Here is a 56,039-nt window from a genome sequence, read left to right on the forward strand (position 1 = left end):
GGCTGGCGGTGCCGGGGGACGTGTCGGTGGTGGGGTTCGACGACTCGCCGCTGATCGCGTTCACCGACCCGCCGCTGACCACCGTGCGCAAACCCATCGGCGCGATGGCCTCCGCGGCGGTGGCCACCCTGCTGGAAGAGATCAACGGCGTCCGGGGCAAGCACGTGGAACTGATGTTCCAGCCCGAACTGGTCGTGCGCCGCTCGACCGGCTCCGGCCCCCTCGTGAACCGCTGACCCCGGGGCCGTCCCGGCCCCGGTCCACCGCGGGCCGGGACGGCCCCGATCAGTGCGATCATGACGGTATGAAGACTGGTCACGACGTCGTCGTCATCGGCGGCACCGGGGTCGACACCACCGTCTACGTCCCCTCGCTGCCCCTTCCCTACGCCGACACCTACGCCGTCCCCCCGGTGATCGACCGGATCGGCAACACCGGCAGCGGGGTGGCCCTGGGGTGTCACGCGCTCGGGCTGAAGGTCAAGCTCGTCGACCTGATCGGCGACGACCCGCAGGGCCGGTTCATCCGCGCCCGCTTCGAGGACAGCGGCGTCGAGACCGGCTGGGCGCTCGCCCCCCAGGGCACCCGGCGCAGCGTCCTGCTCGTCGGCCCCGACGGGCGGCGCACCTCCCTGTTCGACCCGCGCGACGCCGAAGGGGAGCGGCTGCCCAGGGAGCTGTACGTGGAGGCGGCGCGCGGCGCCCGGCACGTCCACGTGTCGCTCACCGGCTTCTCCCGGCACGTCTACCCGGATCTCGACGGCGCGTCCGTCTCCACCGACCTGCACGACTGGGACGGCGAGAACGACTTCCACCGGGACTACGCCTACTCCTCCGACCTGGTCTTCCTCTCGGCCACCGCCCTCGGCCCGCGCCGCGGGGAGGTCATGCGCGACATCCTGACCCGGGGCCGGGCCAGGGCCGTGGTCTGCACCGACGGCGCCGCGGGCTGCCACGTGCTCGACGCGGACGGGCCGCGCTCCTTCCCCGCGGCCCCGCTGCCCGGCCCGGTCGTCGACAGCAACGGCGCCGGGGACGCGTTCGTCTCCGGCGTCCTGTACGGCCTGCTCTCCGGGCGCTCCCTCGACGCGTCGATCCCCCTGGGCGCCGTGGCGGGGGCCCACGCCTGCACGTCGGCGGGCACCCACGAGAACCCGATCGACGAGGCGACCCTGCTCGACCGGGCGGCGGAGCCCCGCGGGCCCGCCTGATTACTCTGTGGCATCTCTCGTTACGGTTTGTATCTGTGGTGGTGACGGCATGGGGGTATCGGAGGAGTACGCCATCCGGACCGTCGTTCCGGCACGCATCGACAGGTTGCCCTGGTCGCGGTTCCACGCCACGATGATCGTCGAGCTCGGGGTGGCCTGAGTGCTGGACGGCATGGAAATCACGGTCGTCAGCGCCGCCCGCCCTCCAGTACCCCCGGGCTCAATGTAACGAAGTACTACTGGCCGTAGTCTTCACAGACCTGGTGCAAGGCCCTGCGCAGGACGAGTTCTGCCGCTGAGCGGTGAACCGGCTGCGGGTCGACGACGAAAACGTCCGCACGTGAGGACTCCGCCTGCTGGGCGGTCACCCGAACCGCTCCAGAGCGCGCCACAGCACACCGGGGGCCAGCCGCCGCGCGCCGTACACGGCCCGCCCGCCGGGGATGACCACGTGGTCACCTCGCTTCAGCGCTCTGTCGATGTCATCCAGGACACGGTCAGGGGTGATGGCCAGACGCGACTTCCCCCGAGCCGCGGCGCGAGCGAGGTGCTTGGACCCGCCCTCGGCCTGCTTCAGCAGCGGGGTGAGCACTGCCGTCGGGGCGACCAGCAAAACCTGCACACCACTGCCGCGGTGCTCGTGCGCGAGCGTTTCGACGAAGGTGTTCACGGCCGCCTTGCTGGCCGAGTACGCCGAGAATTTCAAGCTCGGCACATATCCGGTCAGGGAACCCAGCGCAATGATCTGCCCGAAGTCACGCTCGACCATGCTCGGCAGGACGGCCTTGATTGCGTGGACGGTGCCGGCATAGTTGACCTCCATCACCTTCAGGATGTGATCGGTGTCGACGTCGGCGACGGCACCGGCGGGCATGATGCCGGCGGAGTGGAACAGCCGGTCGACCGGGCCCCACATGTGCTCGGCCTGCTTGACCAGCGCGTCCACGCTGTCTGGGTCGGTCACGTCGGCCCGGAGCCCGATGACCCCGTCGTCGCCGGCGTACCGCCGAGTGATATCGGAGCTGACGTCGCCGGCGACGACCTTGATCCCGCGTGAGCGCATGCGCCGCACCGCAAGCTCGCCGATGCCGCTCGCCGCTCCGGTGACCACAGCTGTCCTGATCCGCGCACTCACCGCTGGATCCGCTCCCTGCGCAGCAGGAACATCAACGGCTGGCGAAGGCCGCGGATGTCCATCGCACCCATGACCGTGTTCTCGTCAATCCTCCGGAAGGCGTCATGGGCGGGTAGGCGGTCGTAACACATGGTCGCCGTCACCACGCCGCGGTGCTGCGTCATCCGCAACCGGGCCTGGGGTCTGGTGGTGGCGATCAGCGGCCGGGCCACTCCGAACAGTCTGGGGGCCACAGGCAGGCGGGCGAGCCCAGGATGACGCAGCAACACGCCAACCGGCAGGAACGAGGGGTTGATGCAAAAGAGACGGCCCTTCCCGGTAGGGAACACCAGCGGGTGCACCTCCTCGGGGCTGTCGAACCGCTTGCCGTACCAGCCGAAGGTCTCCAGCAGGCCGTCCATCGGGTGACCCGTGTTGAGCCCGCTACCTCGCCACAGGCCGAGCATCTCTTCGATGGTGACGGTCCCCAGCGAATCGAAGTACCGCAGGGCCGCGGCACCGTCCGGCCGTGTCCTGAGTTCTTCGGGAACGACTCTCCCGAACTGATCCACGCTCACGGCGTCCAGTCCTCTCTTGTGTAGCCCATCGAAATGCCTAGGTTTGCAGGAGATGGCACGCCCGGCCCTGGGCCTGGGGAGCGGCCCCAGCCCAAGCCCCGCTCGTACCGTCACCGTTTTTTGCGCCCTTTGAGAAACGAAGCGCCGACGATGCTGCCGAAGGCATGCCGTAAAAGAACCAAGCTGCCGCGCCGGCGCATCGCTGGCCGCGGTACCCCGTCGGTTCGGCGCCGGGCAACGGCACGACCGTCACAGTGGAGTCGCCGCTGTGAGTCACCTCGCCGAGGCGGAGCTCCGTCGTACGAGTTCCAGCTCGATTTTCTGCTTGGGCCGCAACGTGAGGGCTGGAAACGGCGTGGGGGATCCAGCCAGGCGCGACACGGGGCGAAACCGGCGCAGCACAGCGGCGATGATCAGGGGGGCCTTGAGATAGAAGAGGTGCTGGCCAAGGCACTGATGGGGGCCACCACTGAATGGGTAGTAGGAGTACCTGTGCCGGCGCCCCGGGGCGTCAGGCGAGAAGCGTTCCGGATCAAAGTCGAGCGGGCGGCTCCAGAACTCCTCCAGCCGGTGGGTGGCGTAGGGGCTGACAAGCACCTGCGATCCAGCCTTGATCCGCACTCCGCCGAGCTCGGTGGACTCCACAGCTCTCCGCGACCAGAGCCAGGCTGTTGGATACAGGCGGAGCAACTCCTGCAACACCATCTTCGTGTAGCGCAGCTCCGGCAAATGAGTCGCTTGGACCGGCCCGGCGCCGACCACACGGTCCACCTCGTCGATCAACCGGGCGTACACCTCGGGGTGGTTGTTGAGGACGGGCCAGAGCCAGGTCAGGGTCATAGCCGTCGTTTCCGTGGCGCCGGCGTAGATCCCGATGATGTCGTGCCTCATGTTCTCGTCCTCTTCCGGACCACTGGCGCGGGCCCGGCTCAGGGCGGAGATGACGTCGACACCTTCGTCGGGCTCGGCACGCGCCTTGAGGATCAACGGACGCACCACCTCGTCGGTCAGCCTGATCGCGTCTGCCACCGCCTTGTCGCCCGGCATCGGTACAAGGAACGGAACGAACGGCACGAGCAGGCGCAACGTCATCAATCTCGCGGCGGAGTCCAGCGCCGCGCAGAGTCGTTCTCCGTCCCTGTGAGAGATCTTGTCCCCGAACAGCACCCTGATGACGGCCATGTTGACGATTCTGGACATCTCTTCGGCGGTATCGATCGGGCGCCCGGAACCGGCCGCCCCGTCGAGTTTGCCCACGCCTTCCTCGATGGTCTTCGCCAGCCCGTCTCCGAGGGACGCGACGAACCTGCTGGTGAAGATGGGCTGCAGGATCTTGCGGCTGGTCTCCCAAGCGGACCCTTGGCCCATGATTGTCGTGCCGAAGACTCGTCGCACCGGGCGCCAGATTCCGCCCTCCCGCGCATAGTTGGAGTAGTTGCCGCGCAGGACCTGCTGGACGTGATCGGGATAGGTCACCAGGTAGGGCCGGAAGGGCCCGAAGTCGAGTCGGACGACTTGACCGCCGGTTTCGTTCGCGATCGCCGAGAGCGCGTCCAGCGGGCCGCGCGCGAGCTTCGGAACGAGGCGGTGGAAGGGCACGGTCCCGGCCTGCCGGGTGGCATTCATAGAGGTGGTCATGGAAATCTCCGCATCGGTGACGTCGAGGAGGATGCGACCTCGCCCCAGGCGGAGCGCGGTCGCGGAGAGTTGGAGGTCGTTGACCAGTTCGGCGCCGAGGGCCTCGGCGCCGCCGTTCTCGAGGGCCATCAGCAACGCTTCGCCTGCCCGGAGTGGGCAGGTTGCCCGCCGGCAGCCGCACGGGATCCGGTCGCACTCGCCGTACACGCTGGGGGCGGACAGACTGCCGTCGGCTAGGGCGAAGATCCATCCGAGCCGAGACGCCTACCCGTACGAGACGCCGAATCCAGCAGGAACAATCGGGTCTCTGCACTGATCCCGGCCGGATGTTCCGGTGTCAGATCCCTCAGGTCACGAGGCGAACGGATATCAGCCAACACGATCGTGCGCTCTTCCTTTCGGCCGCTCTGGCGGAGCAGTGCGTACACAGGCGAGGGAGCTTCCCCTCATGCCGATCCGGTTGATGCAGTCTCCGTTTAGAATCGCCAGCCGGCTTGTGAGTGGCTTGAGATGACTTGTAGCTATTTGTCGATTTTTGTAAAGAGTGAGGGTTTTCCTTCACATGGCCGCCACACCACGGCCTGATATGCGGACAAGCGGGACGATGAGTCGCCCTGGTTTCGGCGGAGACTTGATCTCTTGAGAGGGTCGAGTCCATGCCAGGTAAGTCTCCCTACCCTGCTGAGCTGCGCAGACGAGCGGTTCGGATGGTCGCCGAGGCGCGGCCGGATTACCCGACCGAGTGGGCCACGATGAACACGGTGGCCACCAAGCTCGGCATCGTCTACGTGGCCTTCGTCGTCGACGTCTACTCCCGGGCCATCGTCGGCTGGGCGGCCGGAATCGACGCCTCCATCGGCACCGTCGGCGACGCGCTCGACAACGCCCTGATGGAATCGCAGATCGGCCTGTACAAGACCGAGCTGATCAAACGCCGAGGGACCTGGCGCAGCCTGGCCGACGTCGAACTGGCCACCGCCGAATGGGCCGACTGGTTCAACGCCACCCGCCCGCACTCGGCCATCGGGCACCTGCCACCCGAGGAGTACGAGACCCTCTACTACGCTCAACACCAGCTCGACGAACCCGTCGGAATCAACCGCTGAGGTCTCCATCAAAGTCGGGGCGGTTCAGTTCTCCATGCTCCCCAGGGCGGTCGACGCGGGTGGCCTCATGCCCAGCCCGTGTGTCACGACTTACCGGTGACAGCTGTCATGGCGGGGGAGCGGCCTCCTAACCCCTGTCCCCGTCCCGGAGGGCGGCGAGCAGCTCCGCCGCCCGCGTCCGGTAGGCGGCCACGTTACGCAGCTTCACGTGCTCGTAGCCGCGGATGACATCGGGCAGCTCGGCCAGCTCCCGGACCCGCTCGGCGGTCTCCGGGCCCAGGTGCGCGAGGGCCCGGTGGACGTCGCGGGTGTACTCGGCGGCCAGTTCCCGCTCGATCCTGCGCACCGCGCCCAGGCCGAACGGGTCCAGCCGGGTGCCGCGCAGCCCGCGCATGCCGTACAGCAGGCGGAAAGCCGGATCGAACCAGGGGCCAAGGCGGATCTTGCGCTTCATGCCGAGGGCGCGCAGCACCGGCGGGTGCAGGTTGTAGGAGATCCGCGCGCCGGGGCCGAACTCGGCGGCGATCCGCGCCCGCTCGGCCGGGTCGAGGTGGAGCCGCGCCACCTCGTACTCGTCCTTGTAGGCCATCAGCCGGTGCAGCTGCCGGGCGTAGGCCTCGGTGATCGGGAAACGGCCCGCCGGCTCCCCGCCCGCCGCGCCGAGCGCCTCCCGCTCCCTGCCGAGCACCGCGCGGACCGCCTCGGCGTAGCGCGCCGCGTGGCGCGTGTTCTGGTACGCGGCCAGGTCGGGCACCCGGACCGACAGGATGCGGTGCAGCTCGGTGCCGGGCTCGGCGACCGTGCCGACCAGACGGGCCGCCTCCCGGGCCGCGGGCCGCGAGACCGGAGCCGCGGGCCGGGTCGCCCGCGCCACCGCCTCCGGGTCCGCGACGACGGCGCGTCCCCAGTGGAAGGCGGCGACGGTCGTCTCGGCGGCCCTGCCGCCGCCCGCGCGGATCGCCCGCTCGATCGACTCCAGGCTGAGCGGGATGAGCCCGCGCTGCCAGGCGGCCCCGACGACGATCGTGTTGGCCGGCATGTGGTCGCCGAACAGCGCCTGTGCCACCTGCTCGGCGTCGAGGTAGACGTTCAGCTCGCGCCGGGTCCGCGCCTCCAGCGCGCCGATCGGCGAGCCCAGGTCGGTCAGGTGCGTGGCCGGGTCGAGCACCATCGAGCCGGTCGGCACCAGGCTGGTGGAGACCACGGCGACGGTCCGGCCACGGTCGGCGGCGGCCAGGTGCTTGGGATCGGTGGCGCCGATCAGGTCGAGCGCGAGGTAGGCGTCCACGCTGGCGGTCCCGCCCTGCGCGGCGCGGTCGTCCTCGCCCTCGAAGATCAGGATGTCCGAGACGACCGTGCCGCCCTTCTGCGCCAGCCCGGTCTGGTCGAGCCCGCGCGACCGCTTGCCGTCGAGCATCGCGGCGGTGCCGAGGATCTGCGCCACCGAGACCACACCCGTGCCGCCGATGCCGACGAGCCGGATCGAGGTCTCCCCGGCGCGCCGGCCGGGCGCGGGCATCTCCGGCGGGGCGGGCACCGCGGCGCGCCTCCGGCCGGCGGCCCCGCCCCCGGCGGGCAGCACGGTGAGGAAGGACGGGCAGTCGCCCTCCACGCAGGAGTAGTCCTTGTTGCACGACGACTGGTGGATCTCGGTCTTGCGGCCGAACTCGGTCTCCACCGGCAGCACCGACAGGCACTCGGACTTCCGCGCGCAGTCGCCGCAACCCTCGCAGACCCGCTGGTTGATCGCCACCCGCCTGGCCGGGTCGGGCAGCTCGCCCTTCTTGCGCAGCCGCCGCTTCTCCGCCGCGCACCGCTGGTCGTGGACGAGCACGGTCACACCCGGGACCGACGCCAGCTCGCGCTGGGCGTCCTGCAGCGCGGACCGGTCGCGGACCTCCGCGATCCCCGCCAGCCTGACCCCCCGGTAGCGCTCGGGCTCGTCGGTGGTGACGATGACCCGGCGGACCCCCTCGGTCTCCAGCCAGCGGGTCAGGTCGGCCACCGACAGGGCCGGGGTGATCGTCTGGCCGCCGGTCATCGCGACCGCGCTGTTGTAGAGCACCTTGTAGGTGATGTTGACGCCCGCGCCGACCGCGGCCCTGATCGCGAGCGAGCCGCTGTGGTGGAAGGTGCCGTCGCCCAGGTTCTGGAAGATGTGCGGGGTGCCGGTGAAGGGCGCCTGGCCGATCCACTGCGCGCCCTCGCCGCCCATCTGGGTCAGGCCGGTCAGCGTGCCCTTGCCCTCGCGGTTGAGCACCACCATCGTGTGGCAGCCGATCCCGGCCCCGACCACCGCGCCGTCCGGGACGGCGGTGGAGCGGTTGTGCGGGCAGCCCGAGCAGAAGAACGGGGTGCGCCGGGCGGTGAGCAGCGTCAGCGGCGCCGGCCGCGAGATGACGGACAGCCCCCGCTCCACCCGCTCGCCGAGACCCCGGCGGCGCAGCCGGAAGGCGACGGCCTTGGCGGCCAGGTCGGCGTCGACCGCCCCGTGGCGTGGGATCAGCGGCGCGCCGTTCTCGTCGCGCTCGCCCAGGACGCGGGGCGCGTCGGCCGTGCCGTACAGCGCGTCCTTGACGAGGGTCTCCAGGAACGGGCCCTTCTCCTCGATCACGAGGATCTCCGCCAGCCCCCGGGCGAAGGTCCGCACGATCTCCGGCTCCAGCGGCCAGAGCATGCCGATCTTCAGCAGGCGGACGCCCAGTTCCTCCGGGGTCACGCCGAGCTTGCGGAAGGCCTCCCGCACGTCGTAGTACGCGGTCCCGGCGGCGACGATGCCCAGCCAGGCGTCGCGGGGGTCGGCGGTGACGCGGTTGAGGCCGTTCTGCCGGGCGTACGCGCGGGCCAGCTCCAGGCGGGGGCCGACGAGCGTGCGCTCCATCTCCAGCGACCACGGGGTGAGCAGGGTGCCGTCGGGCACGTGCCGGTAGGGCCTGCCCTCGTACTCGACGCCGGGCGTGACCGGAGCGATCCGGTCACGCCCGACGTCCACGGTGCCGGTGCCGTCCACGACGTTGGAGACGGCCTTCACCGCGACCCACAGGCCGCTGGCCCGGGACGCCGCTATCGCGTGGCGGCCCAGGTCGAGCAGCTCCTGGACGCTGCCGGGATACACGACCGGCATGCCCAGCGCGGCGAGCGAGCTCTCGGTCGCCGAGGGGAGCGTGGAGGACTTGCAGGTCGGATCGTCACCGCAGAAGGCGATCAGTCCCCCGTCGGGGTGGGCGCCGACGAAGTTGCCGTGCCGGAACGCGTCGGCCGCGCGGTCCACGCCGGGCGCCTTGCCGTACCAGACACCCAGGACGCCCGCCTTGCGCGGGTCCGGCAGGGTGGGGACGAGCTGGCTGCCCCACACCGCGGTGGCGCCGAGCTCCTCGTTCTGCCCGGGGCGGTGCACGACGCCGAGCGGCTCGGCGAACGCGCGGGAGCGGGCCAGTTCCTGGTCGAAGCCGCCGAGCGGGGAGCCGGGGTAGCCCGAGACCATCGCGCCGGTGTCGAGCCCGGCCGCGCGGTCGGCGCGCATCTGGTCGAGGATCACGCGGACCAGCGCCTGGGTGCCGTTCAGGAACACCCGGCCCTCGTCCAGCAGGTAGCGGTCGTCGGGGGAGATCTCGCGGGCGTCGGGGGAGATCGTCATCATCGTGGTCCCGTCTGTCGGCACTCCTGCGATTGCCGCAAGGTTATGCCAGCCATGACAAAATCCGATGTCAATCTTTCGGGATATCACCCTTTTGATTAGCATCGAATGTCATGGATGTGACAGATCGCGCAATTCTTCGCCTCCTGCAGGTGGAAGGCAGGCTGAGCAACCTGGAGCTGGCCGAGCGGGTCCGGCTGACGCCCTCGCCGTGCCTGCGCCGGGTCCGCAACCTGGAGGAGTCCGGCGTGATCACCGGCTACCGCGCCGTGGTCGACCCGGCCGCCGTCGGGCGGGGCTTCCAGGTCGTCGCCTACGTCGAGCTCGAGGGGCAGGACGCCGAGACGGTCACCGCCTTCGAGGCCGCCGTCATGGAGATCGACGACGTGGTGGAGTGCCTGCGCATGTTCGGCCGCCCCGACTACGTGCTGCGGGTGGCGGTCCCCGACATGGAGGCCTACAGCCAGCTCTGCCTGGAGAGACTCGGCCGCCTCCCCGGCCTCGACAAGCTGACCTCGCAGATCGCGATGAAGGCCCTCAAGCCCGGCGGGGTCCTCCCGCTCTGAGCCGCGGACGGAGCCGTCGGGCGGGGATCGGGACCGGTGGCCCCGGCGAGGCCGATAATCGGCCCCGGGATCGATCGCCCGAGGGGCGCGCCACCGCTCTACGTGGGCTCCTGATGGCCCGCGGGGTGCCTCCGGTTCCGCGGGGTGCCTCCGGTTCGCGCGGTGCGCTCCTCGCCGAGCGCCGGGGACGGCACGGCCGCCGACGGAGATCGCGCCTCCCCGCGCGCTCCACGCGGCCTCCCGTCGCGACGCCGTTTCTGTCGGCGGCCGTCCCTAGGATCGGCGCGCGAAGAATGATCGTCGGAGAAGGGGTTTCCGATGCGGGCGGACCGGAGGGGAGCCGATCCACGCCCGGCGGCCTGCGTGTCCCGGCTGGAGGAACGCCTGGAACGTGCCACGCATGGTCGGCCCCCTCCCACCACGGAAGAGGTCTGTTCCTTGATCGAGTTGAGTAACCTGCACCGGCACCTCTCGCGGTGTATCGGACCGTCCCTGGCGCGCCAGCTCGCCCTCGGCGATCTGATCGGCCCCCTCCACTGGCAGGTGGACGTCCCCACCGGGACGATCACGTTCGGTGAGGAGTTCAGATTCCCGATCCAGATCCTGGGCACGGAGAGCGAGCGCGACCATACCTGGCTCTGGGCGTGGGCGAACACGCGGAGCAATCTCCCGCCCGGCCTGCTGCGCGCCGCCACCTGGCTGCGGGAGTACGGGCGGGAGCACCGCATCCCGGAACTGACCGAGGCGGAGGTGTCCCTCGACGCCGTCGACGGGCACCTCCTCTCCATGCTGGCGGCCGGTTTGACCGGGCGGTGCTACTACCGCGGGCCCCACCGGGGCGGGGCCGTGTTCATGCTCCTGGAGGACGTGCCGGACTCGGTGCTGGCGCCTGCGCGACCGGAACGCGTCGTCACCGTCCTGCCCCAGGCCATCGGGATGTACGAAACCGACCACCGGACGCTGGTCGAGAGCTTCCTGACCCAGCAGGGCTGGCAGGTCGAGACGGCGGCGACGGCCGTCACGGGCCGCCACTCCGGTGGATCGGAGCTGTATGTGAAGTTCGACGACCTCGGGCGGATCATCGACATGGAGGCCGAGCTCACAGCCGGCTGAGAGACGTCTCCGGGGTGAGCCGGCGGGTGTGACGTTCTTCCCAGGCTTTCGGGCGAAGAGGTCGTCGGTTCACATCCGCCCATCCCAACCGGGCGAAGGGGCATATCCGACCTTCGGATATGCCCCTTCGGCGCTTCCGAGTGACCGGCTCGAAGATCGGCGACGTGGACGGCGGTGGCGCCCGGCGCGCGAGGCGATGACGGATCCGGGCCGGCCGCGTGGCAGCGCCGCGTCACGCGGGTCCGGGCCGGCGGCTGCGGGATCCCTCCGTGGGGCTGACGCGCGCCGAACCCGCTGACACCCTCACCGGACCACCGCCGGGATTCGGACGAGGCTGATGGGGCCTTCCGAAGAGTAGATATGTCCGAAATTGGAAAAATCCTACTATTTCTGTAGGCTTACTTGATAAGCCGCCGAGGTGCTGGAACGCCCGTCACCGGCGGCCCGCCCGCCGAGCCCCCTCGGCGGGTCGTGCCCGTCCGGAACGAAGTGAGCTGTCCGTAACCATGTCTGCAACGGCCCCCGCGAGCGTCGTCGAGTCCGCCCGTGCCGGCTGGGACGCCTGGCGCGCGTCCCGCCTCGCCTCCGTCGCCGCTCCCACGGGCAACCTCGCGCTCGTCGAGACCCGCTGGGCGCCCCCGGGCGAGGAGGAGCCGGTCGGGGAGGCGCCGGCCGGGCAGCCGGACGGCGTGACGGTGACCGGGCTGGAGCGGCGCGACATCGTCACCGGCCAGGTGCAGCGCGGCATCCGCCGGTGGGACGCGAACTCGCCGGCGATCCGGCACTTCGCCACCATCGACGCCTTCCCCTTCGACCCCCGCTGGGTGGTCGAGGCCGTCTTCACCCCGGTCTCCGAGTCGCGTGTCTTCCCGTTCGAGCACATCCGCGACGGAGGCGCCACCCGCGACCTCGTCGTCCCCGGCGACCTCGCCGTCACCCTGGACGGCGTCCCGTACACGCTGAGCGCGTTCGACGACGGCGGGTCGCTCCTGCTGGTCTTCGCCGACCCGACCAACGGGGTGAGCACCTACGGCGCCGGCCGGTTCCTGCTGGTACGGCGCCCGGCCGGCGAGGAGCGGGTCGTGCTCGACTTCAACCGCGCCTTCGTGCCCCCCTGCGGGTTCTCCGCGCACTACAACTGCCCGCTGCCACCGCCGCAGAACCGCCTCCACCTGCCCGTCGAGGCGGGCGAGAAGCTGCCCGTCTTCCGCGACGGCTATCAGGTGCACTGAGCAGCACCATCCCCGGCGAGCCCCGTGCCGCCCGTTCCACCCGGCCGTACGGCCACATCTCAGGAGAAACAGTGAAAAGGACGACGACGTCGCTCATCGGAGCCGCCCTCGTGGCCGCGCTGGCCCTGGCGGGCTGCGGCTCCGGCTCCGGGGGGAGCGCCGCCCCGGCCGGGTCGGCGAGCGCGGCCCCGGCGGGCGCGTTCGACCCCGGCGCGACGATCGAGATCGGCTCGCTCTACGAGCCGCAGAACCTCGACAACACCGGCGGCGGCGGGCAGGGCGTGACCGAGGCGTTCAACGGCAACGTCTACGAGGGCCTGTTCCGGCTGACCGACGAGGGCAAGGTCGAGAACCTGCTCGCCGAGACCCACAAGGTCAGCTCCGACGGCCGCACCTACACCTTCACGCTGCGCGACGGTGTGACGTTCCACTCGGGCGACCCCCTCACCGCGGCCGACGTGAAGTACAGCATCGAGAAGGTCCTCGCGAAGGACTCGCAGTCGGCCCGCAAGAGCAGCCTGTCCGTCGTCAAGAGCGTCGAGACCCCGGACGACCGCACCGTCGTCGTGAAGCTGTCCGACAAGTCGATCTCGTTCGTCTACAACCTCAGCTACGTCTGGGTCATCAACGACACGGCGAAGGACCTCGCGAAGTCCGAGGACGGCACCGGCCCCTACAAGCTCGGCGAGTGGAAGCGCGGCGCCACGCTCAGCCTGGTGCCCTTCGACGGCTACTGGGGCACGCCCCCCACCAACAAGGGCGTGGTGTTCCACTACTTCACCTCGGCGACCGCGCTCAACAACGCGCTGCTCACCAACGCCGTGGACGTCGTGACCAGCGAGCAGAGCCCGGACGCGCTGGAGCAGTTCAAGAACAACCCGGCCTACAAGGTTAACGACGGCCACTCCACGACCAAGCTCCTGCTGGCCTTCAACGACCGGGTCAAGCCGTTCGACAACAAGCTCGTCCGCAAGGCCGTCAGCTCCGCCATCGACAACCGCAAGCTGCTGGACTCCATCTGGGGCGGCTACGGCACGCTCATCGGCTCCATGGTCCCGCCGACCGACCCCTGGTACGAGGACCTGACCGGGGTGAACCCCTACGACGTGGAGCTGGCCAAGAAGCAGCTCGCCGAGGCGGGCCTCGCCGGCGGGTTCGAGTTCACCCTCGACACCCCCAACTACGACCCGCACCCCACCGTCGCCACGTTCGTCAAGAGCGAGCTCGCCAAGATCGGCGTCAACGTCACGATCAACGTCATCACCGCCGACGAGTGGTACACCAAGGTGTTCAAGAACCGCGACTTCACCGCGACGCTGCAGGAGCACGTCAACGACCGCGACGTCGTCTGGTACGGCAACCCCGACTTCTACTGGGGCTACGACAACCCCGAGGTGACGAAGCTCGTGGCCGAGGCCGAGCGCTCGGACACCGCCGAGCAGCAGGCCGAGCTGCTCAAGAAGGCCAACCGGCAGATCGCCGAGGACGCCGCCAGCGACTGGCTCTACCTCTACCCGCAGATCGTGGTGGCCTCCTCGGAGCTGTCCGGCTACCCGGTCAACGGCCTCAACTCGCAGTTCTACGCCTACGGCATCAAGAAGGGCTGATGCCCGGCGCCGCGGCTCCCGGCCCGGCCCGCCGCCCCGCGCGGCCGGCCGGGCCCGGCCCGTCCGGCCGCCGGTGACCTGTCTGGTTCCCATGATCACTTACCTGTTGCGGCGGGCGGCGTTCCTCGTCGTCTCGCTCTTGCTGGCCTGCGTCGTGCTGTTCCTGCTGCTGCGGCTGCTGCCCGGCGACCCGGCCAACGCGCTGCTCTCGGTCGGCGCCACCCCCGAGCAGATCGAGGCCGCCCGCCACCGGATCGGCTCGGACCGCCCGCTGCCCGAGCAGTTCGCCACCTGGCTCGGCCAGATGGCCGGCCTCGACCTCGGCGAGTCGTTCGTCAGCACCCTCCCGGTCGGCCCGGAGATCGCCTCCCGGCTGGCCGTGACCGTCCCCCTCACCCTGCTGTCCTTCGCGCTGGCGGTCGCCGTCGCCGTACCGGTCGGCTTCGTCGCCGCCCACCGGGCGGACACCTGGTACGGGGCCCTGCTCAGCGGGCTGTCCCAGCTGGGCATCGCGGTGCCCGCCTTCTGGGTGGGGATGCTGCTGATCACCGTCTTCGCGCTCCGGCTGCGGGTGCTGCCGGCCGGCGGGTTCCCCCGGGACGACTGGGCCGACCCGGTCGCGGCCCTGACCTCGCTGACCCTGCCCGTCGTCACCGTCGCCCTCGTCATGTCCGCCTCGCTCATCCGGTACGTCCGCTCCGCCACCCTCGACGTGCTCGGCAGCGACTACCTGCGGACGTTCCGGGCGCTCGGCTCCTCCTTCGCCGGGGCGATGTGGCGGCACGGCCTGCGCAACGCGGCCGTGCCCGTCGTGTCGATCCTCGGCATCGAGCTGGCCACCACCTTCCTCGGCGCCGTCGTGGTCGAGAGCGTGTTCGTCCTCCCCGGTCTCGGCGGGATGCTCGTCAAGGGGATCGCCCAGCACGACTACCCGGTCATCCAGGGCATCCTGTTCGTCAGCACCTTCGCGGTGCTGCTGATCGGCTTCGCCGCGGACCTCGTCCAGCGGCTCATCGACCCGCGGCTGCGCGGCTCCGTGGCCGGGGGGAAGCGGTGAGCGTCGTGACCGGGCCCCCCGTCAAGGTCCCCGCCCGCCGTCCCGCCCGGCCACGCCGGTCCGTCACCCTGGTGGCCGGCTGCGCGCTCGCCGGCCTGGTCGTCGCCATCGCCGTCGTCTCGCTCGTCTGGCTCCCCTACGCCCCCGACGACACCTCCGGAACCCGGCTGATGCCGCCCGGCCCGGCTCACCCGCTGGGCACCGACAAGCTCGGCCGGGACCTCCTCACCCAGCTCATGATCGGCGCGAGGATCGCGCTGACGGTGGGGATCGGCTCGGTCCTGCTCGGCGGTGTCCTCGGCGTGCTCGGCGGCCTGGCGGCGGGCTTCGCCACCAGGTGGCTCGACGACACGATCGCGGCGCTGCTCGACATCCTCATCGCCTTCCCGACCCTGCTGCTGGCCATGCTCGTGGTCGCGGTGCAGTCGGCGTCGCTCGGCTCGGCGGTCGTCGCGATCGGGCTCGGCATGTCCGCGATCGTCGCCCGGCTGACCCGGGTGCTCGTCAAGCGGGTGCTGGCCCAGGACTTCATCACCGCCGCCCGCGTCTCCGGGACCTCCTGGCCGCGCGTGGTGACCGAGCACGTCCTGCCCAACATCTGGCCGACCCTGCTGGTCAACCTGGCGCTCCAGCTCGGCCTGGCCGTGCTGGCCGAGGCATCCCTGTCCTACCTGGGGCTGGGCCCGCCCCCGCCGAACGCCTCCTGGGGGCGGATGCTCCAGGAGGCCCAGACGACCGTGCTCACCGCGCCGGTCGGCGCGATCGCGCCCGGCGTGCTGCTGGTCGTGCTCGTCGTCGGCGTGAACCTGATCGCCGACGGCCTGCGGGACGTGGCCGACCCCACCCGGCGGAGGACGCGATGACCCGGAACCACCGGAGGACGCGATGACCCGGCCCGGCGCCACGGGGCCCCTGCTCGATGTCACCGGGCTCGGCGTGCGCTCCGCAGGCGGCCACGACCTCGTCTCCGGCCTGACCTTCGGCATCGAGCCGGGCTCCCGGCTCGGCCTCATCGGCGAGTCCGGCTCGGGCAAGTCGCTGACCGCCCTTGCGATCATGGGCCTGCTCCCGCCCGGCATGGCCGCGTCCGGAAGCATCGTGCTGGACGTGCCCGGGGCGGGCCCGGCCCAGATCGTCGGCGCGGCCGAGCGGCGCCTGCGGGGCGTGCGCGGCCGGGCCGCGTCGGTGGTCTTCCAGGAGCCCCTGACGGCGCTCGATCCGCTCATGAAGGTCGGCCGCCAGCTCGCCGAACCCATCAGGCGCCGCCGCGGCCTGCGCGGCGCGGCCCTGCGCGCGGCCGTCGCCGACGCCCTGGCGGAGGTCAGGCTTCCCGAACCGGGTCGCATCGCGCGGGCGTACCCGCACGAGATCTCCGGCGGCCAGCGCCAGCGGGTCGCCATCGCCATGGCCCTGGCCTGCGAACCCGCGCTGCTCATCGCCGACGAGCCGACCACGGCCCTGGACGTGACCGTGCAGGCCGAGGTGCTCGCGCTGCTGGACGGCCTGGTCGCGGCCCGGGGCATGGCCCTGCTGTTCATCAGCCACGACCTCGCGGTCGTCTCCGGGATCACCGACCGGATCCTCGTCCTCAAGGACGGCCGGGCCGTCGAGTCGGGGACCGCCCGGCAGGTCGTGAACGCGCCGAGCCACCCGTACACCCGCGCGCTGGTGGCCGGCGCCCGCCACCTCGACAGCGCACTGGATTGGAAGGCCCGATGACGCAGCGCCCCCCGGACGTGCCGTTCTCCGCCGTCCCCGGTTCCGCCCCGGACGCGCCGTCCTCCGCCGTCCCCGCCGCGACCCCCGGCTCCGCCCCGGACGCGACGGCCCGGTCCGGCGCGGGCGCGGTGGAGCCCGGTCCGGGCGCGGCGGCCCCGCCCATCCTGGAGGCGCGCGAGGCGGGCTTCGCCTACCGCGGCGGCGCCCCCGCGCTCTCCGACGTCTCGGTCCAGGTGCTCGCCGGGCGCAGCACGGCGCTGGTCGGCGAGTCCGGTGCGGGCAAGACGACGCTGCTCCGGCTGCTGCTCGGCCTGGCCAGGCCCACCTCGGGCCGGGTCCTCTTCGACGGGGCGCCGCTCTCCCCGCGTGACCGCGCCCAGATGCGGGCGTTCCGGCGCAGCGTGCAGATGGTGTTCCAGGACCCGTACTCCTCGCTCGACCCCCGGCAGCGGGTCGGCAGGATCGTCGCCGAGCCGCTGCGCTCGCTGGGCCTGGTCCCCCCGGGCCGGCGCGGCGCGTCGGCCGCCGAGCTGCGCGTCGCCGCCGCGCTGGAGGCCGTCGGGCTGCCGCCCGACGCCGCGCACCGCTACCCGCACGAGTTCTCCGGCGGCCAGCGCCAGCGCATCGCCATCGCGCGGGCCACCGTGTGCGAGCCCAGGGTGCTGCTCGCCGACGAACCCGTCAGCGCCCTGGACGTCTCCACCCGCGTGCGCGTCATCGACCTGCTGGCCGAGCTGCGCGACAGCAACGGCCTGACCATCGTGATGGTCTCCCACGACCTGGCCGTGGTCGCGCTGCTCTGCGAGTACACGGCGGTCCTGGAACGCGGCCGCGTCGTGGAGCAGGGCGAGACCGCGGCCGTGCTCGGCTCCCCCCGCCACCCCTACACCCGCCGCCTGATCGACAGCGTCCCGAGGCTGCCCGCCCGTCCCTGACCCGTGCTCTCCCCGACGGCAGCCGGCCGTGCGGCCCGTCCCTCCGGTACGCGCCCTACCGGGGCGGTCAGGGGAGCGGAACCACGTCTCCACCGTCCCGCCGCGCTGAAGCCCGTTGGTGGGGTGAACGTTTCCGGTCACCGCCACTAGCATCGGTCGCATGACGGTGACGGTGCTGACGGGTGCGGGGATCTCCACCGAGTCCGGAATCCCCGACTACCGGGGACCGCAGGGCCTGTGGCGCAGGGATCCCGACTACGAGAAGCTCGTCACGTACGACTTCTACATGGCCGATCCGGAGATCCGCCGCCGGTCGTGGCTGATGCGCCGGGACAATCCCGCCTGGGACGCCGAGCCGAACGCGGCGCACCGGGCCCTGGCCGGGCTGCCCGACGCCTGGATCGTCACGCAGAACGTCGACGGCCTCCACCAGCGGGCCGGCTCGCCGCCCGAGCGGGTGCTGGAGCTGCACGGCAACATGTTCGGCGCGGTCTGCACCGGCTGCGGGGCCCGCTCCACCACCCGGGAGGCGGTCGACCGGATCCTGGCGGGGGAGGACGACCCCGCCTGCCGCGCGTGCGGCGGCATCCTGAAGACGGCCACCGTGATGTTCGGCCAGCCCCTCGACCCGGTGACCCTCAACCGCGCGATCGAGGCGGCCGAGGGGTGCGAGGTGTTCCTCGCCGTCGGCACCTCGCTGCAGGTCCAGCCCGCCGCGTCCCTGGTCGCCGTCGCCGCCGGGGCGGGGGCCCGCCTGGTCGTCGTCAACGCCGAGCCGACACCGTACGACCACCTGGCCGACGAGGTGATCCGCGACCCCGTCGGCGTCGCCGTGCCCCGCCTGTGCGCCTCCCTCACCTCGTGAGAGAGGCGCCGCACCCGGACCCGGCCGGCGTGCCGGGTCAGGTGCCGAGCAACAGCAGCAACAACGTGACAAGCACCCAGGCGGCCGCCAAGGCCGCGTGCACCCGCACCCTCACCCGTATCATCCCGGTCCCCTCTCAGCGGTGGCATGGCCCAAGGGTGCCTCCACGGTCTTGGCAGGTTCTTGAGGCCTCGTGCGTGGAGATCGGCGACGGTGTGCGACGCACGAAGGCGCCGCGCCGGGCGTCCGGGCCGCGGCCAAGCGAGCGCCAAGACGCCGGCGCGGAGCCGTCTCATCCTCCGGGGCGGCTCAAGCGCGGCCCAACTCTCCCCGGCGTCATCGCCGCAGCGGAGCGAGCACGGCCGCGGCGGACTCAAGCCGCGCTCAAGCGCCGCTCATGAGCATGGGGGCCTTCCCGGCGCGGGAAGGGGCCCGACGAAAGGGGCGGTTCCGCCGCTGAGCACGACGCCGTCCGGCGGGCCGCCGACCGCTTCTGATACTGGTCACCGGGCAGGAAACCTTCGAAACCATGGATTGTGGGGTGCGCATGTCGGCCGGACGGGGCTCGCAGGCGAAGGGACAGCCGCGGCTGTACGCGTGGATGATCGTGCTGGCCGCCGTGGTTCTCCTCGCGGACCAGACGTCGAAGATCTGGGCGGTTTCGGCGCTCTCCGACGGAGAGCGCATCACGGTGATCCCGCAGCTGATCCAGCTGCGGCTGCTGTACAACCCCGGTGCCGCGTTCTCGATCGGATCGGAGGCGACGTGGGTGTTCGCCCTGACGGCGGCCGTCGCGGTGGCCGGCATCCTGTACACGGCGCGACGGCTGCGCTCGCCCGCCTGGGCCGGCGTACTGGGCGGGATACTGGGCGGTGCCGCGTCCCACCTGCTTGACCGCCTCATGCGCTCCCCCGGATTCGGCCGGGGGCATGTCGTCGACTTCATCGACTACGGCGGCTTGTTCGTCGGGAACGTCGCCGATATCGCCCTCGTCGCAAGCTGCGCTCTGCTCGCGCTTCTCAGCCTGCGCGGGACTTCCCTCGGGGACGAACCGGACAAGGAGCGTCACTGAGGCGCGTGCTCGGTCTTCCGCGACCGTGACCGGCTCCGGGCCGGCCCGTCGGCGGGCCGGCCCGGGTGCCGAGCGGCCCGGGGGTGTCAGCCGGGGAGGTTGACAACGCTGGTGAGGATGACCACGGAGTCCTCGTCGGCCTCCACCGAGTGGCGTAGCTGCGGCACCGGGGCGGCCTGGCCCGTGGCCAGCGCGGTGGTCTCCCCGTCGCCGACGATCCGCACCCGTCCCGAGAGCACGTGCAGGCTCGCCGCCGGCGGAGCGTCGTGCTCGCCGAGGACCGCTCCCGCGGTCAGCGCGATGACCGCCTGGCGCAGGATCCCCTCGTTGACGTAGGTGTGGGTGCTGCGGCCGTGCGGGTTCTCCTTGGCCAGGGCCAGGTGCTCCTCGGCGAGGGCCAGTACGTCGATCATGTGTGCCTCCTGCTTCCCTTGAGACCTGCCCCGGGCCGGTGGGGGGCAGCGTCAGGCGGAAGTAAAGTCGCCGCCGTCGGCGGGGCCTCTCCGCCCCACCGCCTCGCCGTACCCCCGCGCGGCGGATCATCACTCCCGTCCCGCCGCGACCCGCTCCGATCCCGCCACGGGCTCTCCCGATCCCTCCGATTCGCCCGGGTCCGCCGCCAGGCGGGCCCTACGGCGAGCGCGCCGCCCCCGGGGCCGGTGGGGCCCGGCCCGGGGGAGAGGGGACGGGGACGAGGGCGTCAGGAGGGCGAGAGGCCGAAGGTCAGGGAGTGAGCGGCACGTGGTCGCAGTCGTAGCCGAAGTAGCGCGGCCCGGCCAGGTCCAGGCCCGCCGGGGTGGTCCACCGGGGGTCGCAGGGGGCGGCGACGACGCTGACGCGCAGGCCGTACCGCATGCTCTCGGTGGTGACCGGTTCCCCGGTGTCGGTGTCGAGCACGCAGATCAGGTCCGGGGTGGTGGCCACCACCGAGCCGTCGCGGACGGCGAGCAGGTGCTCGTTCTGGAAGCTGAGCTCCAGCGGCCCGCCGGGACCCTCCAGCGTGGCCCGGCCGCGGGCGAAGCCGCCGGTGGTGCGCCGTTCCACGTCGACGACCTTGCCGGTGAGCAGGTGCACCCCGCCCAGCAGCTTCAGCGCCGCCGCCACCGGGTCGGCGTGGGCCAGGCGGGCCTCACGCACGGCCCGTCCCAGCTCTCCGGCGAGCGTCAGCGTCGCCGGGACCAGGCCGTCGCGCAGTTGGTCACCGCGGAGCACGGTGTCGGCGCAGGACACCTGGCAGCCCATCTCCGTGCAGGCCGCGCGGGCGATCCGCTCGGCCCACCGGTTGGAGACGGCGTCGACGACCAGGGTGTTGCCCTTGTCGTCGGCCAGCGCCATCGGCGTGTTCGGGATGCCGGCCAGCGTGGGCAGCACCATCTGGGCCTCGGGGAAGGCCCGGCCCATGGCGTCCCCGTCGACCACGGGCAGTCCGGCCCGGGCCGCGGCGGCGATCGGGATCATCGAGTTCACGCCCCCGACCTCGATGGGGACGATGTGGGTGGCCCGGCGGCCGAGCACGGCCTCCAGGGCGCGCAGGGCGGTGAGCTCCTCGGTGCCGGCGGGCAGCTTCTCCAGCAGCACGGTCGGGGCGCCCATCCCGGAGACCGGCACCACGGTGGCGTCGGCGGGCACCTCGTCGATGCCGACCAGGGTCACCGGGCCGTGGGCGCGGATCGCCTCGCGGGCCAGGAGCTTGCCGATGTAGGGGTCGCCTCCGCCGCCGGTGCCGAGAATCCCGGCGCCCCGGGCGATGTCGTCGAGCTCGTCGATGCCGATCTCACGCATTGATCTTCTCCAGGTCGAGGTCGCCGACGGCCTTCACGCGCACGCGGAGCGCGTCGCCGGGCAGGTAGGCCAGCGGGATCTCCTCCACGTCGACGATCCGCACGCTGCCGCCGCGGGCACCGGCCTTCTCGGCACGGGCGACGGCCTCCGCGCGGGCCTCGTCCAGCACCTTCCGGCGCGGTCCGGAGAAGACCCGGTCCACCTCGCCGCCGACCTGGGCGATGGCCGCGCCGATGGCGTTGGCGACGGCGAAGTGGCCGGGGCGGCGGACGTCGTCGAAGCCGGGCAGCTCGTCGGGGATGAGGATGCTGCCGCCGCCGACGGCGACGACGGGCAGCGGGGCGGCCGAGGTGCGCATCCGGTCCACGGTGGTCGCGATGCGCTCGGCGATGCGGGCCAGGGCGTCCTTCGGGTCGAGATGGGAGACCAGGGAGGGGTCCCCGATCTCGGCGTACCCGGCGGCCACGGCCAGGTCGGTGGCCGTCAGGGTGGAGCCGCCGAAGACCAGGGCCTCGGAGGTGAGCCGGTACCCGACGCTGCGCGGCCCGGCCGTCCCGTCGGGGGAGATGACGGAGCCGCCGCCGATGCCGAGCGAGAGCACGTCGGGGATCCGGAAGTTGGTCCGCACCCCGGCCGTCTCCGCCTCGCCGGAGGCCTCCCGGGGGAAGCCGCCGACCAGGATGCCGACGTCGGAGGTGGTGCCGCCGACGTCGACCACGGCGCACTCGGTCAGGCCGGACAGGTAGGCCGCGCCCCGCATGGAGTTGGTCGGCCCGGAGGCGAAGGTGGCCACCGGATAGCGCCGCGCGTGCCCGACGTCCATCAGCGTCCCGTCGTTCTGCGACAGGAACAGCGGGGCGTCGATGCCGGCGACCCGCAGCGCCTCCTCGAAGGCGCCGACCGTGGTGACCGCCAGCGGGCGCAGGGCGGCGTTCACGATGGTGGCGTTCTCCCTGGCGAGCAGCCCGATCCGGCCGATCTCGGAGGAGAGCGAGATGTGCACGTCCGGGCCGAGCTCGGCCGCCAGGATCTCCGCCGCGCGCCGCTCGAACTCGGCGCTGACCGGTGAGAACACCGAGGAGATCGCCACCGAGCGCAGTCCCCGGCCGGCGATGTCGGCGGCGACCCGCTTCAGCTCCTCGGGGTCGAGGTCGGAGATGGGTGTCCCGTCGTACTCGTGGCCGCCGTGGCACAGGTAGCTCCGCCCCCCGACCACCTCGCGCAGCCGCGCGGGCCAGTCGACCATCGGCGGCAGCGCGGCCGTGGCGGGCAGCCCGAGCCGGACCGCGGCGACCCGCTCCAGCCGGGAGGCCTCCACCAGGGCGTTGACGAAGTGGGTGGTGCCGATCATGACGGCGGACGCCCGGGGCTCGCCGAGGGAGGTGATCGCCGCCGCGACGCCGGAGGTGACGTCGGCGGTGGTGGGGGACTTCACAGTGGCGAGCACGTTGCCCGTGTCGCCGATGAGGGCCGCGTCGGTGTTGGTGCCGCCGACGTCGATGCCGATGCGCATGGTGCTCCTTTCGTGCCCCCGCGCGCTGGGAGGGGAGCTTCAGGCGGGTACGTTGGACCGTTCCATGGCGACCTCCCGGCTGGCCCTGACCAGGCCGAGCCGCCCGGCGACCAGGTAGCCGACCCCGGCCAGCAGCAGCGAGTTGAGCGCGGGGATGCCGACCCACTGGTAGGCGTCGCTCAGCCAGCCGACGAGGGCGGCGCCCGCCCAGACGACGAGCGTGGCGGGCACCCAGGTCGGCTCGGTCTCCGGGAGCCGCCCCTGCTCGCGGGAGGCGTCCAGGACCGGGCGCCAGCGCTTGAGCACGAAGTACTCGGCGACCATGATCCCGGCGACCGGCGGGGTGACGACGCCGAGGAGGACCAGGAAGTCGACAAACGCGTCGAGGATGCCGGCCGCGGCGGCGACGCTGCCGAGCACGCCGATGCCGACCGTGACGGCGGTCCGGTTGAGCCGCACGCCGACCGTGGACTCCACGACGTTCATCAGGCTCAGCGTCGCCGAGTACAGGTTCCAGTTGTTGATCTTCACGGTGGCCGAGACCAGGATGATCACGCCGACGACGCCGGAGGAGGCGGTGATGATCGCGACGATGTCGGAGGTCTTCACCGCGTAGGCGAGGAGCACGCCGGCCAGGCCCAGCACGTACTCGCCGAGGGAGATGCCGACCAGGGTCTGCTTGACCACGTCCCCGGTGCTCCGGTTGAACCGCGTCATGTCCGGGGTGGTGACCGCGCCGACGATGTACGACCCGGCGACGATCGTGGCGCCGGTGGCGATCGTGATCGGCTCGCCGAAGGGCGAGGAGGAGACCAGCTCGCCCAGGCTGTGCCGGGAGACCTCCACCCACATCGCCCACCCGGCCAGGCCGAGGAACGCGGGCACGGTGACGAAGGCCGTCCAGCCCATCATCTTGAAGCCCTTGAGCACCAGGGCCGTCACGCCCAGGCCCGCGATCAGCGACCAGGCCCACAGCGGGATGCCGCTCATGATGGCGTGCAGGCCCGCGGCGAAGACCGCCGTCTGCACGCCGAACCAGCCGAACAGGCTCAGCGCGATGATCAGGCCGATCAGTGTGGAGCCGTACCGGCCGAACCCGGTCCAGCGGGCCAGCACCGAGGTGGACAGGCCCTCGCGCATCCCGGCGATGCCGACGAAGATGCAGACGATCTCCAGGATCACCGAGCCGAGGGTGAACGCCCAGAAGGCGCCCCAGAAGGACAGGCCGGCGCCCAGCGTCGCGCCCAGCAGGAACTGCGTCAGGTCCGACAGCTGGCCGAAGCGCTGAACCGCCACGTTGGCCCACGAGTAGCGGGCGTGCTGCGGGACCCGCTCCAGCGGGTAGTCCTCATCGATCATTTCCGGCCTTTCGGTGTGCGGGGGGTGGGTCTCAGAGCCGTGAGGGCGGTCCGGCCGCCCTGGCCCGGAGCTTGATGAACGAGCCGGGCAGGTACGGCAGCGGCGAGCTGCCCGCCTCCACGGCCCGGGTGTGCCGGGGATCGGCGCCGGCGCGGACGGCGTTCGCCCGCGCCTCCTCGGCGACGGCCTCCAGCTCCGCCGGGAGCCGGGTGCGGTCGTCCAGCCGGACGATCCGCTCGGACTGGCCGCCGACCGGGCTGGTGGCCGCGCCGATGGCCCCGGCGGCGCGGCCGTGCTCCGGCCGCCGCACGTCGGGCACGCCGAAGAACGCGTCCGGTACGTCGGGTGCGCCGCCGCCCACCACGACCAGCGGCAGCCGGTCGGCTCCCGGCTGGAGCCGGTCCACGGCCTCGGCCAGCTCGCCGGGGTCGGCGTCGCGCGCCACGCGGATCAGCTCGGGGAACCGGAACCCCACGGGCACGCCGCCGACGTCGGCGCCCCGGGTGGCCTCCTCGGGGAAGCCGCCGGCCAGCGCCCCCACCCTGACCCTGGCCGCGCCCACGTCGGCGACGACCGCGTCGTCCAGCCCGGCCAGCACCCCGGCGCCGCGCAGCGCGCTCGCCGGCCCGCTGCCCAGGCTGAGCCCGGGGTGGCGGGCCAGGTACTCCAGGCTCATCAGGGTGCCGTCGCCGCGGGTGACGAAGACGGCTGCGCCGGCCAGGGCGGCGGCCAGCCGCTCGGCGGTGTCCCGGGCGAACCGGGAGAGCGCCGCGTCCAGGACGGTGGTGTTCTCCCGCTCGATCAGCCCCAGCGTACCCAGGTCGGCGGAGAGCGAGACGGGCAGCGGGCCCAGCTCGGCGCGGACGATCTCGGCGGCCTCCCGCTCCTGCGCGCCGTCGACGGGGGCGAACACCCCGGTGATGGCGACGGCCTCGGCCCGTCCCGCCACCCGCGCGGCGAAGCGCGCGACGGCGTCCCGATCCAGCGGGATCCAGTCTTCGGGGCTCAGCCCGCCGCCGCCGTCGACGATCGCCGTTCCCGCCCGGACGGTCTCCAGCAGGTCGGCGGGCCATCCGTACAGCGGGCGCACGGCCTGCGCGGCGGGGCCGCCGATGCGCAGCACGGCGACCCGGCAGAGCCGGTCCCGCTCCGCGACGGCCCGCGCGGCACCGCGCAGCCCAATGGAGATCCGGTCGATCGACGTCGCGGCCGTCCCCGGCGTGGCGAGTGCGGCGAACGTCCCGGGCGGCGCAACCGGCGCGGGCGCCGCGGCCAGCGCGCCGAGCGCCGCGACCACCCCGGCCACCGGGTCGCCGGGGACCGAGGCGACCTTGACCGTGGCGCGCACGGCCCCCGTCTCGTCCAGCACGGCGGCGTCGGTGTTGGTGGGACCGACGTCCACTCCGACGTTCACCGCCCCGCCTCCCGTGTCCGAACGGGCAGGCCGGTCAGGCCGAACGCCTCGGGACCGGCCAGGCGCAGCCCTTCGGGGGTGTGCCAGACGGGGTCGCACGGCAGCGGCACGACGTGGACCCGCATGCCGTACCTGACCTGGTCCGTCTGGACGGTCTCGCCGCTGCGCGCGTCCAGCACGGCGATGACGTCGGGGACCGCGGCGAGCAGCTCGCCGTCCTCCAGGGCGGCGAGATACTCGTTGTGCGCCTCCAGCCGGACCAGGCGCCCGGCGTCGCCGCCCAGCCCTTCGACGAGGGTCGTGCCCTGCTCCACCGCGGCCACCTTTCCGCTGATCAGGGGGTCGGGCAGCCGCCTGCCGAGCTCCACGGCGCGCGTGACGGAGCCGACGACGGTGGCGCCCGGCACCTGGCGGGCGCGCAGCGCGTACTCGCTGGAGGCCGCCTGGCCGCCGAACGCCTCCAGCGAGGCGCGCACCAGGCGCTCCAGCCACCGGCCGTCCACGTGGTCGATGACCACGGTCCGGCCGCGCTCGTCGCACAGGACGGCGGGCGTGGGGCTGATCCCGCGCAGCTCCATCACGGTCTGGTCCATCCGGGGGAAGGCCCGGCCCATGCCGTCGGCGTCCACCAGCGGAAGGCCGAGGCAGGCCGCCCAGGCGACCGCGGCGCACCCGTTCGCGCCGCCGATCTCGCTCGGCATCAGCGCCGCGACGGGAGAGCCGTGCAGCTTCTCCACCGCGTCCCGCAGGTACGAGGCCTCGGCCACGCCGCCGATGCGCTCGACCGCCACGTGGGAGGTGCCGACGTTGCCGCACGGCATGACCAGCGCGTCCGGGTCGAGGTCCGACGGCTGGACGACACGGACCGGGCCGTGGGCCTCCAGCGCCTGCCGGGCCGCCGCGCGCGTGATCGACACCGGGCCGCCGCCGCCCGAGCCCAGGACGGCGCAGCCCCGCGCGTAGGCGGGCAGCACCTCGGTGTCGATGTCCATGCGGAAAGGCTACGGACAACTCCCGTCCGCTCCCTGTGCTGCGAGAACACGTTTGCCGAGTGAAGTGTGGAGTCGGCACACTGTAGGGGTGATCGACCGGTTGCTCAGCGCTCCCGGGCTCGACGGGCTGCGCCACCTCGCAGGCCCCCGGGCCGGCCGCGCGGTCCGGGGTGTCCGGCTCGTGGAGGACCTGCGCGACCTGGTCGGGCAGCCGCCCGGCTCCCTGGTGGTGCTGACCGCCGCGGCCACCCGGCAGGGCACCGGTTACCGGCTCGACGTGGCCGTCCGCGACGCCGCCGCCGTCCCGGTCGCCGCCCTGGTGCTGACCGCCTTCGACGGCCCCCTTCCCGCCACGGCGACCGCCCTGGCCGAGCGGGGCGCCGTCACCCTGCTGGCCTGCGACGACGGCCCGGACCTGGCCCAGCTCGCCATCGCGGCGGAGCGGGCCCTGGCCGGCTCCGCCGCGGACGCGCTCGCCCGCGCCGAGGCCGCCACCTCGGCCGTGCTCCGCGCGGGAGGCGATCCCGAGCGGATCGCCGCGGCGGCCTCGCAGGCCCTCGGCGTCCCCGTCCGCGCCGGCCTCTCGGGCTTCTCGGCCGGAACCGCCGGCCCGTCCGGCGCCCCGGAGGCGCCGGACGGGCACCTCGCGCGTGCCACGCGGCTGGTCCTGGAGGTGGCGGCGCTCGCCGCGTCCGGCGGGCACGCGGACGACGCGCCGGTGCGGTCACGCTCGCAGCTGCTGACCGAGCTGCTGATCGCACCGGAGGGTCAGGCGCTCCGCCTGGCGGGCCGGGCCCGCGCGCTCGGGCTCTCCATCGACGCCTGGCACATCGCGCTGCGCGTCGAGCCGACGGCGCTGGCCGGCCCCGAACGGTACGCGGTCCTCGACGCCGCGGGGCCCGCCGCGGCCCGGCTGCTCCGCTCGGCGGGCGGGCCCGACTGGCACTCGGCCCGCGCCGACGATGCGCTCATCGTCATCCGCACGCAGCAGCTCGACCCCGGCAGGGAGGGGCTGCGGGCCGCCGTCGCCGCCGCCGAGCGCCTGCTCGGGCACCTGCGGGCCCGGTTCCCGGAGGCCGCCCTGCGCTGCGGGGTCAGCGGCGCCCACCGCGGCCCGCTCGGCCTGCGCACCGCGGCCCTGGAGGCCCGTACGGCGCTGCTGCGCACGCCGGCGTCGGCCTCCCCGGTGACCGCGCACGACGCGGCCGGGCTGGACCGCATGCTCGGGGAGTGGTACTCCTCCGACGCCGCACGCCAGGCCGTGCAGGAGCTTCTGACCCCGCTGCTCGCGCTCGGCCAGAAGCGGGCCGAGCCGCTGGTCCGGACCCTGCAGTCCTACCTCGACCACCGGGGCTCGCCGGCCCGTGTCGCCGAGGAGCTCCACCTGCACCGCAACGCGGTGAGCCGGCGGATCAGGAGGATCGAGACCCTCCTCGGCGCCGACCTGGACGACCCCCAGCAGCGCCTGGCCCTCCAGCTCGCCTGCCGGGCCGCCCGCCTCTGAGCCCCGCCCCGGCCGGCCGTCCCGCCGGCGCGGTGTGGGGACGCGGGGTCAGCCGCCGCGCCGCGCGGCGGACCGCTCGTCGAAGCGGATGGCCCGCAGCCGGTCGGCGGCGGGACGGTCCAGGATCGTCACCCCCGCCGCCGGGGGGAGGGAGCCACCGCGTGCGCGCCTGATGATCGCCTGCCAGCGGCGGCAGTGCCGGGCGAAGACGGCGTCGGTGACGACCCGGCCGCGGGCGAGCTGCCCCTCCCGGGCCGTGCGCGGATCCACGTCGAGCAGGACCAGGTGCACCTCGCCGCCCATCCACCGGGCCAGCCAGGCGAAGCCGTACAGGATGTGCGGCCAGGTGCCCCGGGTGTGCGCGACGGTGCCGCGCCCGCCGCCCAGCAGGGCGCGGGAGATCCGCCACACGTGGGTGAGGTAGACGATCGGGGTGCGGGCCCGGGGCGGGATGGACGCGAGGTAGGGGGCCCACCAGTTGCGGGACTGCCGCGAGTCGATGACCCACGCCTCACCGGCGCGCACCGGCCCCTTCTCGTCGCCGCGCAGCCCGTACAGCCGGTCGAGCAGGGTGCTCTTGCCCGCGCCGGGCAGCCCGGCGAGCAACACCAGCGATCCGGGCGGGTAGCGCAGGTCTCCGGTGAGGTCGTGGCCGGGGGACGACGCGGCCTGCTCGCGCGTCTCGGTGGGACGGGGGGCTTCTCTCGTCATGCGTCTCGGGGCCTTCCGGGTGGCGGGGGCGTCGCCGGGCCGGCGAGGCACCGGAGGCGGCGAGCCGGGGAGGACGGGATCGAGGGCCGTTCGGGGGACGCGTCCGCGTGCCGGGGCGTGCGGCGACCGGGGTGCGGGCCGGCCGCCGTGGGGCTGAGGGGGGCGGGTACGGGTACGGGGGCGGGTGACCCGCGAGCGGGCATGGGACTCCTCGAACGCGCCAGGCCTTCGAGGTCTCCTTCACCCGCGTGCCACGGGCGACCGTCCGGGGGCGCCACGGGGCGCCCGTACTGACCGGGCCGGTTCTTGGGAAGTACTCCCCTCGTCCGTTCCCAGGCTAAAGGACTCCGGCGCGTGGCGCGGTCCCGGCGGGAGAACCGCGCACGGCCCGCCGGTTTCGCCCGGGGGCCCGGGGGGAGGGGAAGCGGCATGCCCAATTTCGACAACACGTTTCTCCTGCTGTTCGAAGGTTACGGCTGGCTGCCCGCCCGCCGGCGCGGCGCCTCTGGCGAGGTGGTCCACACCCGGGTGATGGGGCAGCGCGCGGTGGGCCTGCGCGGGCCGGACGCGGCGCGTTTCTTCTACGACGAGGACCACGTCGAGCGGGGCACGGCCCTGCCCGGCTTCGTGAAGAGCACCCTCTTCGGTCACGGCGCGGTGCACACCCTGGACGGGACCGCACACCGCGTGCGCAAGGCGATGTTCATGTCCCTGATGACCGGCGAGGGCATCGCCGCCCTGGTGGACGCCACCACCGCGGCCTGGGACGCGGCGGCGGCGTCGTGGACCGGCGGGCGCCGTGTGGTGCTCTTCGACGAGACCGCCCGGATCCTGACGCGGGGCGTCTGCCCGTGGGCCGGGATCCCGCTGGACGACGCCGACGTGCCGGCCCTGGCCGCCGACCTCGTGGCCTTGGTCGACGGGTTCGCCACCCTGGGGCCGCGGCACTGGCGGGCACGGCGCGCCCGCGCGCGCCGCGAGGAGTGGCTGGGCCGGCTCGTGCGGGACGTGCGCGGCGGCGCCGTCACCGCGCCGCCGGGCTCGCCGCTCGACGTGGCCGCCCGCCACCGCGACGCCGACGGCGAGCTCCTCGACGCCCGGGTGGCGGCGGTGGAGCTCCTCAACGTCATCCGCCCGACCGTGGCCGTGACCTGGTTCGTCACGTTCGCCGCGCACGCCCTGCACCGGTGGCCCCGGCACCGTGCGGCGCTGCGGGACGGCGACGCCACCCTCACCGAGGCGTTCGCTCATGAGGTCCGCCGCTTCTACCCGTTCGCGCCGTTCGTCGGGGGAAGGGCGGTCAGGGAGCTCTCCTGGCGTGGGGAGCGGATCCCCGCCGGCGCGCTCGTCCTGCTCGACGTCTACGGCCAGAACCACGATCCCCGGCTCTGGGAGGACCCCTACGCCTTCGAGCCGCGGCGGTTCGTCGGCCGCAGGCTCGGCGCGTTCGACCTGATCCCGCAGGGCGGCGGCGACCCGGCCGCCGGTCACCGGTGCCCCGGTGAGACCGTCACCGTCGCGCTGCTGCGAGCCCTGGTGACGCGGCTGGCCCGGCTGGACTACGACGTCCCGGACCAGGACCTGACCATCTCCCTGCGGCGCGTTCCGGCCCGTCCGGCCAGTGGCTTCGTCCTGACCGCCGCGCGCCCCGCCGCGACCGGACGCCTCGCGTCACAGCCCGGGTCCCGCGCGGCACGGTCCTGACCGGAGCCGGACGGCGAGGGCGGCACGGCCGGAATCTCGGGGGCGGTCCACCTCCCCGGACACCGCATCGGGTATCGCGTTGACATCCTTGGCTATGTTCATTAGCTTAATGGCTATAGAAATTAGCCAACGGAGGGTGTCGTGACGGAGTACCTGGAGATCGAGGGCGGGCGGCTCGCCTACGACGTGACCGGGGAAGGCCCGCTGGTCGTGCTCTGCCACGGCATGGGCGACGGCCGGGAGGCGTACCGCTTCCTGGCGCCCCGCCTGGTGGCCGCCGGATACCGGGTCGCGAAGGCGGACCTGCGCGGCCACGGGGAGTCGACCACCGGCTGGCCCTCCTACACCCGCACCGACACCGCGCACGACCTGCTGGCGCTGATCCGTCACCTGGGCGGGCCGGCGGTCGTCGTCGGCCACTCCTTCGCCGGCGGCGCGGCCACCATCGCGGCGGCGACGGATCCGGACCTGGTCGTCGCCGTCGTCGAGATCGGCCCGTTCACCCGGGTCCAGAAGCTCGACCTGGGCGGCCTGCTGCGCGACGGCCGGCACCGCAGGGGCATGATGCTGCTGCTGGGCGCCGGGGCGCTGCGCAGCGTGGGGCTGTGGCGGCGCTACCTCGACCACGCCCACCCCGGCGTCAGACCGGCCGACCACGACGAGTACATGGCCGCGCTGGAGCGCGCGCTGCGCCGGCCGGGCCGGATGGCCGTGGTCGCCAAGATGGGCATGTCCGCCCCGGCCGACGCCGGTGCCCGGCTCCCGGACCTGCGGGTCCCCGCCCTGGTCGTCATGGGCACGCTCGACCCCGACTGGGCCGACCCCGGGGCCGAGGCGGACGGCGTCGTCGCGGGCATGCCGGCCGGGCGCGGCACCGTCGCGATGATCGAGGGCGCCGGTCACTACCCGCACGCGCAGTTCCCCGCCGAGGTCGCCGACGTCGTGCTGCCGTTCCTGAAGGAGCACGCCCGTGGCTAGGGCCGGCCTGTCACCGGCCGCGATCGTCGATCTCGCGCTGCGGATCGCCGACGAGGAAGGCCCGGCCGCGGTCACCCTGTCGGCGGTGGCCGGCCGGGCCGGCGTCGCCACGCCGTCCCTGTACAAGCACGTGCGCAACCTCGCGGAGCTCAACACGCTGGTGTCCGTACGGGTCATGGACGAGCTGGCGGACCGGTTGCGCGAGGCGGTGCTCGGCCGCTCCGGAGAGCAGGCGCTGCGCGCCTTCATGGACACCTGGCGCGGCTACGTCACGGCCCACCCCGGCCGGTACGCCGCGATGGTCCAGACCGCGCGGCCCGAGCTGACCGAGGCGGGCGGGCGGCTGGTCGACATCGTGCTGGCCGCGCTCCGCGCGTACGGGCTGGAGGGGACGGACGCCATCCACGCGACGCGGTGCCTGCGCGCGGCCGTCCACGGCTTCGCCATCCTGGAGACCGCGGGCGCGTTCGGGCTCCCCGCCGACCTGGACGACAGCTACGAGCTGCTGACGAACATGATCATCTCGGGTCTGCCGAAGCCCGCGCGGGACCACGCCGGCGGGTCGGCGACCACGTGAGGGCCTCGTCCGGCGGCGTCGGAGGCGGCCGGGACGTGCCCGGGGACGAGGACGGCCCGTGACCGCCGGGTAGGGCGGCCACGGGCCGGATCCCATGAGCCTCATGCCGGGTCGCGGCGACTCATGGCCGCGGGCGGGCCAAGGGAGGAAACGGCCCGCCCGCGAGGTCGCGGATCAGCGCAGTGCCGCCGCCTCGGCGGCGAGCTTCTCGATGCGGGCGTAGTCACCGGTGGCCAGTGCCTCGGCCGGGGTGAGCCAGGTCCCGCCCACGCAGCCGACGTTGGGCAGCGCCAGGTAGTCGGGGGCCGTCGCGAGCTTGATGCCGCCCGTCGGGCAGAACCTGACCTGCGGCAGCGGGCCGCCCAGCGCCTTCAGGTAGGGCAGGCCGCCGGCGGCCTCGGCCGGGAAGAACTTCATCTCGGTCACCCCGCGCTCGGCCAGCGCCATGACCTCCGACGCGGTCGCCACGCCGGCCAGGAACGGCACGCCGCTCGCCTCGAAGGCGTCGACCAGCGCCGGGGTGGTCCCCGGGCTCACCAGGAACTTCGATCCGGCGTCCACGGAGGCGGCCACGTCCGCCGGGGTGCGGACGGTGCCCGCGCCGACCACCGCCTCGGGCACCTCGGCGGCGATGCGCCGGATGGCCTCCAGCCCGACCGGGGTGCGCAGGGTCACCTCGATGACCGGCAGGCCGCCGGCGACCAGGGCGCGAGCCAGGGGAACGGCGGTCTCCAGGTCGTCGATCACGACGACGGGGACGACCGGGGCGATGTCGAGCAGACTCATGCGTACTCCATGGTGGAAAGGTGCCGGCTCAGCCACGCCGCGGCACCGGTCAGGGCAGGCTGGGGGGCCACGATCAGCGCCGTGGCGATGCCGGAGAGGTAGTCGTTCAGAGTGGGGCTGGCCTCGAACCGGCGGCGGAAGTCGCTGGCGACGACCCGGTCCATGATACGCGGCAGCACCCCGCCGCCCAGATAGACGCCGCCGCGGGCGCCCAGGGTCAGCGCGACGTTCCCGGCGAAGGTGCCGAGCATGCCGCAGAAGACCTCGACGGTCTCCGCGCACAGCGAGTCGTCCATCCGGGCCACGACGTCCGCGGCCGGGAGCCGCGGCGCGTCCACGCCACGCATGAGCGCCAGCGCGCGGTGCAGGCGGGACAGCCCCGGCCCGGACAGCAGGTGCTCGGCCACCACGTGCTCCAGCCCTTCGGCGCGCAGCGCCCGGACGATCTCACGGTCCCGCTCGTCGAGGACCGGCATCGTCACGTGCCCGCCCTCACCGGGCACCGGCACCCAGTCGTTCCCGGCCGGTACCAGGCCGCCCACGCCCAGGCCGGTCCCGGGGCCGAGCACGGCCTTGACGCCGTGCGAGGGCTCCGGGCCCCCCAGCGAGACGAGGTCCTCGCCCGCCAGGTGGGGCAGGGACGCGGCCAGGGCCTCGAAGTCGTTGAGCAGCCAGGCGTTCGGAATCCCCAGGTCGTGTACCGACCCGGTCCACCCGGCGTTCGTCAGGTGGTACCGGTCCCCCGCCACGGGCCCCGCGATCGCGATGCACGCCGCCGCGGGCCGGACTCCGCCCGCGTGGTCCGCGAGGTAGGCGGCCACGGCCTGGGGGAGGCCGCCGTGGTCGGCGCCCGCGAGCACGGCCACCGCCCCGGGGGGCCCGCCGGGCTCGGTGACCAGGCCGAACCGGGCGTTGGTGCCGCCGACGTCGGCGACCAGCCAGGGAAGGCTCACCTGCCCTCCCCGGCGGTGCTCGCCAGGCTCTCCGCGTGCCCGTTGAGGGCGAAGATGCTCGCGCCGCGCTCGGCCGGGCCCGCCGCGCGGCGGAAGGCGCCGAACAGCTCGCGGCCGGTGCCCACCCACTGGGCGTCGGTGAGCGGCGCGCCCTGCGGAGTGCGGGTGGCCAGCTCCTCGGCCGGGACCAGCAGCTCCAGGGTGCCCGCGGCGGCGTCGAGGCGGATCCGGTCACCCTCCCGGACCAGCGCGATCGGGCCGCCGTCGGCGGCCTCGGGGGACAGGTGGATGGCGGCGGGGACCTTGCCGGAGGCGCCCGACATGCGGCCGTCGGTGACGATCGCCACCCGCTGCCCGCGGTCCAGGAGCACCGCCATCGGCGGGGTGAGCTTGTGCAGCTCGGGCATGCCGTTGGCGCTGGGGCCCTGGTAGCGGATGACCGCCACGAAGTCCTGCCCGTCCAGCTCGCCCGCCTCGAAGGCGCGCAGCAGCTCCAGCTGGTCGTCGAAGACCTTCGCCGGGGCCTCGATGACCAGGTGCTCCTCCTTGACCGCGGAGACCTTGCTGACCGCGCGGCCCAGGTTGCCGCTGAGCATGTGGATGCCGCCGTCGGCGGAGAACGCGTCCGCGACCGGGCGCAGCACGTCCAGGTCGGTGCTGCCCTCGGCGCGCTCCTCCCAGACCGGCTCGCCGTCCTTGAGCACGGGGGCCGAGCGGTAGTGGTCCAGCCCGCGCCCGGCGACCGTCAGCACGTCGCGGTGGAGCAGCCCGGCGTCCAGCAGCTCGCCGATGAGCACCTGCATGCCGCCCGCGGCCTGGAAGTGGTTCACGTCCGCCTGGCCGTTGGGGTACATGCGGGTCAGCAGCGGCACCGCCTTCGACAGCTCGGCCAGGTCGTCCCAGAGCAGCTCGATGCCGGCCGCCGCGGCGATGGCGACGATGTGCATGGTGTGGTTGGTCGAGCCGCCGGTGGCCAGCAGCGCCACGCAGGCGTTGACGATCGCCTTCTCGTCGACGACCTCCCCCACGGGCGTGTAATCGTCGCCGTGCACGGTCAGCGCGACCGCCCGCCGGCCCGCCGCCCGCGTCAGGGCCTCGCGCAGCTCGGTGCGGGGGTTGACGAACGTCGCGCCGGGCAGGTGCAGGCCCATGACCTCGATCATGACCTGGTTGGAGTTGGCGGTGCCGTAGAAGGTGCAGGTGCCGGGGGAGTGGTAGGACTTCGCCTCGGCGTCCAGCAGCTCGTCCCTGCCGACCTTGCCCTCGGCGAACAGCTGCCGGGTACGGGCCTTGACCTTGTTGGGCAGGCCCGAGCCCATCGGTCCGGCCGGGACGAACACCGTGGGCAGGTGGCCGAAGTGCAGCGCGCCGATCAGCAGGCCCGGCACGATCTTGTCGCAGACGCCGAGCATCAGGGACGCGTCGAACATGTCGTGCGAGAGCGCGATCGCGGTGGCCATCGCGATGACCTCCCGGCTGTAGAGCGAGAGCTCCATGCCGGCCCGGCCCTGCGTGATGCCGTCGCACATCGCGGGCACGCCGCCGGCGAACTGGGCGACGCCGCCCGCCTTGCGGACCGCGGCCTTCAGGATCGCGGGGTAGGTCTCGTACGGCTGGTGCGCCGACAGCATGTCGTTGTAGCTCGACACGATCGCCACACCCGGCTTGACGGTGCCGCGCAGGTCGATCTTGTCGGCCTCGTCCGCGGCGGCGAAGCCGTGGGCCAGGTTGGCGCAGCCCAGGCTGGACCTGGCCGGTCCGCGCCGCCGGGCCGCCTCGGCCTCGGCGCGCAGCCGGGCCAGGTACGCGGCGCGGCTGGGCCGGCTCCGCTCGGTCAGGCGGTCGGTCACCTCTTGGATCACGGGGTGCACCCGGCCTCCTCGGTACTCGTCGGTTCGTTCTGCGCGTCCTGCCGGGGTCGCGCCGTCGGTACGGTCCGCGCGGTCGTTCATGCGGGGTTCTCCTCGTGCCAGCTCCGGCCGCTGCGGGCGACGAGGTCCAGGGCGCCGGCGGGGCCCGGGGTGCCCGCGGCGTACGGCTCGGGCGGCATGGTCTGCGCGTCCCACTCGCTGCGGATCGGGTCGATCCACCGCCACGCGGCCTCGACCTCGTCGCGGCGCATGAACAGGGTCGGGTTGCCGGCGAGGACGTCCAGGAGCAGCCGCTCGTAGGCGTCGGGCACCCGGCCGGCGAAGGTCTCGGCGAAGCTCAGGCCGAGCGGGACCGGCTTGAGCGTGACCTCGCCCGCGCCCGGCTCCTTGGCCATGATGTGCAGCTGGATGCCCTCGCTCGGCTGGAGCCGGAGCACGAGGCGGTTGGGCGCGCTGCCCGGGAAGATCGAGTGGGGTACGTCCTTGAACTGCACCACGATCTCCGAGCACCGGTACGGCATGCGCTTGCCGGTGCGCAGGTAGAACGGCACGCCGGCCCAGCGCCAGTTCTTCACCTCGGCGCGGATCGCGGCGAAGGTCTCCACCTGGCGGGAGGCCTCGGTGGGCGCGGTGTTGTCGGGCTCGTCGAGGTAGCCGGGGACCTTCGCGCCGCCGGACTCCCCGGCCGTGTACTGGCCGCGGACGGTGAAACGGTCCACCTCGCTGCCGGTGATGGGCCGCAGCGCCTCCAGGACCTTGACCTTCTCGTCGCGGATGGACTCGCGGTCGTTGCGGGACGGCGGTTCCATGGCCACCAGGCACAGCAGCTGGAGCAGGTGGTTCTGCACCATGTCACGCAGCGCGCCCGCGTGGTCGTAGTAGCCGCGGCGGCCCGGCGTGCCGACGGTCTCGGCGACGGTGATCTGGACGTGGTCGATCCACAGGGAGTTCCAGATCGGCTCCAGGAAGGCGTTGGCGAACCGGAGCACGAGCAGGTTCTGCACCGTCTCCTTACCCAGGTAGTGGTCGATGCGGTAGATCTGCCGCTCGTGGAAGATTGCGCCGACCTCGTCGTTGATGTGCTGCGCGCTGGCCAGGTCGCGGCCCAGGGGCTTCTCCAGCACCACCCGTGAGGCGGGGGTGACCAGGCCCGCGCGGTTCACCTCGCGGCAGAACGGGCCGAACGTCATGGGCGGGCTGGCCAGGTAGAAGACCCGGTCCCGCTGCTCGTGCCCGGCGAGCATCCCGGTCAGCCGCGCCCAGCCGGTCGGGTCCTGGCCGCCGATGTCGATGGTGACGTGGTGCAGGCGGTCGAGGAAGCGCCGCCAGACCCCGGGGTCGTCCACCGGTACGGAATCGCGGACCTCCGCGTCCACCTTGCCGCGGAAGTCGGCGTCGGCGAGCCCGCCGCGGGACATCGCGATGATCCGCGTCTCGGGGGACAGGAGGCCGTCGCGGTCCGCGTGGTAGAGCGCGGGGAGGAGTTTCCGCATGGAGAGGTCGCCTGTGCCGCCGAAGACGATCAGGTCGGCGGGCTGCGGGGTCTCAGACATGGGGGAGCGCTCCATGGGATCTACCGGAATTGGGGATAGATCGGACACTAGCCAGATCTTGCGCTCTGCACAAGCGGAGTTTTGTAATTTGGGATGAGAAAGTCTGAACTTTTCATTCCCTAAGCAGATGTGATTCACTTGACCGATGCCTCGACGTCCCGCTGCCGCGCTTGCCACCAGCGGTGAGGTGCTCCGCCTCATCCGCACCGGTGAGGCTGTCACGCGCGCGGACATCGGGCGCGTGACCGGCCTGTCCCGCCCCGCCGTCTCCCTGCGCGTCACCGAGCTGCTCGACCGGGGGCTCGTCGTGGAAGACAGCGAGGGCCCGTCCACCGGCGGGCGCCCGCCCACCAGGCTGCGCTTCAACGCCTCCGGGGGCGTGGTGCTGGTCGCCGCCCTGGGGGCCAGCCGCGCGCAGATCGCGGTCTGCGACCTCGCCGGGGAGCCGCTGGCCCGCGCGGTCCTGGACATCGACGTGGAGGAGGGCCCCGACGTCGTCCTCCCCCTGGTCATGGACACCTGGGACGAACTCCTGGGCGACCGCCCCGCCTCGCTGGTGCTCGGGGTCGGCATGGGCGTCCCGGCCACGGTGGAGTTCGCGGCCGGCCGCACCGAGAGCGCCCGCATCATGGCCAGCTGGACCGGCGTGGCCATCCCGCCGATCATCGCCGACCGCTTCCCCGCGCCGGTCTTCCTCGACAACGACGTGAACGTCATCGCCATCGGCGAGCACCGCGCGGTCTACGCGGGCGAGGCCGACGACCTGCTGTTCATCAAGGTCTCCACCCGGATCGGCTCCGGCGTCATCGCGGGCGGCGAGATCCTGCGGGGGGCGCTGGGCGCCGCCGGGGAGATCGGCCACATCCCGGTCCGCGACGGCGGGGGAGTGCTCTGCCGCTGCGGCAACGTCGACTGCGTCGACTCCGTCGCCAGCGGCACCGCGATCCTGCGCGACCTGCGCGCCCGGGGGCACGAGGTCAAGACCCTGGCCGACGTGGTGAGCCTCGTCCGGGCCGGCGACGCCGAGACCATGACCGTGGTCCGCAACGCCGCCCGGATGCTCGGCGAGGTCGTCGCCACCTCGGTCAACCTGCTCAACCCCGCGGTGGTCGTCATCGGCGGCGACGTGGCCGAGACCTTCCAGCCGCTGGTCGCGGGGGTCCGCGAGGTCGTCCACCGCCGCTCGACCGCCCTGTCGACCAGGAACCTGCGCATCGAGCGCAGCCGCCTCGGCCCCGGCGCCGGGATCACCGGCTGCGCCCACATGGTCCTGGACCACATCCTGTCGCCGGAGGCCGTCGACTCTCCCGGCCTGCACCTGCCCCGGTCCGTCCGCTCCCACGGCTGAGGCCCACGCGGAGCCTCACCGCCGTATCTGCCGAGAAGGGCCGCTCCCGGCCTCGCCGCCGTATCTGCCGAGAAGAGCCCTTTCCCGCGTCCGGCCGGACGCATGACCGGCGCCCGGCCGCGTGTTCGGCCGGGCGCCGGTCATGTGCCCGGCCGCGGTCCGGTGCGCGCCGGTCACGTCCCTTCCCGGGCGGGTGGCTAACCGGCTTCCGGCATCCCGCCGCGGGCCCGGCTCTGGCGGCGCATCGCCAGGACCATGTCGACGACCACCACCACCGCCAGAACGGCGGCCACGGCGATGAGCCAGGTCAGGCCCGACACCAGGCCGAGCACGGCGAAGGCGACCAGCGCGACCAGCACGAACGAGCCCAGACGGATGTGGACCACGTCGCGCGGCGTCGCAGGCACCATGGACCTGCCGTCGGCGGAGGTTTCCTCTGGTCGTTGTCCCTCAGGAGTAGTCATGTTCCCCTCTCCTCGATCAGACGCATCCCGTACCCGGATGCCTCGTTCTCATGTGTCCTGCGGTTTCCCGAGTGCTCTCACCAGTCCTTCGATGTCGGCGACGGTCACGGTCGCACCGGGATGGGGCAAGAAGCCGCCGGGTGCGAGCGCCGGGACCGGGGTCGCGAAACGGACGCAGACCCCTTTCCTGGTGTTGGTCCCGAAGGTCACCCCGCGGTCCGCCAGCGACAGGTGCGGCCCGATGGCCTTCCACGGCGCGTACGGGCCCGTCACGGTGGTGCCCGTGACGTTGGCGATCGGCGTGCGCAACAGCCAGGGCCCGAAGCGGATCGTCAGCCCCTCCTCGCCGACCTCGGCGAAGGCCCGCTCGGGGCTCACCCCGAGCAGCAGGAGGGGGAGCCGCCATACCGGGTCGAAGGCGAACGCGAACCGCGGCATTCAGTCTTCCCAGGGAGGGGTGTCGCCCATCTTGGCGTAGTACTTGGCCAGATGGGACTTGATCCGGTCGACCTCCTCCTTCGGCACGTCGACCCCGCCCCGCGCCCCCTGTATGACCCCTCCGGCGGCGCGCACGGCGCGCGGCACCACCTTGAGCTCGCCCCCGATCACGTCGGCGATCGGCAGCTTGTACGACCCGAAGTTCCCCGGATCGTCACCGTCGTACCAGACGTGCGCGTCGCGGTAGCGGGCGTTCGGCCCGTCCTGGGCGCCGGCCCACGAGCGGACGCGCTTCTCGGCCGCGTCGCCGTCCCAGTCCCTGTCCCGGTCGGCGAGCGGAAGGTCCTGAAATCGGGTCACCGTCATGATCTCACTCCCTCCTTCGGGGTTCCCCTACCCGGTCGTCCCGCTCCATTCCTGCTGGGCGACATATTTGGAGGTTGGGAGGGGAGGGGAGCGGCATGACCGATAACCGTGATGAGACCGAAGACCCGACCCGGTGGAGCACCCCGGAGAAGGACCCGCCGTCCTCCGGTCCGCGCGACGTCGACACCGAGACCCGCGTCGTGGCCGAGCGTTCCGGATCGGACACCTCCTTCCCGGAACGGCCGCTCCCGGCCGACCCGGAGGACGCCCTCCGCACCCGGGAGGGCCGCCCCGGCGGCGCCGACCGCGTCCTCGCCGACCAGACCGCCGAAGACGAGGAGCCCGGTGGCGTCCGCCCCGACGTGGGCCCCGCCTCCTGAGGCGGCCCGGGACCGTTCCGCGCTCCGCGAGGCGTTCCCCGGCCGCCGGCCGCGCGTCGGGCCGGTGCCGGTGGGAGGCTCGTTCCGCGGGCGCCGGGAGACCGCCGTGATCGGCTGTCCCCGGACCGGCGCGGCGGGCCCGGAGGTACGGGATCCGCCGCGCCATGCGGACGTCAGCTCTTGAAGGCGTCCTTGACCTTCTCCGCGCTGTCCTTCAGCTTCTCGCCGGCCTGCTTGAGGTGGCTCTGCGCCTGGTCGTTCCGGCCTTCGGCCTCCAGTCGTTCGTCGTCGACGGCACGCCCGGCGCCCTCCTTGACCTTCCCACCGAGCTCCTCGGCCTTGTTGGCAATCTTGTCCTCGGCACCCATGGGGAATTCCTCCCTTTTGTGGAGTTCTGCCATGCAGGGCTACCACCTGCCCCCAGGCGGAGGGATAAACATGGGCCGGACACCGCCCCCGAGTCCGGACCCGCCGCTCTCCTCGGGGCAGGCCCGTCACGCGCATCCGGCCGGACACGACGGGGAGCCGGCTGAGCGCGGGAGACACGGCGGCCCGGCCCGGCCCTCCGCCGATACCGTGGAGCCATGATCAGGAGTGTCTCGCTGCCCGAGGACTGGGAGCCAAGAGTACGGAGCGCGCTCGGCGGCGTGCTGCCCGGATCACACGACGCCCCACTCCGGCCGCTGGGGGCCGGCCTCGACAACGTGACCGTGCTCCTGGACGGCTCGATCGTGCTGCGGCTGCCGAAGAACGACGACGGGGCCGAGAGCGTCGAGCGGGAGTCCCGCCTGCTGCCCGAACTCGTGCTCGACCTCGCCATCCCCCGCTTCCTGTTCACCGCGCCCAACCCGCTCGGGCCCGGCTCGTTCTGCGGCTACGCCCTGGTCCCCGGCGAGGTGCTCCCGCCCGAGCGGTGGCGTGCGCGAGGGCTGCTCGACCTGCCGGGGCCGGTGGAGCAGGTCGCCGGGGCGCTCGACGCGGTCCACGCGTTCCCGGCGGAAAAAGCAGGCGGGCTCGGGACGCCGGTGTGGGACCTGCGGGGCGACTTCGCCGCGGATCTGTCCCCGGTCCGCGAGGAGGTGCTCCCGAAACTGACGCCGGGGGAGGGGCGGACGCTGCTCGACGCCTGGGAGGGCTACCTGGCGGACGACGCCAACTTCGCCTACCGCCCCACGCTGACGCACGGCGACATGAGCCTGGACCACCTGCTGGTCACCGGGGACATGATCACCGGGCTCATCGACTTCGGCGACGCCGAGATCGGCGACCCCGACTACGACCTGTCCTACCTGTGGGCCGAGGCCGGGCCCGGATTCGTCCGGCGGGTGCAGGCCCGGCGGGGTCTGCCGTTCACCGGGCGGCTGGCGCGGAAGCTCGGCTTCTGGAGCCTGGCCGATCCGGCGCGGGACGTGCTCTTCGGCCTGGAGAACGGTGAACCGGGGCTGGTGGACGACGCGCTCGACACGCTCCGCGCCCGGCTCACGGCAGGGGCCGGGGACGAGCACGGCAGGGGCAGGACAACCAGGTGAACCGCGGGGTGAGCCGGTGAGCGGGCCGGACCGTCCGGAACGGGGCACCGGCGTCCCCGCTCGGCGGACGATCAGCGGTCAGGACGGTAACCGTGATCACCGGCATTTCCGCCGGGGACGCCGGCAGGCGCCCCGCGTGCCCGCTCGCCGCCGGGGCCCGGTGGTGCGGCCCCGGCGGCGGGCGGGTCGGGGGAGACCGGTCAGGACAGCAGGGTCTCGCCGATCCATCCGTCGGCGGAGCAGCCCGGCGGGACGGCGAAGACCGCCGAGCCGATCGGCGTCGTCCACTCGTTGAGCAGGTCCGCCTCGGCCAGCCTCCGCTGAACGGGGATGAACTGCCGGGCGATGTCCGCCTGGTAGGAGGCGAACAGCAGCCCGGAGTCGGCGTGTCCCCGCTCGGTGAGCCCCTCGTCGTAGTTGTAGACCCGGCGGTAGATCCGCATCCCCGGGTCGGTGACGCGGGCCCGGCGGATGTGGGCCTGCTCGGAGATCACCGGGAAGCCGACCGCGTCGAGCTTGCCGAAGTCGGGCTCGTCGTGCTCGTGCTGTCCGGTGAGCGGGGCGCCGGTGTCGAGGCGGCGGCCCACGGTGAACTCCTTGGCGACGGTGTCGGCGGCGTCCCAGGTCTCCATCTCCGCCCGGATACGCCGCAGCACCAGCGTGGTGCCGCCGCGCAGCCACTCGGGACCGTCGCTCACCCACACCGCCCGGTCGAAGTCGGGCGTGCCGGGCCTGGGGTTGACGGTCCCGTCGAGCTGGCCCATCACGTTGCGCTGGGTCAGCCCGGGGGCCTGCGTCTGCGGGCTGCGCCGGAAACCCCGCTGCGTCCAGCGCACCCGGGCGAACGAGCGGGCGTCCTTGACCGTCATGCGCAGGGCGTGGGCCAGGGTGAGGGCGTCGTCGGCGCAGATCTGCAGCAGCAGGTCGCCGCCGCTCCACTCCTTCCTGAGCCGGTCGATCGCGAACGGCGGCAGCGGCGCCACCGCCTCGGGGCGGCGGTCCTCCAGTTCGGCCGCCGCGAACAGGCCGGGACCGAACCCGAAGGTGACCGTCAGCCGGGAGGGCAGGGCGGCCAGTTCGGGCTCGGTGTCGGCCAGGGCGGGCCTGCCCTGGGTCAGCCGCCGGGCGTCATCGGTGAGCAGCCGCATCATCCGTGCGATCGCCTCGCGGCCGGTGCCCGGGAGCAGGTCCAGGCCGACGAAGACACCGTGGGTCTGCGGCGTCGTGGCGATCCCCGCCTGGTGGGCCCCGTGGAAGGGCTCGGTCGCGGCACCACCGGAGGCCGGGGTCACCTGGCCCGCGTCCGGGCCGGTGGTCCCGCCGGGCTCACCCGGTGCGCCCTGACCGGAAGCGCCCTCGCCGGGGACTCTCCGGCCGGCGGCGGCGGTGCCGTCCGGTCCCGGGCGTCCGGCGGTGCCGTCGCCCGGGGCGCACGCCGCCAGGGCGCCGACCGCGGTGAGGGCTCCCCCGGCCAGCAGGCCGCGTCTGCTGAGCCCCGGTTCCCGCATGGGGGGTTCGTACATGAGCTTCCCTCCCCGCTCAGCCGTTGCCCTCACCGGCGTGCGCGCCACCACTCCCCCCGTGGTCCATGCCCTCGCCGGTGGCGCCGTGGCCGGGCTGGTAGTCCTCCTTGCCGCCGGCGAAGTCCTTGCCGACGGCGGTGAACTCCAGGGTCGTGCCGTCCTTGAGGGTCAGGGTGAAGGCGATCTCGGCGCCGGGCTTCACCTCCTCGGTGACGCCCATCAGCATGATGTGGTCGCCACCCGGCTGGAGCCGGTGCGTGCCGCGGGCGGGAATCACGAATCCGCCCTCCTTGGGCCGCATGACCATCTTGCCGCCGGAGTCGGCCACCTCGTGGAGTTCGACCTCCGGCGAGAGCGCCGAGGCGCCGGAGACGACCGTCACCTCGGCGTCGGTGTTGTTGACCAGGGTGCCGAAGGCCGCGGTCATCCCCTTCTTGGTGGTCTTCACCCACGGGTCGACCACCGACAGGACCGGGCCGGTGGCCGCCGGGGCCGCGGTGGCGGAGGCGGTGGCCTGCGGCTCCTGCCGCGCGGCGGGCCGGTCGGTCTCCTGGCCGCCGCAGGCGGACGCGGACGCGGCGGTGAGCGCGGCCAGCAGCCCGGCGGAGAGAGCACGACGAACGATCATGAAAAGTCCTTCCAGGTGTACGGCGCCGCGGCCGGAGCCCTGCTCGACGGGCACGCGGGAACGCCGGATCGGTCACGTGGGACACCCCGTCTCCGGTGGGTTCCGGGGGCGCGGGTGTGGAAAGCCTCGGACGGTCACGTGGGACACCCCGCCTCCGGAGAGACCTGGGGCGAGGGCGTGGAGAACCCCGGACGGAATCGCCGGGTCGTCAGAGGGAGAGAGCGGGGCGGGGCCGGGGAGGACCGCGCCGGTGCGGCACGTGACGGAGCGCGGACGGGCGGGGGAGACCCGGCTCGTCCGGGAAGGGAATCGACGGCGGTGCGGCCGTGGGGTGCGTCTCGAGGACGAGCACCAGGCTGAGCCGGGTGCCGAGGCGCCGGAGCAGGGCCCAGAGCAGGGCCTCGCCGCGGGCGAGCCACAGCGAGGTCAGCGTCACGGCCCAGCCGTGCATGACCAGCATCGCGACGTCGGACAGCAGACCCGCGTGCGGGTGCGCCGGGTCGGCGTGGTGGACCGCCGGGCAGGTCGTGGCGAACAGCAGGTGCAGCGCCGCCTGCCCGCCGCCGAGCAGCGGGAGGATCGTCCGCGCGCCGCGTTCGCGCCCGGTCGCCGGCAAGGCGATCCCGAAGGCCAGGGCCAGCCCGCCCGCCGCGCTCGCCGCCGTGACGGTGCCACCGGCGAACAGGTGCGCGACCACGCCCAGCCCCAGGCACACCGCGGCGAACGCCGAGGCGCGGGCGAGGCGGAAGGGCGAGGCGGCGAGCATGGTGGGGCAATCATCACACACGGGGAGGCCGCCCTCTCCGGTGGTCCCGGCCGGGTCCGGCCGTGTCTCCGGCGGGAAATGCGATATCTCCCGCTGCGCTTTCAGCGGAAAGCGCCCACAGCGAACGGATCGGAATTCCGGGGGGTCGCGGGGTTATGGTCGCAGGTATTCGCTTCGCGAAATCCGTTTCGGAGTGGGGGAAAGAGATGAGTGGTCCGCAGTTCGCCTCCGAGGACCAGCTGTACCAGCGGTTGCTGCGCAACCGGATCGTCGTGCTCGGCAGCGAGGTGAACGACGAGGTCGCCAACCGGATCTGCGGTGAGCTGCTGCTGCTCGCCGCCGACGACGGCGAGCGCGACATCTGGCTCTATGTCAACTCTCCCGGCGGCTCGTTGTCTGCCGGCATGGCGATCTACGACATGATGCAGTACGTCCCGAACGACGTCGCCACCGTGGGCATGGGCCTGGCGGCCTCGATGGGGCAGTTCCTGCTCTGCGCGGGCGCCTCCGGCAAGCGCTACGCCCTGCCGCATGCCAGGATCATGATGCACCAGCCCCTGGGCGGCATCGGCGGCACCGCCGCCGACATCGCCATCCAGGCCGAGCAGACGCTCTACACCAAGCAGATGATGCGCGAGCGGATCGCCTTCCACACCGGCCAGTCGATGGAGCGCATCGAGGAAGACTGGGACCGCGACCGCTGGTTCACGGCCACCGAGGCCAGGGACTACGGGCTGGTCGACCACGTCATCCGCACCACCGGCGAGGTGGTGCGCAGTAATTAGCGTTCCGCGTCGCGCGGGATTCAGCCCTGCGGGCAATCCGGCTCCCAGGGTGATTTCGCTCCGAGAATAATTCCGCGTACGGCGCGATTCCCTTCCGGGAATTCCGTCCGTTGAATGATCCGGTCGGCGGAGTGGCCGGGTCCGCGACAATTCCCTGTCCCTGTCCCTGTCCCTGCCCCGCGCCACGCCCGCCGGAAAGCTCCGCCGTCCGGCGGAGAGCCCGCCGCCCGGGGTGACGCCGATGACGCCCGATTCCCAAGGCCGGTGCGCCGCGCTCCGTCTCCGGCGGCGCCGGCGGGCAGGGTGCGCAGTGCCGTTCCGCCTTGCCCTTGCCCGCGCCGTCGCCAGGCGCGGACCGGGCACAGGGGGGTGCCCCGGCGATTCAGCCGGTGGTCGCCGGCCGGTGCCGGTAAGCCGCAGGTCAGTGGTGGCAGAGCAGGCATCGTACGGCGTGTTCGAGAGATTTGGCGTCGCCGATCGGGGCCGGCCAGGGCAGGCGGATCAGCGTCGGGTCGTCGGCGCCGCAGCGGACGGTCGCCCCGAAGCGGTCGAGCTCCCACAGCCAGGCCTCGGGCACCGGCGCGGTGAGCAGCGAGCCCAGGGCCGTCTCCAACTGCCGCCGGTGGGCGTTGTTGACGTGGTGGAGCATGCGTTCGGCCTCGCCCATCAGCGGGTCGGGGGTGGCGCCGAGATACTCCTCGGCGTCCAGGATGCCTGACTCGGCGCCGGTGATGTAGATAACCTGGCCGATGTCGACGCGGAGGAGCCGGGGCCCGGCGGTACCCTCCAGCGCCTCGAACAGTGCCTCGTCCGGGCACCGCTCCGCGATGGCCACCGCCGTCTCCCGCGCCTCGTGCTCCGGTACGGCCTGCACCCAGCCCTGCACCTTGAGCAGGCCGCGCGAGAGCTCCCGTCCTCCCAGGGAACGGTTCGAGGTCAGGTCCACGGTCACCACCGGCTCGTCCCGCACATCGTGCAGCGGGTCGCCGGGCAGGGCGAGCAGCACCGGGCGGCCTGCGCCGTCCACGCCGCCCCTGGCCGGCATCGCGGGCCGGGTCGTGCCGGCGATCGACACATGGGTGGGAGCCGCCGTGGCGGCGAGCGTGCGGACCCGCTCCGGGATCGGCGGAGCGACGACGGGCTGCTGCATGAACCGGCTCTCCTTGAGATCAGACGTCTTCTACAGCTAAGGTAAGTCTTACCTAACTAAGGCAAACCTAAGCACACAGGAGTGACGATGCGCTACACCGGGCCCAAGGTGCGGCTCTCCCGCAGGGCGGGCGTACCGCTGAGCCGGAAGGCCGTCCGCTACTTCGAGGAGCGGCCCTACCCGCCGGGCGAGCACGGCCGCAAGACGAACCGCCGGCAGACCGGCGACTACGGACTGCGGCTGATGGAGAAGCAGAAGTTGCGCTGGTACTACGACGTGTCCGAGCGCCAGATGGGCCGCTACTGGGACATGGCGGTGCGCAGCAGCGGCCGTTCCGGAGCCGAGCTGGTGGTGCTGCTGGAGTCGAGGCTCGCCTCGCTCGTCCTGCGCGCCGGCCTGGCCCCGTCGATCTACGCCGCCCGTCAGTACGTCTCCCACGGCCACATCACCGTGGACGGCCGGAAGGTCGACATCCCCAGCTACCTGGTCAAGCCCGGCCAGGTCGTCGCGGTACGCGAGAAGTCGCGCCGCATGCAGCCGTTCGTCGCGGCTTCGGAGGGTGTCTACGCCGACGAGCGGATCGCCCCCTACCTCGACGTCGACCACGGCAACCTCCGGTTCACCCTGGTCGACCGCCCGCTGCGCGAGCAGATCGCCGTCCCCGTGGACGAGCAGATGGTGGTGGAGTTCTACTCCCGCTGACCCGCGACGCCGGCCCGCTGCCCGCCGGGTGGCGGGCTCGTTCCACTCCGGCGGGCTCGCTCCCGCCGGTCGTCCCGCACCGGCCGACGGCCCCTCCCGCCGGTCGTTCCGCACCGGGGGTCGGATTCGGTCACGCCGGCGACGGCCGGGGGTCAGTCGAGGGCCGGCGGCCGTCTGCCCGCACCCGCCGGGAGTCCGGTGTCCCGCGTGTCCCGCGCCGAGGGCCCGCCGCCCGGCACCGCGGGAACCCGGTCCCGCAACTCCCGCACCTCGGCCCGGAGCTCGGCCAGCTCGGCCAGGAGCGCGGCCCCCAGCTTCTCGGTGGCCTGCGCCGGCCCCTCGGCGTTCTCCTCCTCCATCGCGCTGACCACCACCGCGATGAAGAGGTTCAGCACCACGAAGGTGCACACGAGCATGAACACCACGAAGAACACCCACGCCCACGGATGCCGGGACATCACCTCGCGGGCGATGTCGGACCAGGCGTCGCCGGTCATCATCTGGAACAGGGTGAACAGCGAGGTGGGCAGGTCCCCGAAGTACTCCGGCGCGGTCTCGTGGTAGAGCTTCGTGCCCATCACCGCCGCGACGTAGAGCACCAGGCCCAGTAGCAGCACGATGGACGTCATCCCCGGTACCGCGGCGAGCAGCGCGGTGACCACCCTGCGCAGGCTCGGCACCACCGAGATCAGCCGCAGCGCCCGCAGGATCCGCAGCGCCCGCAGCACCGAGAGCCCGCCCGCCGTGGGCAGCAGCGAGACCGCCACGATCGCGGCGTCGAACAGGTTCCACGGGTTCCGGAAGAAGTACCGGCCCTGGGCGTAGATCTTGACGCCCAGCTCGGCGACGAAGATGTAGAGCGCCAGATGGTCGACGACCGTGAGCGCCGTCCCGTACCGCTCGACGGCCGTCGCCGAGGTCTCCAGCCCGAGCGTCACCGCATTGATCACGATGATGGCGGTGATGAGGTGCTGGAAACGTGGGGTCTCCAGCGCGGCGCGAAGACGCTCGCGCACCGGCACGGGGGCTCCCGGGTGTCGGACGGCCGAGTACAGCGCTTGATCATAACGGATGGCCGCAAATCAAGAACTCGAAGCGGCCGAACCGGAGATCCGGCCTGATCGGGGTATTTCGCGGGCTCCGGCAAGCGCGTGGTCAGGCGTTCTCCGGTGCCGCCTCCCGGCGGACGCAGTACGCCCCGATCCCCGACTCCAACTGGTCGAAGGCGAGCTCGGCGTGCTGCCGCAGGTGCGGGGCGATGGCCTCGACGGTCTCGCCCGCGATCATGCGCTGGACGGCGTAGGCCGAGAGCCTGCGCAGCACGGCGCAAATCTGGGCGGCCGCGAGCGCGGGGGTGGGGTCTCCGGCGTCCGCTCCCGCCTCGTCGGCGAGCGTCCGGGCCAGAGCCTCCTCCCGGGCCTCGTTCAACGTCCAGAGCCGGGCGTTGAGCGAGGGGCTGGCCGCGATCATCCGGGCGAACCGGTCGCTGCCCTCGTGGAAGCCGTAGCGGTAGTCGCGAGTGTCCACGGCGTCGAGGAAGTCGCGGCGCAGCGCGGCGAGTGCGCTCTCTCCCGGCCTCCGCTCCCGGACGACCTTGCCGGGCAGGTCCTCCATCTCGCCCTCCCGGTCGAAGAGCAGGTCCTCCTTGGTTTTGAAGTAGTTGAAGACCGTGTTGACCGAGACGTCGGCGACTCGGGCGACCTCGGCGACCGTCACGTTGTCGAACCCCCGCTCCAGGAACAACCCCGTCGCGATGTCGGAGATGCGCTGCCGGGTCTCCCGTTTCTTGCGCTCACGCAGGCCCTCGCTCATGGCCTCATCCTATGGTGTCGAGCAAACTTTGCAGTGACTCCAAAAATATGGTTACTCTAAAAATGGAGGTACGCAAATGATCAAGACATCGGCGTTGAGCAAGACCTTCCCCGGGGGCGTCGAAGCCGTCCGGGGCGTGGACATGGCGGTGGAGGCCGGGGAGATCGTGGGATTCCTCGGCCCCAACGGAGCAGGGAAGACGACCACCATGCGGATGCTGACCACCCTGCTCACCCCCAGCGGGGGCAGCGCCACGGTCGCCGGGCACGACCTGGTCACCGGCCCGCGGGAGGTGCGGCGGCGGATCGGCTACGTCTCCCAGGGCGGTGGGATCGGCCCGGCCGACCCGGTCGGGGAGGAGCTGGAACTCCACGCCATGCTGTACGGCATGCGCCCGGCAGAGGCGCGCGAGCGGGTCGCGGAGCTCCTCGACCTGTTCTCCCTCACCGGCCTCGCCGACCGGCCGGGCGGGGCGCTCTCCGGCGGCCAGCGCCGCCGCTTCGACCTGGCTTTCGGGCTGGTCCACCGCCCGTCGCTGCTCTTCCTCGACGAGCCCACCACCGGCCTCGACCCGCAGAGCAGGGCCGACCTCTGGGCGCACATCCGGAGGCTGCGCGACGAGCACGGCCTGACGGTCTTCCTGACCACGCACTACCTCGACGAGGCGGACGCGCTCGCCGACCGCCTGATCATCATCGACCACGGCGTGATCGTCGCCGAGGGCACCCCGGCCGGGCTCAAGGGCGGCACCGGCACCCTCGATGACGTCTTCCTGTCCATCACCGGCCGCTCCCTGCGGGACGGCACGACGGACGAGGGGCGGTGAGCGGCCCGATGACCGTCGTCCGCGACACCTGGCTGATCTTCCGGCACAACGTCCGGATCTCCCTGCGGCAGAAGGCGGGGATCGTTTTCGGCGTCCTGCAGCCGCTGCTCTACCTGGCGCTGTTCGGCCCGCTGTTCGCCACGATCGGCACCTGGGAGATCCTGGTCCCCGGCCTGCTGCTCCAGGTGGCGCTGTTCAGTGCGGGCATGGCCGGGTTCGGCATCGTCTTCGACGCCAGGTCCGGGGTGCTCGAACGGCTGCGCGTCACCCCGGCGCACCGGGTGGCCCTGCTGCTCGGCAGGGTGCTGGGCACATCCGTCACCCTGCTGATCCAGTCGGTCGTGCTGGTCGCGGCCGGGTACGCCTTCGGGCTGCGCGCACCGGTGCCCGGCGCGCTGGCCGGGCTCGTCCTGATGATCCTGCTGGGGATCGGGCTGGCCGCGCTGTCCAATGCCATCGCGCTCACCATGAACCCCGACGCGTTCGCTCCGGTCATGGGCACGGCGATGGTCCCGCTGCTCCTGCTCTCCGGGGCCTTCCTGCCGATGTCGATGGCACCCGGCTGGCTGGACGCGCTCTCGCGGGTCACCCCGTTCCGCCACGTGCTCGAGGCCCTGCGCGAGCTCTTCGCCGGCCGCTACGCCACCGGGACCGTGGCCGCCGGCGTCGCCGTGGCCCTGGCCCTGGCGGTGGCCTGCGTCGCCGTGGGCACCCGCGTCTTCAACCGGGAGAACGCCTGAGACCCCGTCCCCGGAGCGCGGCGGACCCCTGATCCCCGGCCCCGGCAGGCCGTTCCGCGCCGGACGGGTCGTACCGCGACGGGCCGGTCGGGTCACCCCTGGCCCGGCCGGTCGGGCCGCTGCCCGCCCGGCGGGTCGTGCCGGTCGCGGCCCGGCCGGTCGGGCCGTGGCGGGCCGTAGGGCTCGATCCTCGGATCGGAGTAGACGCCCCCGCCCGTCCCCGGATCGAGGCGGTCCGCGGCGCTCTCGCTCACGCGCAGGCCGTACAGGCCCCGGTCGGGATCGACGGACACCAGGCCGTAGCCGGTGTCGACCTCCTCTTCCGACAGGCCCAGGCGGCGCATCGCGTCGGCGAGCGTCGCCCGGGGCTGGAGTCGTACGGTGACCAGACGCATGCCCTCACGCTACGCGCCTGGCCCGGCGGCGCAACGAGGCGAGCAGGGCCCGTGTGTCGACGATCCCGTAACCGTAGTCGTCGTCGAACCCGACGTCGCTGCGGTCGTCGGCGGTGCGGCGCAGCAGGGTGCGCAGCTGGGCGGGGGAGAGCCGGGAGGAGGGCCAGAGGGTGCGCACGGCCGCCACCAGGCCGGCGGCGACCGGGCAGGCCGCCGAGGTGCCCGAGTCGGGTTCGCGGTCGCCGAAGGCCCGGGAGCCGGAGAAATGGGTGTAGCAGCAGATGTCGGGCTTGCGGGCGGTCAGGCGGCCCGGCCCCTGGGAGGAGTAGCCGACCCGCTCGCCGCGGACGTCGACGCCGCCGACCGACAGGACATCCGGGTGGGAGTTGGCGCCAGCGATCGGCCGGTCGGGGTAGGCGCACCGGCTGTCGCGGCAGTCGCGCCCGCAGTTCCCGGCGGCGAACAGCACGTCGGCGCCCGCCCGGTCCAGGCTGGAGACGATCAGGTTGAACGGGTGGGCCGGGTTGTCGGAGTAGTTGCCCGGGTGACCGACGGGGAAGTCCCAGAGCGGGGAGAAGGAGCCCCAGCTGTTGCTGATCACCAGGGAGCGCGATTCGGCGGGCCGTTCCGCGAGGACGGTGCGCAGGTGGGCGAAGGCCGCGACGGCGTCCGAGAGCAGGCCGTCGAGGGCCGAGCCGCCCGGACGCCGCGAGAGCAGCACCGGGACGTCGATCAGCGAGGCCCGCGGGGCGGCGATGAGCGCGTCGAAGGCGCACATCGTGCCGTGGTCGACGGCGAACTCGCCCGCCCCGCCGTCCACCCCCGCCGGGCTCCAGCTCCGCTCGGCGTCGAGGTTCACCTCGCGGTCGAGCTGCCGGGTGACGTGCCGGGCGTTGATGCCGGTGTCGAGCACCGCGACGGCGACGCCCGTGCCGTCCAGGCCCTCCTCCGCCAGCTCGGCGACCCGCAGCAACCGCTCCACGTCGTGCCAGTCGCCCACCGGGGGGTCGCCGCCGCAGGTGAGGTTCGGGCCGATCACGGGGTCGGCGAACACGCCCACGACCTCCGGGCGCAGCGCGGGCAGGAGGGTGACCCGGGTGGAGATCTCGTCGTCGGAGATCTCCCCGCGGACCACCACCGACGCCTCCCGGGCGGCCATGGAGAACGTCAGAGGCTGGTTCAGCGAGAGGGGGTCGCCCCCGCCTGGCACGGGCCGGGGCACGACGACCGGCGCGAAGGAGGGGTCGAGCACGACCCCGGGAAGCGTGTCGGCCACGTCGGCCGCGGGCGTGCTCACCACGGGGTCGGCCACGGCCGCGACGACGTCGGGGGAGGGGCGGAGCTGGAGCAGGACTCGCATGATGCACCACCGGCGATGAGAGGGGACCGATTCCCACCACATTCCTGCATCGACAGTGATCACGTCCACTGGTCGAATCCTTACTCAACCAGGACGTACATTCCCCAGAACCCGCAAATCGCAGACATGGATTTCCTTCCCTGAGCGGGTGCCGGTCACTAGCGTTGGGCGGCATGACCGCAGCGGCCGAGACGACGCCCACACCGCACCCCGACGCCCGGCACGAACACTGGCTGAGCACCCGGCCCAGGCTGGTCGTGGCCAGCGGCTTCATGCTCTTCCTGGAGCTGGCGCTGATCCGGTGGACCGGATCGAACATCGTCCACCTGAGCTACTTCACCAACTTCGTCCTGCTCGGCTCCTTCCTCGGCATCGGGCTCGGCTTCCTCCGGGTGGGCCGCACCACCCGGCAGCCGTACTACTCGCCGATCGTGCTGGCCGCCCTGGTGCTGGTCGTCCTGCTCTTCCCGGTCACCGTCGACCGCCAGACCGAGGGCGTCCTGTACTGGACGAGCCTGAGCGCCAGCGGGCCGCCGCCCTGGCTGATCCTCCCCGTGGTCTTCGCCGCGGCGGCGATCGTGCTGATGGGCCCGGCCGAGCTGGTCGGGCGGTGCTTCCCCGAGCTCGACCGGCTGGAGGCCTACCGCTACGACCTGATCGGCAGCCTGACCGGGATCGGGCTGTTCACCGCCCTGTCGTTCCTCAGCGCGCCCCCGGTGGTGTGGGGCGCGGTCGCCGCGGTCGCCTACGCCGTGCTGCTGTGGCCCCGCAGGTTCTGGGCCCGCGTCGCGCTGCTCGTGCCCTCGCTGGTCGTGGTCGGGGCGCTCGCCGTCGAGACGCTGACGGCCGGGGCCCTGTGGTCGCCGTACTACAAGGTGACCTATGTGCGCGGCTACTGGAACGACGTGCCGCTGATGAACATCGACGTCAACGGCATCCCGCACCAGCAGGCCACCCCGGCGAGGAACCGCCTGGAGTGGGAGCGCCAGTACGCCCTGCCGTACGAGCGCTCGGCGGCCGCGGGCCGGCTCGACGACGTGCTGATCGTGGGCGCGGGCAGCGGCACCGACGTGTCGATCGCGCTGTCCAAGGGCGCCAGGCGCGTCGACGCCGTGGAGATCGATCCCAAACTGCTCGAACTCGGCCGCAGCCACCACCCGGACCGGCCTTACGACGACCCCCGGGTCACCACCCACGTCACCGACGGCCGCGCCTTCCTGGAGCGCACCTCCGACAAGTACGACCTGATCCTGTTCGCGCTGCCCGACTCGCTCACCCTGGTCTCCGGCGCGAGCTCGCTGCGGCTGGAGAGCTACCTGTTCACGCAGCAGGCGATGGAGGCCGCCCGTGACCACCTCAAGCCCGGCGGCTCCTTCTCGATGTACAACTACTACCGCGAGAGCTGGCTGGTCGACCGGCTCGCCGCCACCATGCAGGCCGCCTTCGGCCACAAGCCGTGCGTCGACATCGTCAGCGAGACCGGTCAGCAGGCGGTCATCACCGCCGGGCTTACCTCGGACGCGCAGCGGTGCGGCGGCGAGTGGGCGGGGGCGACCGCCGAGACGCCGCCGCCGACCGGCGACGACCGGCCCTTCCTCTACCTGAAGGACCGGACGATCCCGGAGATCTACCTCATCACCCTCGGCCTGATCCTCATCGTGAGCATGCTCGCCGTCCGCGCCGTGGCCGGGCCCTACACCCGGATGCGTCCCTACACCGACCTGTTCCTGCTCGGGGTGGCGTTCCTGCTGCTGGAGACCAAGAGCGTCACCGGGTTCGCGTTGCTGTTCGGCACCACCTGGGTGGTGAACGCGATCGTGTTCGCCGGGGTGCTGGTCGCGGTGCTCGCCGCCGTGGAGGTGACCCGCCGCTTCCGGGTCCCGCCCCTGCCGGTGATGTACGGGGTGCTGCTGGCCGGGCTGCTCCTGGCCTGGCTGGTGCCCAACTCCTGGCTGCTGGGCCTGCCGCTGCCGCTGCGCGCGGTGGTCGCCGTGGTCGTGGCGTTCCTGCCGATCTTCGCGGCCAACGTGGTGTTCGCCAAGCGCTTCGCCGACTCCGCGGACGGCACGGTCGCCTTCGGCGCCAACCTGCTGGGCGCGATGGTGGGCGGCTGCCTGGAGTACCTGGCGCTGGTCGTCGGCTACCAGGCGCTGCTGATCGTGGCGGGCGTGGTCTACCTCGGGGCCTTCGCGCTGCTGCCCAGGACCGCGCGGGTCGGCTGAGCCCGGCGACCCGGGAAGGATCGGGAAAGGAAAAGACGGCGGCCCGCTCTCCCCTCGCCGGGGAGAGCGGGCCGCGGACGTCCGGTGGGTCAGAACCCGCAGATCTCGCTGAGCGACTGCGCGTTCTTACCGTTCTGGGTGGGGGTCTGGCTCGGCTTGGCCGCCGCCACCCTGGTGCGCGTGGGCGTGGGGGAGGGCGTGACACCGCTCGCGCCCGGGGCAGGTGTGGCACTGCTCGCGCCGGGAGCGGGTGTGGTGCCGCTCGCGCCGGGGGAGGCGGGGGCGGCCTGGGGGCGGCGGGTCGGCTGCACCGACTGGCGCAGCGTCCTGGCGGTCGCGGTGCGGATCTTCTGCCAGTCGGGCGAGCCGGTGTAGAACTCCGGTGGCACGAACTGGAGGCTGACGATCCTGGCGTCCTTGACCTTCAGCCCCAGTTCGGCGATGTGCTCCAGCAGTTCGCGCGGGATGTTCGTCCTGGCCATCCTCTTCGCCACGCTTGCGATCTTGACGAAGTTGGTGAGCACGACCGAGGGGGTGGCCTGCTGGGCGAAGGCGCCGATGACGCAGCGCTGGCGGGCCATCCGGGAGAAGTCGTCGCTGCCGACGCGGGAGCGCCCGTACCAGAGCGCCTCCTCGCCGCTGAGCGTCCGGTAGCCGGCCTTGATGGTGCCCGCGGTGCCATAGAGGCCGCCCCATGGGATGTCGCGCTCCACCTTGATCTTCAGGCCACCGATGGCGTCCACGAGGTGGGCGAAGCCGTACATGTTCACCAGGGCGTAGTAGTCGATCTTCAGGTTGAGCGTGTGGCCGATGGCGTCCATCAACGCCCGGGGGCCCCGCTGCCCGTCCTTCTTGCCCGGCATGACCTCGGGGTGGTCCTCGGCGTACTGCCAGACCTCGTTGAGCAGGCCGCCGTTGGGCAGCTCGCGCATGAAGCCGTTGGGGAACCGCTTGCCGAGCGCGGTGCCGGTCGGGAAATGGACATGCTGGAGGTTGCGGGGGAGGCTGAACATGGCCGTGTTGCCGGTCTTGATGTGCACGCTGGCCACGGTCATGCTGTCGGTGCGGATGCCCTCCCGGTTGCCGGCGCCGTCGCCGCCGACGAGGAGGAAGTTCACGCGCTCGCGCCCGCCCCAGGGGTCCTCGTGCTTGATGGGCGTCGCGACGGGGTCCTCCCCCTCGCTCGGGAAGATGGCGTCGGCCGCGTCCTGGATGGTCAGCACGGTGCTCGCGGTCAGCGCGAACGGCGCCATCACCGACACGCACAGCACGCCCACCACGATGCCCGAGACGATCTGCCCCCGGCCGCTGAGCCGCTCCGGCTTCAGCGAGATGTAGGAGGACAGCAGCAGCAGGAACCAGGCGAGCCCACCGACGATGGCGAGGACCACGCCGGTCGTGAGCGTGCTGTCCCGGGTCAGGAAACCGGCGTTGTTCGCGATGATGAATCCGGAGACCA

The 56,039-nt window shown here is 72.8% G+C and carries 52 protein-coding genes and 1 pseudogene (1 of these 53 running past the window's edge); 25 read left to right on the top strand and 28 right to left on the bottom strand.

Annotated features, from left to right (window positions below):
• Positions 1-236, top strand: a 236-nt coding sequence (locus ABD841_RS13555; RefSeq protein WP_344971200.1) for a substrate-binding domain-containing protein, incomplete at its 5' end; no start/stop codon positions are given.
• A 68-nt stretch (positions 237-304) separates the two neighbouring features.
• Positions 305-1,210, top strand: coding sequence for a carbohydrate kinase family protein (locus ABD841_RS13560; protein ID WP_344971203.1), 906 nt, complete (start codon positions 305-307; stop codon positions 1,208-1,210).
• A 364-nt stretch (positions 1,211-1,574) separates the two neighbouring features.
• On the opposite strand, the gene ABD841_RS13565 is transcribed toward ABD841_RS13560, so the two are convergent.
• From ABD841_RS13565 to ABD841_RS13575, 3 genes are all read right to left on the bottom strand, one after another.
• On the bottom strand, positions 1,575-2,345 hold the full coding sequence (locus ABD841_RS13565) for an SDR family NAD(P)-dependent oxidoreductase (protein WP_344971205.1): 771 nt from the start codon (positions 2,343-2,345) through the stop codon (positions 1,575-1,577).
• The gene (locus ABD841_RS13570; protein WP_344971207.1) at positions 2,342-2,902 is read right to left on the bottom strand and encodes a DUF4334 domain-containing protein; all 561 of its coding nucleotides are present in this window, start codon (positions 2,900-2,902) and stop codon (positions 2,342-2,344) included. The genes ABD841_RS13565 and ABD841_RS13570 overlap by 4 nt, the downstream gene beginning before the upstream one ends.
• Before the next feature lie 273 nt (positions 2,903-3,175).
• Positions 3,176-4,669, bottom strand: a complete 1,494-nt coding sequence (locus tag ABD841_RS13575) for a cytochrome P450 (protein WP_344971449.1) — start codon at positions 4,667-4,669, stop codon at positions 3,176-3,178.
• A gap of 632 nt (positions 4,670-5,301) precedes the next feature.
• Here ABD841_RS13575 and ABD841_RS13580 point away from each other — a divergent pair.
• Positions 5,302-5,646 (top strand): annotated as a pseudogene (locus ABD841_RS13580) (integrase core domain-containing protein); the annotation flags it as partial.
• 127 nt (positions 5,647-5,773) lie between these two features.
• On the opposite strand, the gene ABD841_RS13585 reads toward ABD841_RS13580, so the two are convergent.
• On the bottom strand, positions 5,774-9,307 hold the full coding sequence (locus tag ABD841_RS13585) for an indolepyruvate ferredoxin oxidoreductase family protein (RefSeq protein ID WP_344971209.1): 3,534 nt from the start codon (positions 9,305-9,307) through the stop codon (positions 5,774-5,776).
• A gap of 89 nt (positions 9,308-9,396) precedes the next feature.
• Here ABD841_RS13585 and ABD841_RS13590 point away from each other — a divergent pair, with 89 nt between their 5' ends.
• From ABD841_RS13590 to ABD841_RS13635, 10 genes are all read left to right on the top strand, one after another.
• A complete protein-coding gene (locus ABD841_RS13590) occupies positions 9,397-9,849 on the top strand; it encodes an Lrp/AsnC family transcriptional regulator (protein WP_344971211.1) in 453 nt (150 codons plus the stop codon).
• A gap of 438 nt (positions 9,850-10,287) precedes the next feature.
• A complete protein-coding gene (locus ABD841_RS13595; RefSeq protein WP_344971213.1) occupies positions 10,288-10,962 on the top strand; it encodes a DUF6882 domain-containing protein in 675 nt (224 codons plus the stop codon).
• 506 nt (positions 10,963-11,468) lie between these two features.
• The gene (locus tag ABD841_RS13600; protein ID WP_344971215.1) at positions 11,469-12,194 is read left to right on the top strand and encodes a DUF1684 domain-containing protein; all 726 of its coding nucleotides are present in this window, start codon (positions 11,469-11,471) and stop codon (positions 12,192-12,194) included.
• Positions 12,195-12,265: 71 nt separating this feature from the next.
• Complete coding sequence (locus ABD841_RS13605; protein WP_344971217.1) at positions 12,266-13,801, top strand: ABC transporter substrate-binding protein; 1,536 nt, start codon at positions 12,266-12,268, stop codon at positions 13,799-13,801.
• Between the two features lie 91 nt (positions 13,802-13,892).
• The gene (locus ABD841_RS13610; protein ID WP_344971219.1) at positions 13,893-14,858 is read left to right on the top strand and encodes an ABC transporter permease; all 966 of its coding nucleotides are present in this window, start codon (positions 13,893-13,895) and stop codon (positions 14,856-14,858) included.
• Positions 14,855-15,721: an ABC transporter permease gene (locus ABD841_RS13615; protein WP_344971221.1), complete on the top strand. Its 867-nt coding sequence runs from the start codon at positions 14,855-14,857 to the stop codon at positions 15,719-15,721. The genes ABD841_RS13610 and ABD841_RS13615 overlap by 4 nt, the downstream gene beginning before the upstream one ends.
• A 22-nt stretch (positions 15,722-15,743) precedes the next feature.
• Positions 15,744-16,577: an ATP-binding cassette domain-containing protein gene (locus tag ABD841_RS13620; RefSeq protein ID WP_344971223.1), complete on the top strand. Its 834-nt coding sequence runs from the start codon at positions 15,744-15,746 to the stop codon at positions 16,575-16,577.
• The gene (locus ABD841_RS13625) at positions 16,574-17,512 is read left to right on the top strand and encodes an ABC transporter ATP-binding protein (RefSeq protein ID WP_344971225.1); all 939 of its coding nucleotides are present in this window, start codon (positions 16,574-16,576) and stop codon (positions 17,510-17,512) included. Before ABD841_RS13620 ends, ABD841_RS13625 begins: the two co-directional genes overlap by 4 nt.
• Positions 17,513-17,672: 160 nt before the next feature.
• Positions 17,673-18,377 (top strand): SIR2 family NAD-dependent protein deacylase, encoded by a 705-nt coding sequence (locus ABD841_RS13630; RefSeq protein ID WP_344971227.1) that lies wholly within the window; start codon positions 17,673-17,675, stop codon positions 18,375-18,377.
• A gap of 547 nt (positions 18,378-18,924) precedes the next feature.
• The gene (locus tag ABD841_RS13635; protein WP_344971229.1) at positions 18,925-19,449 is read left to right on the top strand and encodes a signal peptidase II; all 525 of its coding nucleotides are present in this window, start codon (positions 18,925-18,927) and stop codon (positions 19,447-19,449) included.
• 86 nt (positions 19,450-19,535) lie between these two features.
• On the opposite strand, the gene ABD841_RS13640 is transcribed toward ABD841_RS13635, so the two are convergent.
• The 6 genes from ABD841_RS13640 to ABD841_RS13665 all read right to left on the bottom strand — a co-directional run bounded on the left by ABD841_RS13640 (position 19,536) and on the right by ABD841_RS13665 (position 26,509).
• Positions 19,536-19,862, bottom strand: a complete 327-nt coding sequence (locus tag ABD841_RS13640; RefSeq protein WP_344971231.1) for a cupin domain-containing protein — start codon at positions 19,860-19,862, stop codon at positions 19,536-19,538.
• Positions 19,863-20,172: 310 nt separating this feature from the next.
• Positions 20,173-21,231, bottom strand: a complete 1,059-nt coding sequence (locus tag ABD841_RS13645) for an S-methyl thiohydantoin desulfurase family protein (RefSeq protein WP_344971233.1) — start codon at positions 21,229-21,231, stop codon at positions 20,173-20,175.
• Positions 21,224-22,744 carry a hydantoinase/oxoprolinase N-terminal domain-containing protein gene (locus tag ABD841_RS13650; protein WP_344971235.1) on the bottom strand — a complete coding sequence of 507 codons (1,521 nt, stop codon included), beginning with the start codon at positions 22,742-22,744 and terminating at the stop codon, positions 21,224-21,226. Before ABD841_RS13650 ends, ABD841_RS13645 begins: the two co-directional genes overlap by 8 nt.
• 39 nt (positions 22,745-22,783) lie before the next feature.
• The gene (locus ABD841_RS13655; protein WP_344971237.1) at positions 22,784-24,103 is read right to left on the bottom strand and encodes a purine-cytosine permease family protein; all 1,320 of its coding nucleotides are present in this window, start codon (positions 24,101-24,103) and stop codon (positions 22,784-22,786) included.
• Between the two features lie 31 nt (positions 24,104-24,134).
• The gene (locus ABD841_RS13660; protein WP_344971239.1) at positions 24,135-25,517 is read right to left on the bottom strand and encodes a hydantoinase/oxoprolinase N-terminal domain-containing protein; all 1,383 of its coding nucleotides are present in this window, start codon (positions 25,515-25,517) and stop codon (positions 24,135-24,137) included.
• A complete protein-coding gene (locus ABD841_RS13665; RefSeq protein ID WP_344971241.1) occupies positions 25,514-26,509 on the bottom strand; it encodes an S-methyl thiohydantoin desulfurase family protein in 996 nt (331 codons plus the stop codon). The genes ABD841_RS13660 and ABD841_RS13665 overlap by 4 nt, the downstream gene beginning before the upstream one ends.
• A gap of 88 nt (positions 26,510-26,597) precedes the next feature.
• Between ABD841_RS13665 and ABD841_RS13670 the strand changes: the two genes are divergently transcribed.
• The gene (locus tag ABD841_RS13670; protein WP_344971243.1) at positions 26,598-28,013 is read left to right on the top strand and encodes a PucR family transcriptional regulator; all 1,416 of its coding nucleotides are present in this window, start codon (positions 26,598-26,600) and stop codon (positions 28,011-28,013) included.
• Positions 28,014-28,061: 48 nt separating this feature from the next.
• Here ABD841_RS13670 and ABD841_RS13675 read toward each other — a convergent pair whose 3' ends face one another.
• Positions 28,062-28,724 (bottom strand): ATP-binding protein, encoded by a 663-nt coding sequence (locus tag ABD841_RS13675; RefSeq protein ID WP_344971245.1) that lies wholly within the window; start codon positions 28,722-28,724, stop codon positions 28,062-28,064.
• Between the two features lie 429 nt (positions 28,725-29,153).
• Here ABD841_RS13675 and ABD841_RS13680 point away from each other — a divergent pair, with 429 nt between their 5' ends.
• The 3 genes from ABD841_RS13680 to ABD841_RS13690 all read left to right on the top strand — a co-directional run bounded on the left by ABD841_RS13680 (position 29,154) and on the right by ABD841_RS13690 (position 31,983).
• A complete protein-coding gene (locus tag ABD841_RS13680; protein ID WP_344971247.1) occupies positions 29,154-30,428 on the top strand; it encodes a cytochrome P450 in 1,275 nt (424 codons plus the stop codon).
• Between the two features lie 141 nt (positions 30,429-30,569).
• Positions 30,570-31,406 carry an alpha/beta fold hydrolase gene (locus ABD841_RS13685; RefSeq protein ID WP_344971249.1) on the top strand — a complete coding sequence of 279 codons (837 nt, stop codon included), beginning with the start codon at positions 30,570-30,572 and terminating at the stop codon, positions 31,404-31,406.
• On the top strand, positions 31,399-31,983 hold the full coding sequence (locus ABD841_RS13690; protein WP_344971251.1) for a TetR/AcrR family transcriptional regulator: 585 nt from the start codon (positions 31,399-31,401) through the stop codon (positions 31,981-31,983). The genes ABD841_RS13685 and ABD841_RS13690 overlap by 8 nt, the downstream gene beginning before the upstream one ends.
• Before the next feature lie 174 nt (positions 31,984-32,157).
• Here the strand turns inward: ABD841_RS13690 and eda are convergent, their stop codons facing one another.
• The 4 genes from eda to zwf form a co-directional block, all read right to left on the bottom strand.
• Positions 32,158-32,769: a bifunctional 4-hydroxy-2-oxoglutarate aldolase/2-dehydro-3-deoxy-phosphogluconate aldolase gene (gene eda, locus ABD841_RS13695; RefSeq protein ID WP_344971253.1), complete on the bottom strand. Its 612-nt coding sequence runs from the start codon at positions 32,767-32,769 to the stop codon at positions 32,158-32,160.
• Positions 32,766-33,722, bottom strand: coding sequence for a glucokinase (locus ABD841_RS13700; protein ID WP_344971255.1), 957 nt, complete (start codon positions 33,720-33,722; stop codon positions 32,766-32,768). Before ABD841_RS13700 ends, eda begins: the two co-directional genes overlap by 4 nt.
• Positions 33,719-35,593 carry a phosphogluconate dehydratase gene (edd, locus tag ABD841_RS13705; protein WP_344971257.1) on the bottom strand — a complete coding sequence of 625 codons (1,875 nt, stop codon included), beginning with the start codon at positions 35,591-35,593 and terminating at the stop codon, positions 33,719-33,721. The genes ABD841_RS13700 and edd overlap by 4 nt, the downstream gene beginning before the upstream one ends.
• Before the next feature lie 77 nt (positions 35,594-35,670).
• Entirely contained in the window at positions 35,671-37,146 is a 1,476-nt protein-coding gene (gene zwf, locus ABD841_RS13710) for a glucose-6-phosphate dehydrogenase (protein WP_344971259.1), read from the bottom strand.
• A gap of 145 nt (positions 37,147-37,291) precedes the next feature.
• Between zwf and ABD841_RS13715 the strand changes: the two genes are divergently transcribed.
• Complete coding sequence (locus ABD841_RS13715) at positions 37,292-38,494, top strand: ROK family transcriptional regulator (protein WP_344971261.1); 1,203 nt, start codon at positions 37,292-37,294, stop codon at positions 38,492-38,494.
• Between the two features lie 197 nt (positions 38,495-38,691).
• Here the strand turns inward: ABD841_RS13715 and ABD841_RS13720 are convergent, their stop codons facing one another.
• From ABD841_RS13720 to ABD841_RS13730, 3 genes are read right to left on the bottom strand one after another with little or no spacing between them, the layout of a single operon-like run.
• Positions 38,692-38,958: a hypothetical protein gene (locus ABD841_RS13720; protein WP_344971263.1), complete on the bottom strand. Its 267-nt coding sequence runs from the start codon at positions 38,956-38,958 to the stop codon at positions 38,692-38,694.
• A gap of 48 nt (positions 38,959-39,006) precedes the next feature.
• Positions 39,007-39,396: a hypothetical protein gene (locus ABD841_RS13725; protein ID WP_344971265.1), complete on the bottom strand. Its 390-nt coding sequence runs from the start codon at positions 39,394-39,396 to the stop codon at positions 39,007-39,009.
• Positions 39,397-39,762, bottom strand: a complete 366-nt coding sequence (locus ABD841_RS13730; RefSeq protein WP_344971268.1) for a hypothetical protein — start codon at positions 39,760-39,762, stop codon at positions 39,397-39,399.
• A 95-nt stretch (positions 39,763-39,857) separates the two neighbouring features.
• Here ABD841_RS13730 and ABD841_RS13735 point away from each other — a divergent pair, with 95 nt between their 5' ends.
• Complete coding sequence (locus tag ABD841_RS13735) at positions 39,858-40,142, top strand: hypothetical protein (protein ID WP_344971271.1); 285 nt, start codon at positions 39,858-39,860, stop codon at positions 40,140-40,142.
• Positions 40,143-40,315: 173 nt separating this feature from the next.
• Here the strand turns inward: ABD841_RS13735 and ABD841_RS13740 are convergent, their stop codons facing one another.
• Positions 40,316-40,510 carry a CsbD family protein gene (locus ABD841_RS13740; protein WP_344971274.1) on the bottom strand — a complete coding sequence of 65 codons (195 nt, stop codon included), beginning with the start codon at positions 40,508-40,510 and terminating at the stop codon, positions 40,316-40,318.
• A 216-nt stretch (positions 40,511-40,726) separates the two neighbouring features.
• On the opposite strand from ABD841_RS13740, the gene ABD841_RS13745 reads away from it, so the two are divergent.
• The gene (locus ABD841_RS13745; RefSeq protein ID WP_344971277.1) at positions 40,727-41,671 is read left to right on the top strand and encodes a phosphotransferase family protein; all 945 of its coding nucleotides are present in this window, start codon (positions 40,727-40,729) and stop codon (positions 41,669-41,671) included.
• Positions 41,672-41,871: 200 nt separating this feature from the next.
• On the opposite strand, the gene ABD841_RS13750 is transcribed toward ABD841_RS13745, so the two are convergent.
• The 3 genes from ABD841_RS13750 to ABD841_RS13760 all read right to left on the bottom strand — a co-directional run bounded on the left by ABD841_RS13750 (position 41,872) and on the right by ABD841_RS13760 (position 44,588).
• Positions 41,872-43,194, bottom strand: coding sequence for a Dyp-type peroxidase (locus tag ABD841_RS13750; RefSeq protein ID WP_344971279.1), 1,323 nt, complete (start codon positions 43,192-43,194; stop codon positions 41,872-41,874).
• A gap of 16 nt (positions 43,195-43,210) precedes the next feature.
• Complete coding sequence (locus tag ABD841_RS13755) at positions 43,211-43,822, bottom strand: copper chaperone PCu(A)C (protein WP_344971280.1); 612 nt, start codon at positions 43,820-43,822, stop codon at positions 43,211-43,213.
• A 208-nt stretch (positions 43,823-44,030) separates the two neighbouring features.
• The gene (locus ABD841_RS13760) at positions 44,031-44,588 is read right to left on the bottom strand and encodes an MFS transporter (protein WP_344971282.1); all 558 of its coding nucleotides are present in this window, start codon (positions 44,586-44,588) and stop codon (positions 44,031-44,033) included.
• 206 nt (positions 44,589-44,794) lie between these two features.
• Between ABD841_RS13760 and ABD841_RS13765 the strand changes: the two genes are divergently transcribed.
• Positions 44,795-45,373 carry a ClpP family protease gene (locus ABD841_RS13765; protein ID WP_344971284.1) on the top strand — a complete coding sequence of 193 codons (579 nt, stop codon included), beginning with the start codon at positions 44,795-44,797 and terminating at the stop codon, positions 45,371-45,373.
• A 421-nt stretch (positions 45,374-45,794) separates the two neighbouring features.
• Here ABD841_RS13765 and ABD841_RS13770 read toward each other — a convergent pair whose 3' ends face one another.
• On the bottom strand, positions 45,795-46,523 hold the full coding sequence (locus ABD841_RS13770; protein WP_344971285.1) for a DUF2470 domain-containing protein: 729 nt from the start codon (positions 46,521-46,523) through the stop codon (positions 45,795-45,797).
• Positions 46,524-46,610: 87 nt separating this feature from the next.
• Between ABD841_RS13770 and rpsD the strand changes: the two genes are divergently transcribed.
• The gene (gene rpsD, locus ABD841_RS13775; protein ID WP_344971287.1) at positions 46,611-47,225 is read left to right on the top strand and encodes a 30S ribosomal protein S4; all 615 of its coding nucleotides are present in this window, start codon (positions 46,611-46,613) and stop codon (positions 47,223-47,225) included.
• 152 nt (positions 47,226-47,377) lie between these two features.
• On the opposite strand, the gene ABD841_RS13780 is transcribed toward rpsD, so the two are convergent.
• Together ABD841_RS13780 and ABD841_RS13785 are read right to left on the bottom strand one after the other, a co-directional pair.
• Complete coding sequence (locus tag ABD841_RS13780) at positions 47,378-48,241, bottom strand: ion transporter (protein WP_344971289.1); 864 nt, start codon at positions 48,239-48,241, stop codon at positions 47,378-47,380.
• A gap of 139 nt (positions 48,242-48,380) precedes the next feature.
• Positions 48,381-49,037, bottom strand: coding sequence for a TetR/AcrR family transcriptional regulator (locus ABD841_RS13785; protein ID WP_344971291.1), 657 nt, complete (start codon positions 49,035-49,037; stop codon positions 48,381-48,383).
• A gap of 76 nt (positions 49,038-49,113) precedes the next feature.
• Here ABD841_RS13785 and ABD841_RS13790 point away from each other — a divergent pair, with 76 nt between their 5' ends.
• Positions 49,114-49,863: an ABC transporter ATP-binding protein gene (locus ABD841_RS13790; protein ID WP_344971292.1), complete on the top strand. Its 750-nt coding sequence runs from the start codon at positions 49,114-49,116 to the stop codon at positions 49,861-49,863.
• On the top strand, positions 49,860-50,603 hold the full coding sequence (locus ABD841_RS13795; RefSeq protein ID WP_344971294.1) for an ABC transporter permease: 744 nt from the start codon (positions 49,860-49,862) through the stop codon (positions 50,601-50,603). Before ABD841_RS13790 ends, ABD841_RS13795 begins: the two co-directional genes overlap by 4 nt.
• A gap of 92 nt (positions 50,604-50,695) precedes the next feature.
• Here the strand turns inward: ABD841_RS13795 and ABD841_RS13800 are convergent, their stop codons facing one another.
• Positions 50,696-50,998 (bottom strand): hypothetical protein, encoded by a 303-nt coding sequence (locus tag ABD841_RS13800; protein ID WP_344971296.1) that lies wholly within the window; start codon positions 50,996-50,998, stop codon positions 50,696-50,698.
• Positions 50,999-51,002: 4 nt separating this feature from the next.
• On the bottom strand, positions 51,003-52,358 hold the full coding sequence (locus ABD841_RS13805; RefSeq protein WP_344971298.1) for a S8 family peptidase: 1,356 nt from the start codon (positions 52,356-52,358) through the stop codon (positions 51,003-51,005).
• Between the two features lie 173 nt (positions 52,359-52,531).
• Here ABD841_RS13805 and ABD841_RS13810 point away from each other — a divergent pair, with 173 nt between their 5' ends.
• Positions 52,532-54,580, top strand: coding sequence for a spermidine synthase (locus ABD841_RS13810; protein WP_344971300.1), 2,049 nt, complete (start codon positions 52,532-52,534; stop codon positions 54,578-54,580).
• A gap of 89 nt (positions 54,581-54,669) precedes the next feature.
• On the opposite strand, the gene ABD841_RS13815 is transcribed toward ABD841_RS13810, so the two are convergent.
• Positions 54,670-56,039, bottom strand: the 3' portion of a protein-coding gene (locus ABD841_RS13815) for an LCP family protein (protein WP_344971302.1). 214 nt of this gene lie beyond the right edge of the window; 1,370 of the gene's 1,584 nt are visible here — the last part of the coding sequence; its start codon lies off the right edge, out of view — the gene reads right to left on this strand; its stop codon occupies positions 54,670-54,672.

It is taken from the genome of Streptosporangium fragile (genome assembly GCF_039534445.1).
Classification (GTDB): domain Bacteria; phylum Actinomycetota; class Actinomycetes; order Streptosporangiales; family Streptosporangiaceae; genus Streptosporangium; species Streptosporangium fragile.

Bases quoted from the DNA above. Each gene is read 5' to 3' on its own strand.
- ABD841_RS13620 (WP_344971223.1), top strand. From the start codon at position 15,744: ATGACCCGGCCCGGCGCCACGGGGCCCCTGCTCGATGTCACCGGGCTC.
- ABD841_RS13560 (WP_344971203.1), top strand. From the start codon at position 305: ATGAAGACTGGTCACGACGTCGTCGTCATCGGCGGCACCGGGGTCGAC.
- ABD841_RS13720 (WP_344971263.1), bottom strand. From the start codon at position 38,958: ATGACTACTCCTGAGGGACAACGACCAGAGGAAACCTCCGCCGACGGC.
- rpsD (WP_344971287.1), top strand. From the start codon at position 46,611: ATGCGCTACACCGGGCCCAAGGTGCGGCTCTCCCGCAGGGCGGGCGTA.
- ABD841_RS13630 (WP_344971227.1), top strand. From the start codon at position 17,673: ATGACGGTGACGGTGCTGACGGGTGCGGGGATCTCCACCGAGTCCGGA.
- ABD841_RS13810 (WP_344971300.1), top strand. From the start codon at position 52,532: ATGACCGCAGCGGCCGAGACGACGCCCACACCGCACCCCGACGCCCGG.
- zwf (WP_344971259.1), bottom strand. From the start codon at position 37,146: ATGTCTGAGACCCCGCAGCCCGCCGACCTGATCGTCTTCGGCGGCACA.
- ABD841_RS13745 (WP_344971277.1), top strand. From the start codon at position 40,727: ATGATCAGGAGTGTCTCGCTGCCCGAGGACTGGGAGCCAAGAGTACGG.
- ABD841_RS13650 (WP_344971235.1), bottom strand. From the start codon at position 22,744: ATGCGCATCGGCATCGACGTCGGCGGCACCAACACCGACGCGGCCCTC.
- eda (WP_344971253.1), bottom strand. From the start codon at position 32,769: ATGAGTCTGCTCGACATCGCCCCGGTCGTCCCCGTCGTCGTGATCGAC.
- ABD841_RS13755 (WP_344971280.1), bottom strand. From the start codon at position 43,822: ATGATCGTTCGTCGTGCTCTCTCCGCCGGGCTGCTGGCCGCGCTCACC.
- ABD841_RS13750 (WP_344971279.1), bottom strand. From the start codon at position 43,194: ATGTACGAACCCCCCATGCGGGAACCGGGGCTCAGCAGACGCGGCCTG.
- ABD841_RS13730 (WP_344971268.1), bottom strand. From the start codon at position 39,762: ATGACGGTGACCCGATTTCAGGACCTTCCGCTCGCCGACCGGGACAGG.
- ABD841_RS13625 (WP_344971225.1), top strand. From the start codon at position 16,574: ATGACGCAGCGCCCCCCGGACGTGCCGTTCTCCGCCGTCCCCGGTTCC.
- ABD841_RS13725 (WP_344971265.1), bottom strand. From the start codon at position 39,396: ATGCCGCGGTTCGCGTTCGCCTTCGACCCGGTATGGCGGCTCCCCCTC.
- ABD841_RS13715 (WP_344971261.1), top strand. From the start codon at position 37,292: ATGCCTCGACGTCCCGCTGCCGCGCTTGCCACCAGCGGTGAGGTGCTC.
- ABD841_RS13740 (WP_344971274.1), bottom strand. From the start codon at position 40,510: ATGGGTGCCGAGGACAAGATTGCCAACAAGGCCGAGGAGCTCGGTGGG.
- ABD841_RS13600 (WP_344971215.1), top strand. From the start codon at position 11,469: ATGTCTGCAACGGCCCCCGCGAGCGTCGTCGAGTCCGCCCGTGCCGGC.
- ABD841_RS13675 (WP_344971245.1), bottom strand. From the start codon at position 28,724: ATGACGAGAGAAGCCCCCCGTCCCACCGAGACGCGCGAGCAGGCCGCG.
- ABD841_RS13635 (WP_344971229.1), top strand. From the start codon at position 18,925: ATGTCGGCCGGACGGGGCTCGCAGGCGAAGGGACAGCCGCGGCTGTAC.
- ABD841_RS13735 (WP_344971271.1), top strand. From the start codon at position 39,858: ATGACCGATAACCGTGATGAGACCGAAGACCCGACCCGGTGGAGCACC.
- ABD841_RS13640 (WP_344971231.1), bottom strand. From the start codon at position 19,862: ATGATCGACGTACTGGCCCTCGCCGAGGAGCACCTGGCCCTGGCCAAG.
- ABD841_RS13800 (WP_344971296.1), bottom strand. From the start codon at position 50,998: ATGCGTCTGGTCACCGTACGACTCCAGCCCCGGGCGACGCTCGCCGAC.
- ABD841_RS13645 (WP_344971233.1), bottom strand. From the start codon at position 21,231: ATGCGTGAGATCGGCATCGACGAGCTCGACGACATCGCCCGGGGCGCC.
- ABD841_RS13680 (WP_344971247.1), top strand. From the start codon at position 29,154: ATGCCCAATTTCGACAACACGTTTCTCCTGCTGTTCGAAGGTTACGGC.
- ABD841_RS13575 (WP_344971449.1), bottom strand. From the start codon at position 4,669: ATGGCCCTCGAGAACGGCGGCGCCGAGGCCCTCGGCGCCGAACTGGTC.
- ABD841_RS13770 (WP_344971285.1), bottom strand. From the start codon at position 46,523: ATGCAGCAGCCCGTCGTCGCTCCGCCGATCCCGGAGCGGGTCCGCACG.
- ABD841_RS13785 (WP_344971291.1), bottom strand. From the start codon at position 49,037: ATGAGCGAGGGCCTGCGTGAGCGCAAGAAACGGGAGACCCGGCAGCGC.
- ABD841_RS13665 (WP_344971241.1), bottom strand. From the start codon at position 26,509: ATGGACATCGACACCGAGGTGCTGCCCGCCTACGCGCGGGGCTGCGCC.
- ABD841_RS13790 (WP_344971292.1), top strand. From the start codon at position 49,114: ATGATCAAGACATCGGCGTTGAGCAAGACCTTCCCCGGGGGCGTCGAA.
- ABD841_RS13805 (WP_344971298.1), bottom strand. From the start codon at position 52,358: ATGCGAGTCCTGCTCCAGCTCCGCCCCTCCCCCGACGTCGTCGCGGCC.
- ABD841_RS13655 (WP_344971237.1), bottom strand. From the start codon at position 24,103: ATGATCGATGAGGACTACCCGCTGGAGCGGGTCCCGCAGCACGCCCGC.
- ABD841_RS13765 (WP_344971284.1), top strand. From the start codon at position 44,795: ATGAGTGGTCCGCAGTTCGCCTCCGAGGACCAGCTGTACCAGCGGTTG.
- ABD841_RS13590 (WP_344971211.1), top strand. From the start codon at position 9,397: ATGGATGTGACAGATCGCGCAATTCTTCGCCTCCTGCAGGTGGAAGGC.
- ABD841_RS13610 (WP_344971219.1), top strand. From the start codon at position 13,893: ATGATCACTTACCTGTTGCGGCGGGCGGCGTTCCTCGTCGTCTCGCTC.
- ABD841_RS13760 (WP_344971282.1), bottom strand. From the start codon at position 44,588: ATGCTCGCCGCCTCGCCCTTCCGCCTCGCCCGCGCCTCGGCGTTCGCC.